The sequence below is a fragment of the Novosphingobium sp. UBA1939 genome (assembly GCF_002336885.1).
Taxonomy (GTDB): Bacteria; Pseudomonadota; Alphaproteobacteria; order Sphingomonadales; family Sphingomonadaceae; genus Novosphingobium.
This window is the reverse complement of record NZ_DDFB01000005.1, coordinates 28016-85068: the sequence shown is the minus strand read 5'-3', so window position 1 is coordinate 85068 and position 57053 is coordinate 28016. Positions and strand designations below refer to the sequence as shown.

The 57053-nt window shown below is 66.1% G+C and carries 55 protein-coding genes and 2 tRNA genes (1 of these 57 cut by a window edge); 42 read left to right on the top strand and 15 right to left on the bottom strand.

The window, feature by feature from the left end:
- Positions 1 to 1213 carry the 5' portion of a 3-methyl-2-oxobutanoate dehydrogenase (2-methylpropanoyl-transferring) subunit alpha gene (locus tag B3547_RS00750; protein WP_125955681.1) on the bottom strand. The gene continues 119 nt to the left of window position 1, outside the view, so 1213 of the gene's 1332 nt are visible here — the first part of the coding sequence; it begins with the start codon at positions 1211 to 1213; the stop codon falls past the left edge of the window.
- Positions 1214 to 1356: 143 nt separating this feature from the next.
- Positions 1357 to 2322: a thymidylate synthase gene (thyA, locus tag B3547_RS00745; RefSeq protein WP_292959591.1), complete on the bottom strand. Its 966-nt coding sequence runs from the start codon at positions 2320 to 2322 to the stop codon at positions 1357 to 1359.
- A 159-nt stretch (positions 2323 to 2481) separates the two neighbouring features.
- On the opposite strand from thyA, the gene B3547_RS00740 reads away from it, so the two are divergent.
- Positions 2482 to 2558, top strand: a tRNA-Pro gene (locus tag B3547_RS00740).
- 49 nt (positions 2559 to 2607) lie between these two features.
- Here B3547_RS00740 and B3547_RS00735 read toward each other — a convergent pair.
- The 4 genes from B3547_RS00735 to B3547_RS00720 form a co-directional block, all read right to left on the bottom strand.
- Positions 2608 to 2829 (bottom strand): DUF2842 domain-containing protein, encoded by a 222-nt coding sequence (locus B3547_RS00735; RefSeq protein ID WP_292959590.1) that lies wholly within the window; start codon positions 2827 to 2829, stop codon positions 2608 to 2610.
- A complete protein-coding gene (locus B3547_RS00730) occupies positions 2826 to 3407 on the bottom strand; it encodes a 5-formyltetrahydrofolate cyclo-ligase (RefSeq protein WP_292959589.1) in 582 nt (193 codons plus the stop codon). Before B3547_RS00730 ends, B3547_RS00735 begins: the two co-directional genes overlap by 4 nt.
- A 240-nt stretch (positions 3408 to 3647) precedes the next feature.
- Entirely contained in the window at positions 3648 to 3971 is a 324-nt protein-coding gene (locus B3547_RS00725) for a cell division protein ZapA (protein ID WP_292959588.1), read from the bottom strand.
- On the bottom strand, positions 3968 to 4183 hold the full coding sequence (locus B3547_RS00720; RefSeq protein WP_292959587.1) for a hypothetical protein: 216 nt from the start codon (positions 4181 to 4183) through the stop codon (positions 3968 to 3970). Before B3547_RS00720 ends, B3547_RS00725 begins: the two co-directional genes overlap by 4 nt.
- A gap of 175 nt (positions 4184 to 4358) precedes the next feature.
- Between B3547_RS00720 and tkt the strand changes: the two genes are divergently transcribed.
- From tkt to B3547_RS00670, 10 genes are all read left to right on the top strand, one after another.
- A complete protein-coding gene (gene tkt / locus B3547_RS00715; protein WP_292959586.1) occupies positions 4359 to 6326 on the top strand; it encodes a transketolase in 1968 nt (655 codons plus the stop codon).
- Positions 6327 to 6345: 19 nt separating this feature from the next.
- The gene (gene gap, locus B3547_RS00710; protein WP_292959585.1) at positions 6346 to 7353 is read left to right on the top strand and encodes a type I glyceraldehyde-3-phosphate dehydrogenase; all 1008 of its coding nucleotides are present in this window, start codon (positions 6346 to 6348) and stop codon (positions 7351 to 7353) included.
- Positions 7354 to 7470: 117 nt separating this feature from the next.
- Positions 7471 to 8661, top strand: a complete 1191-nt coding sequence (locus B3547_RS00705; protein WP_292959584.1) for a phosphoglycerate kinase — start codon at positions 7471 to 7473, stop codon at positions 8659 to 8661.
- 116 nt (positions 8662 to 8777) lie between these two features.
- On the top strand, positions 8778 to 9674 hold the full coding sequence (locus tag B3547_RS00700; protein WP_292959583.1) for a fructose bisphosphate aldolase: 897 nt from the start codon (positions 8778 to 8780) through the stop codon (positions 9672 to 9674).
- A gap of 99 nt (positions 9675 to 9773) precedes the next feature.
- A complete protein-coding gene (locus tag B3547_RS00695; protein WP_292959582.1) occupies positions 9774 to 10271 on the top strand; it encodes a hypothetical protein in 498 nt (165 codons plus the stop codon).
- A gap of 43 nt (positions 10272 to 10314) precedes the next feature.
- On the top strand, positions 10315 to 10959 hold the full coding sequence (gene thiE, locus B3547_RS00690) for a thiamine phosphate synthase (RefSeq protein WP_125955661.1): 645 nt from the start codon (positions 10315 to 10317) through the stop codon (positions 10957 to 10959).
- A gap of 112 nt (positions 10960 to 11071) precedes the next feature.
- Positions 11072 to 12082 carry an efflux RND transporter periplasmic adaptor subunit gene (locus tag B3547_RS00685; protein ID WP_292959581.1) on the top strand — a complete coding sequence of 337 codons (1011 nt, stop codon included), beginning with the start codon at positions 11072 to 11074 and terminating at the stop codon, positions 12080 to 12082.
- Positions 12079 to 13329, top strand: coding sequence for an ABC transporter permease (locus tag B3547_RS00680; protein WP_125955657.1), 1251 nt, complete (start codon positions 12079 to 12081; stop codon positions 13327 to 13329). Before B3547_RS00685 ends, B3547_RS00680 begins: the two co-directional genes overlap by 4 nt.
- The gene (locus tag B3547_RS00675) at positions 13326 to 14060 is read left to right on the top strand and encodes an ABC transporter ATP-binding protein (RefSeq protein WP_292959580.1); all 735 of its coding nucleotides are present in this window, start codon (positions 13326 to 13328) and stop codon (positions 14058 to 14060) included. Before B3547_RS00680 ends, B3547_RS00675 begins: the two co-directional genes overlap by 4 nt.
- A gap of 146 nt (positions 14061 to 14206) precedes the next feature.
- Positions 14207 to 16168, top strand: coding sequence for an OPT family oligopeptide transporter (locus tag B3547_RS00670; protein ID WP_292959579.1), 1962 nt, complete (start codon positions 14207 to 14209; stop codon positions 16166 to 16168).
- 6 nt (positions 16169 to 16174) lie between these two features.
- Here B3547_RS00670 and B3547_RS00665 read toward each other — a convergent pair whose 3' ends face one another.
- Positions 16175 to 16603 carry a hypothetical protein gene (locus B3547_RS00665; protein ID WP_292959578.1) on the bottom strand — a complete coding sequence of 143 codons (429 nt, stop codon included), beginning with the start codon at positions 16601 to 16603 and terminating at the stop codon, positions 16175 to 16177.
- Positions 16604 to 16699: 96 nt separating this feature from the next.
- On the opposite strand from B3547_RS00665, the gene efp reads away from it, so the two are divergent.
- The 3 genes from efp to B3547_RS00650 all read left to right on the top strand — a co-directional run bounded on the left by efp (position 16700) and on the right by B3547_RS00650 (position 18280).
- Positions 16700 to 17263 carry an elongation factor P gene (efp, locus tag B3547_RS00660; RefSeq protein ID WP_124807343.1) on the top strand — a complete coding sequence of 188 codons (564 nt, stop codon included), beginning with the start codon at positions 16700 to 16702 and terminating at the stop codon, positions 17261 to 17263.
- Between the two features lie 6 nt (positions 17264 to 17269).
- Positions 17270 to 18094 carry an inositol monophosphatase family protein gene (locus tag B3547_RS00655; RefSeq protein ID WP_292959577.1) on the top strand — a complete coding sequence of 275 codons (825 nt, stop codon included), beginning with the start codon at positions 17270 to 17272 and terminating at the stop codon, positions 18092 to 18094.
- A 100-nt stretch (positions 18095 to 18194) separates the two neighbouring features.
- Positions 18195 to 18280: transfer RNA gene (locus B3547_RS00650), tRNA-Leu, on the top strand.
- Positions 18281 to 18330: 50 nt separating this feature from the next.
- Here the strand turns inward: B3547_RS00650 and B3547_RS00645 are convergent.
- Positions 18331 to 18555, bottom strand: a complete 225-nt coding sequence (locus tag B3547_RS00645) for a hypothetical protein (protein WP_292959576.1) — start codon at positions 18553 to 18555, stop codon at positions 18331 to 18333.
- Positions 18556 to 18699: 144 nt separating this feature from the next.
- Here B3547_RS00645 and B3547_RS00640 point away from each other — a divergent pair, with 144 nt between their 5' ends.
- From B3547_RS00640 to B3547_RS00585, 12 genes are all read left to right on the top strand, one after another.
- Positions 18700 to 20028 carry an amidohydrolase gene (locus tag B3547_RS00640; RefSeq protein ID WP_292959575.1) on the top strand — a complete coding sequence of 443 codons (1329 nt, stop codon included), beginning with the start codon at positions 18700 to 18702 and terminating at the stop codon, positions 20026 to 20028.
- Between the two features lie 65 nt (positions 20029 to 20093).
- Positions 20094 to 21461 (top strand): DNA repair protein RadA, encoded by a 1368-nt coding sequence (radA, locus tag B3547_RS00635; RefSeq protein WP_124807347.1) that lies wholly within the window; start codon positions 20094 to 20096, stop codon positions 21459 to 21461.
- A gap of 12 nt (positions 21462 to 21473) precedes the next feature.
- Positions 21474 to 22094, top strand: coding sequence for a CvpA family protein (locus B3547_RS00630; RefSeq protein ID WP_292959574.1), 621 nt, complete (start codon positions 21474 to 21476; stop codon positions 22092 to 22094).
- 3 nt (positions 22095 to 22097) lie between these two features.
- The gene (locus tag B3547_RS00625; RefSeq protein ID WP_349676462.1) at positions 22098 to 22526 is read left to right on the top strand and encodes an iron-sulfur cluster assembly scaffold protein; all 429 of its coding nucleotides are present in this window, start codon (positions 22098 to 22100) and stop codon (positions 22524 to 22526) included.
- Between the two features lie 65 nt (positions 22527 to 22591).
- Positions 22592 to 24208, top strand: coding sequence for an MFS transporter (locus B3547_RS00620; RefSeq protein WP_292959573.1), 1617 nt, complete (start codon positions 22592 to 22594; stop codon positions 24206 to 24208).
- Positions 24209 to 24251: 43 nt separating this feature from the next.
- Entirely contained in the window at positions 24252 to 25262 is a 1011-nt protein-coding gene (locus B3547_RS00615; RefSeq protein WP_349676461.1) for an alanine racemase, read from the top strand.
- A gap of 83 nt (positions 25263 to 25345) precedes the next feature.
- Positions 25346 to 25900 (top strand): polyhydroxyalkanoate synthesis repressor PhaR, encoded by a 555-nt coding sequence (gene phaR, locus B3547_RS00610; protein WP_292959571.1) that lies wholly within the window; start codon positions 25346 to 25348, stop codon positions 25898 to 25900.
- Between the two features lie 114 nt (positions 25901 to 26014).
- Positions 26015 to 27562 carry a proline--tRNA ligase gene (gene proS, locus B3547_RS00605; protein WP_292959570.1) on the top strand — a complete coding sequence of 516 codons (1548 nt, stop codon included), beginning with the start codon at positions 26015 to 26017 and terminating at the stop codon, positions 27560 to 27562.
- 88 nt (positions 27563 to 27650) lie between these two features.
- Positions 27651 to 28985: a M20/M25/M40 family metallo-hydrolase gene (locus B3547_RS00600; RefSeq protein WP_292959569.1), complete on the top strand. Its 1335-nt coding sequence runs from the start codon at positions 27651 to 27653 to the stop codon at positions 28983 to 28985.
- A gap of 116 nt (positions 28986 to 29101) precedes the next feature.
- On the top strand, positions 29102 to 29668 hold the full coding sequence (locus B3547_RS00595) for a DUF805 domain-containing protein (RefSeq protein ID WP_292959568.1): 567 nt from the start codon (positions 29102 to 29104) through the stop codon (positions 29666 to 29668).
- 89 nt (positions 29669 to 29757) lie between these two features.
- Entirely contained in the window at positions 29758 to 32043 is a 2286-nt protein-coding gene (locus B3547_RS00590; protein WP_292959567.1) for a ribonuclease R family protein, read from the top strand.
- A gap of 117 nt (positions 32044 to 32160) precedes the next feature.
- Complete coding sequence (locus tag B3547_RS00585; RefSeq protein WP_292959566.1) at positions 32161 to 32652, top strand: DUF7684 family protein; 492 nt, start codon at positions 32161 to 32163, stop codon at positions 32650 to 32652.
- Between the two features lie 201 nt (positions 32653 to 32853).
- Here the strand turns inward: B3547_RS00585 and B3547_RS00580 are convergent, their stop codons facing one another.
- Positions 32854 to 33315 (bottom strand): universal stress protein, encoded by a 462-nt coding sequence (locus B3547_RS00580; RefSeq protein WP_124807354.1) that lies wholly within the window; start codon positions 33313 to 33315, stop codon positions 32854 to 32856.
- Positions 33316 to 33487: 172 nt separating this feature from the next.
- On the opposite strand from B3547_RS00580, the gene B3547_RS00575 reads away from it, so the two are divergent.
- The 6 genes from B3547_RS00575 (at position 33488) to B3547_RS00550 (ending at position 39904) form a co-directional block, all read left to right on the top strand.
- Positions 33488 to 34753 carry a pyruvate dehydrogenase complex dihydrolipoamide acetyltransferase gene (locus B3547_RS00575; RefSeq protein WP_292959565.1) on the top strand — a complete coding sequence of 422 codons (1266 nt, stop codon included), beginning with the start codon at positions 33488 to 33490 and terminating at the stop codon, positions 34751 to 34753.
- Between the two features lie 67 nt (positions 34754 to 34820).
- A complete protein-coding gene (locus B3547_RS00570; protein WP_124807651.1) occupies positions 34821 to 35180 on the top strand; it encodes an acyl-CoA thioesterase in 360 nt (119 codons plus the stop codon).
- Complete coding sequence (locus B3547_RS00565; protein WP_292959564.1) at positions 35173 to 35544, top strand: acyl-CoA thioesterase; 372 nt, start codon at positions 35173 to 35175, stop codon at positions 35542 to 35544. Before B3547_RS00570 ends, B3547_RS00565 begins: the two co-directional genes overlap by 8 nt.
- Positions 35545 to 35546: 2 nt before the next feature.
- Positions 35547 to 36959, top strand: coding sequence for a dihydrolipoyl dehydrogenase (gene lpdA / locus B3547_RS00560; RefSeq protein WP_292959563.1), 1413 nt, complete (start codon positions 35547 to 35549; stop codon positions 36957 to 36959).
- A gap of 24 nt (positions 36960 to 36983) precedes the next feature.
- On the top strand, positions 36984 to 38159 hold the full coding sequence (locus B3547_RS00555) for an NAD(P)/FAD-dependent oxidoreductase (RefSeq protein ID WP_292959562.1): 1176 nt from the start codon (positions 36984 to 36986) through the stop codon (positions 38157 to 38159).
- Between the two features lie 95 nt (positions 38160 to 38254).
- Positions 38255 to 39904: a choline dehydrogenase gene (locus B3547_RS00550; RefSeq protein WP_292959561.1), complete on the top strand. Its 1650-nt coding sequence runs from the start codon at positions 38255 to 38257 to the stop codon at positions 39902 to 39904.
- A gap of 42 nt (positions 39905 to 39946) precedes the next feature.
- Here the strand turns inward: B3547_RS00550 and B3547_RS00545 are convergent, their stop codons facing one another.
- The 5 genes from B3547_RS00545 to B3547_RS00525 are packed head-to-tail and all read right to left on the bottom strand — an operon-like array spanning position 39947 to position 44418.
- Entirely contained in the window at positions 39947 to 40588 is a 642-nt protein-coding gene (locus B3547_RS00545; protein ID WP_292959560.1) for a c-type cytochrome, read from the bottom strand.
- Between the two features lie 11 nt (positions 40589 to 40599).
- Positions 40600 to 41538 carry a fumarylacetoacetate hydrolase family protein gene (locus B3547_RS00540; RefSeq protein WP_292959559.1) on the bottom strand — a complete coding sequence of 313 codons (939 nt, stop codon included), beginning with the start codon at positions 41536 to 41538 and terminating at the stop codon, positions 40600 to 40602.
- Between the two features lie 12 nt (positions 41539 to 41550).
- Positions 41551 to 42006, bottom strand: coding sequence for a GlcG/HbpS family heme-binding protein (locus B3547_RS00535; protein ID WP_292959558.1), 456 nt, complete (start codon positions 42004 to 42006; stop codon positions 41551 to 41553).
- A gap of 5 nt (positions 42007 to 42011) precedes the next feature.
- Entirely contained in the window at positions 42012 to 43238 is a 1227-nt protein-coding gene (locus tag B3547_RS00530; RefSeq protein ID WP_292959557.1) for an MFS transporter, read from the bottom strand.
- A complete protein-coding gene (locus tag B3547_RS00525; RefSeq protein WP_292959556.1) occupies positions 43231 to 44418 on the bottom strand; it encodes an acetamidase/formamidase family protein in 1188 nt (395 codons plus the stop codon). The genes B3547_RS00530 and B3547_RS00525 overlap by 8 nt, the downstream gene beginning before the upstream one ends.
- A gap of 275 nt (positions 44419 to 44693) precedes the next feature.
- Here B3547_RS00525 and B3547_RS00520 point away from each other — a divergent pair, with 275 nt between their 5' ends.
- Positions 44694 to 45329, top strand: coding sequence for a glutathione S-transferase family protein (locus tag B3547_RS00520; RefSeq protein ID WP_292959555.1), 636 nt, complete (start codon positions 44694 to 44696; stop codon positions 45327 to 45329).
- Here the strand turns inward: B3547_RS00520 and B3547_RS00515 are convergent.
- Positions 45321 to 46178 (bottom strand): helix-turn-helix transcriptional regulator, encoded by an 858-nt coding sequence (locus B3547_RS00515; RefSeq protein ID WP_292959554.1) that lies wholly within the window; start codon positions 46176 to 46178, stop codon positions 45321 to 45323. The two genes, B3547_RS00520 and B3547_RS00515, sit on opposite strands and share 9 nt — an antisense overlap.
- A 395-nt stretch (positions 46179 to 46573) precedes the next feature.
- Here B3547_RS00515 and B3547_RS00510 point away from each other — a divergent pair, with 395 nt between their 5' ends.
- Genes B3547_RS00510 through B3547_RS00470 form a run of 9 tightly spaced genes read left to right on the top strand, consistent with a single transcriptional unit; the run spans position 46574 to position 57005 of the window.
- The gene (locus B3547_RS00510) at positions 46574 to 49402 is read left to right on the top strand and encodes a TonB-dependent receptor domain-containing protein (protein ID WP_292959553.1); all 2829 of its coding nucleotides are present in this window, start codon (positions 46574 to 46576) and stop codon (positions 49400 to 49402) included.
- A complete protein-coding gene (locus tag B3547_RS00505) occupies positions 49399 to 50946 on the top strand; it encodes an FAD-dependent monooxygenase (RefSeq protein ID WP_292959552.1) in 1548 nt (515 codons plus the stop codon). The genes B3547_RS00510 and B3547_RS00505 overlap by 4 nt, the downstream gene beginning before the upstream one ends.
- Positions 50943 to 52055, top strand: coding sequence for an alpha/beta hydrolase (locus tag B3547_RS00500; RefSeq protein ID WP_292959551.1), 1113 nt, complete (start codon positions 50943 to 50945; stop codon positions 52053 to 52055). The genes B3547_RS00505 and B3547_RS00500 overlap by 4 nt, the downstream gene beginning before the upstream one ends.
- Positions 52056 to 52057: 2 nt before the next feature.
- Positions 52058 to 53107 carry a gentisate 1,2-dioxygenase gene (gene gtdA, locus B3547_RS00495; protein ID WP_292959550.1) on the top strand — a complete coding sequence of 350 codons (1050 nt, stop codon included), beginning with the start codon at positions 52058 to 52060 and terminating at the stop codon, positions 53105 to 53107.
- Complete coding sequence (locus tag B3547_RS00490) at positions 53104 to 53796, top strand: fumarylacetoacetate hydrolase family protein (RefSeq protein WP_292959549.1); 693 nt, start codon at positions 53104 to 53106, stop codon at positions 53794 to 53796. The genes gtdA and B3547_RS00490 overlap by 4 nt, the downstream gene beginning before the upstream one ends.
- Entirely contained in the window at positions 53793 to 54422 is a 630-nt protein-coding gene (gene maiA, locus B3547_RS00485; protein ID WP_292959548.1) for a maleylacetoacetate isomerase, read from the top strand. Before B3547_RS00490 ends, maiA begins: the two co-directional genes overlap by 4 nt.
- A gap of 10 nt (positions 54423 to 54432) precedes the next feature.
- Positions 54433 to 55272, top strand: a complete 840-nt coding sequence (locus B3547_RS00480) for a fumarylacetoacetate hydrolase family protein (protein WP_292959547.1) — start codon at positions 54433 to 54435, stop codon at positions 55270 to 55272.
- Complete coding sequence (locus B3547_RS00475) at positions 55259 to 56014, top strand: GntR family transcriptional regulator (protein WP_292959546.1); 756 nt, start codon at positions 55259 to 55261, stop codon at positions 56012 to 56014. The genes B3547_RS00480 and B3547_RS00475 overlap by 14 nt, the downstream gene beginning before the upstream one ends.
- Entirely contained in the window at positions 56004 to 57005 is a 1002-nt protein-coding gene (locus B3547_RS00470) for a bile acid:sodium symporter family protein (RefSeq protein WP_292959545.1), read from the top strand. Before B3547_RS00475 ends, B3547_RS00470 begins: the two co-directional genes overlap by 11 nt.
- The last annotated feature ends 48 nt before the right edge of the window (positions 57006 to 57053 follow it).

The window sequence follows — 57053 nt, the reverse complement described above, 5'->3', positions numbered from 1 at the left end:
CGAACATCGTATGGAACGGGTGGTGCAGGCCGTGGCCCAGCACGCCGTTCTTTTCCGCCTCGCGCGTGGCGGCTTTGACCAGATCGACCAGTTCGCGGTCCATCGCCGCGTGCTGTTCCTCCGACCATTCGCCCAGAGCGATCAGATGGCGCAGCAGGCGCGTGACGGGATCGCCCAGCGGCCATTCCTCGCGTTCCTGCGCGGACCGGTATTGGGTGGGATCGTCCGAGGTCGAATGCCCTTCGGCACGGTAGGTGAAATGTTCGATCAGCGTCGGTCCGGCGTTGGCACGGGCGCGGTTCGCGGCCCATTGCGTCGCGGCATAGACCGCCAGCGGATCGTTACCGTCCACGCGCAGCCCGGCGATGCCATAGCCGATGGCCCGCGCGGCAAAGGTGGTCCGTTCCGCCCCGGCAAAGCCCGAGAAGCTGGAAATGGCCCACTGGTTGTTCACGACGTTGAAGATGACCGGCGCGTTGTAAACGGCGGCGAAGGTCATCGCGGAATGGAAATCTCCCTCCGCCGTCGATCCTTCGCCGATCCAGGTGGCAGCAATCCGGGTGTCACCCTTGATCGCGCTGGCCATGGCCCAGCCCACCGCCTGCGGGTATTGCGTGGCGAGGTTGCCGGAGATCGTGAAGAACGCATGCTCCGGCGCCGAATACATGATCGGGAGCTGGCGCCCCTTCAGCTTGTCCGCGCGGTTCGAATAGATCTGGTTGATCATCTCGACCAGCGGATAACCGCGCGTAATCAGGATGCCCTGCTGGCGATAGCTGGGGAACACCATGTCATCGTGCGCCAGCGCCATCGCCGGGGCGATCGAGGTGGCCTCCTCGCCGGTACACTTCATGTAGAAGCTGGTCTTGCCCTGTCGCTGCCCGCGATACATGCGATCGTCGAACGCGCGCGTCAGCGCCATCATGCGGAGCATCCGCCGCAGCGTTTCGGCATCCAGCTTCGGGTTCCAAGGCCCCACCGCGCGGTTCTCGTCATCGAGCACGCGCACGAGATCGAGGCACAGCGGATGCGTTTCGGACGCGGCGCAGCTTTCGTCGGGCCGGGGCTGCGCCCCCGCCGGGGGAACCTTGATGTGGCTATAATCGACCGTGTCACCCGGCCGGAATTTCGGTTCGGGTACGTGTAGCGACAAGGGCGGCAGGTTGCCGTGCCCTTGGGTTCCCGTCGCCCCGGGGGCGCCCGCGTCGGTCATGCTCGCAGATCCAGCATCGATGTCTCTCCCGCACGCTTGAACGCGCGACTCGCGGTCGCGATCCGTCCGGTGCAAAATTACTCAACGATGTTATTTTATTTCAAAGCTGCGCACAAGAGAAACAAGTACGACTTCATGTCACCTCATACCGCGACCGGTGCCGCGATGTGCGCGGCGGGCTGGTAATCGCGCACCACGAAGTCCTCGATGCGGTAGTCGAACATCGAATCCGGCCGGCGCGTGATGTCCAGCCGGGGATCGCCCGCAGGCGTCCGCGCGATCTGCGCCTCCACCAGATCGGCATGGTTGAGGTAGAGATGCACGTCACCGCCCATCCACACCAGTTCACCCGGCTCCAGATCGCACTGCTGCGCCAGCATGCGCAGGAACAGCGCCGCGCCCCACAGGTTGAACGGCAGCCCCAGCGCCACGTCGCAACTGCGCTGATAGAGCAGCCCCGACAGGCGGTTGCCCGAGACGTGGAACTGGTAGGTCTTGTGGCACGGCGGCAGGGCCATGGCGTCAAGCTCGGCCACGTTCCAGCCTTCGACAATATGGCGGCGGCTGCCGGGATTGGTGCGCAGGCTGCGCACGACATCGGCCACCTGGTTGACGCCCTGATCGCGCCGCCGGAACGCGCCCAGGCCGTCCGGCTCATATACCGGCCAGTCGACCCATTGCTTGCCATAGACCGGGCCGAGATCGCCCCACTGCGCGGCGAAGGCTTCGTCAGCGACGATCCGCGCGGAAAAGTCGGCGCGGCTGATCGGATCACCGGTTTCGCGGCGGTAGCGGTCGAGCGGCCAATCGGTCCAGATTTCCACGCCCTGCGCGCAGAGCGCGCGGATATTGGTGTCGCCGGTCAGGAACCACAGGAATTCGCGCGTGGCGGTCTTCCAGAACACGCGCTTGGTGGTCAGCAGGGGGACGCGTCCGTCCGAGAGATCGAACCGCAGTTCGGCGCCGAACACCGATCGCGTGCCGATTCCGGTGCGATCCACCCGCTCGTCGCCCTGTTCCCAGATGCGGCGCATCAGGTCGAGATACTGCCATTCGTAATGCGGCGCTTCGCGCGAAGGCGGGGAATCGGAACGGAGGACGGAAGCCATACGCCGAACCTAGGCCGCGATCGCGGCGGGCGCAAAGGGAGGCTGAATTTTGGCCGGCGAGAATGTGGAAAAACTTTTCGATTGCCCGCTTGCCACCCGTGGAACCGCCGCCTATAGGGCGCGCCTGCCTCGCAGCCGGGTGACCGGCGGCGGATCGGTCGGGGAGTAGCTCAGCCTGGTAGAGCACTGTCTTCGGGAGGCAGGGGCCGGAGGTTCGAATCCTCTCTCCCCGACCATTTCACTTCATTTTTAGCGCGTGAAGCCGCTTTGCGGCGGCGCGGGGCCTCAGCGCCAGCGGCCCGTTTCCATCCAGATCAGATAGCGCCGCAGCGGCAACAGCCAGATCGTGCCCAGCACGATGTAGATCGGCGTCTGCACCAGCACCGGCAGCCTGCCGATCGGCGTCGAAAGCCCGGCCACGATCACGGCATAAACCAGCAGCGCGATGAATAGCGCCAGAATCCCCACAGGCTTGCGCCACGTCGGTTTTGTCTCGCCCGGCTTCATCGATGCTCCTCCCACGGGCCATAGAGCCGTGTCGGCGTGACCACGGCGAGCAAGGGCCGATCATGCGGTTCGCGCGGAAGGTCGTCGGCCAGCTGGCAATCCCAGGCAAGGCCGATCGCCTTCGTTCCGGGGTGCGCTTCCAGCCAGCGATCATAATGCCCGCCGCCCTGACCCAGCCGACCGCCGTCGGCGGTAAAGCCCACCAGCGGCACGAACAGGACATCAGGCACGACGATCGGCGCCGTGTCCGTGGGCTGGAGCGTGCCGTAAGGCCCCGGCTCCAGCAAATCATCGAGGTGGGGGCTGGCCCAGGCGCGAAAGCGCATGGGCGCTGCACGCGTGGCGAAGTGGGGCAGGGCGATAGTGTGGCCGGCATCGTGGAAGAACCGGGCGTAGCCACCTGCCGGCGCCTCTTCCGCGTTGGCCATGTAGAGGCCCACGGCCTGCCCCGGCTGCACCAGATCGGCCACGGGGCGTGGTGGCCGCATCAGCATCAGCGCGCGCACGCGCGGGTCCAGCGCGGCGACATGCGCGCGGCGCGCGGCGCGCAGTTCCTTGCGCAAGGCCGTCTTGGCCATGGCGGTTTCAGCGGGGGAAGGCGGTTGGGTCATGGACGGGGATGGGGGTGACGGGTCCACCATGGGTCGGTTTCCGGGAAAATCCTCTGACGCCTCAACGTCAGGTGGGGACCATGTACCACTGGCCAGGGCCAGGGCAGGGACAGCCCCCGTGGATTGCTTATAGCCTCAGGGATGTTTCATGCGGCTCGTGCCGGGCAGATCCCGTCGCCCCTGATGTAGGGCGTCCGTGCCCCGGGCTCAAGATGGCTGTTCGATCTGCTGCGCCAGTTTTTCCACGCGCTCGGCCAGCGCCTGCACCCGCGCGACCACGCTGGCGGGCGCTTCGGCGGGAGGGGCCTCCCCGGCAGGAGGAGGCGCCTTGCGGTGCTCCTCGTGCAGCTCATCGGCCAGGAACAGCGCGGCATAGAGCATCATGCGCGATTCGCTCTGTCCGGCGGCCGCGCCCAGCTTGCGCACGCGCTCGTCGATCATCCGCCCCAGCATTTCGAGATGCGCTTCCTCGCCCTCGGCGCAGGCGACAGTGAACGGGCGGCCCCCGATCTGGAGCGATACGTTGCTCATTTGGGAATGCCTGCCAGCAGCAGATCGAGCTGTTGCAGCTCTTCCGCCACCTTGTCCTTCAGCTTGCGATGCCGGGTTTTCAAGGCCTTCAGTTCAACGGTGGCCTCACTTTCGGCGCAAGCGGCCGTGCGCAGCGCGACGACTCCCGCTTCCAGCCGGCCCAAGGCTTGCTCGATCTGGTCGAGCGCTGCGTTCAATGCTTCGGTCGCCATGAACAAGCGCTAGCATAAATGGTTGGCGTCGCAATATATCGCGGGAATTGTTCCCCAACTGTATCATTGTGCGACCGTTCGCTTGACCTGCAACGGTCCCGTGATCAAAGAGGCCCCGCTCCGAATCATCAGGAATTCGCGCGATGGCGCGACAGGGAAGGGCCTTTTTCAAGCGATGACACGCGATCCCTCCGCGCTGGCTCCCATGGCCAACGCGATCCGTGCGCTTGCCATGGACGCGGTTCAGGCAGCCAATTCAGGCCATCCCGGAATGCCCATGGGCATGGCCGACGTCGCCACCGTGCTGTGGACGCAGTTCCTTAAGCACGATCCGTCCCAGCCGAAATGGTCCGATCGTGACCGTTTCGTGCTGTCGGCCGGCCACGGGTCGATGCTGATCTACGCGCTGCTGCACCTGACCGGGTACGAAGCGCCGACGATGGACGACATCCGCAACTTCCGGCAGATGACCAGCCCCTGCGCCGGGCACCCGGAAAACTTCCTGCTCGAAGGCGTGGAATGCACTACCGGCCCGCTGGGGCAGGGCCTGGCCATGGCCGTGGGCATGGCGATGGCCGAGCGCCATCTCAACGCCACGTTCGGCGATGACCTGGTCGATCACCGAACCTGGGTGGTGGCGGGCGATGGTTGCCTGATGGAAGGCATCAACCACGAGGCGATCGGCCTTGCCGCCACGCTGAAGCTTGGCCGTCTCAACGTGCTGTGGGACGACAACAAGATAACTATCGACGGCGATACCTCGCTGTCGACGAGCGAGGACATCCTTGCCCGCTATGCCGCCACGGGATGGCATGTCGGTTCGTGCGACGGGCACGATTTCGCCGACATCGCCCGCGCGCTGACGGAAGCCGCTGCCGATCCGCGCCCCTCGCTGGTCGCCTGCCGCACGATCATCGGCAAGGGTGCGCCCAACAAGCAGGGTAGCCACAGCGTGCATGGTGCGGCACTGGGTGCCGACGAAATCGCCGCCGCGCGCGAATACCTCGGCTGGACGGCGGCGCCGTTCGAAATTCCGGCGGACATCCTTGCAAACTGGCGCGCTGCCGGCGCGGCGGGCAAGACCGCCCGCACGGACTGGGAAGCCCGCGCCGCCAGCCATCCGCAGGCCGCCGAACTCGCCCGCCGCATGGCCGGCGAACTGCCCGCCGAGACCGGCTTCGACGCCTATATCCAGTCGCTGATCGCCAACCCGCCTAAGGTCGCGACCCGCAAGGCCAGCGAAATGGCGCTGGAAGCCCTGACCGCCGCGATTCCCGAAATGGTCGGCGGCTCGGCGGATCTGACCGGTTCGAACAACACCAAGACCAAGTCGACCGCGCCGTTCAACGCGGACAATTACGCCGGCCGCTACGTCTATTACGGCATCCGCGAATTCGGCATGGCCACCGCGATGAACGGCATGGCGCTGCACGGCGGCGTGATCCCCTATGGCGGCACGTTCCTGGTGTTCTCGGACTACTGCCGTAACGCGGTGCGCCTCTCGGCGCTCCAGCATCAGCGCGTGGTCTATGTGTTCACGCACGATTCGATCGGCCTGGGCGAAGACGGCCCGACCCACCAGCCGGTCGAGCACGTCATGTCGTTGCGCATGATCCCGAACCTGCTGGTGTTCCGGCCGGCCGACGCCATCGAAACGGCGGAAGCCTGGGCGATCGCGCTGGCCAAAAAGGATCGCCCCACCGTCCTCGCGCTCACCCGCCAGAACCTGCCGCCGCTGCGGTTCGATACCGAGATGAAGAGCGCGAAGGGCGCCTATCGCCTCGTTTCCGCCGAAGCCGCGCGCAAGGTCGTGCTGCTGGCAACCGGTTCGGAAGTCGCGCTTGCCAAGGACGTGGCCGCCACGCTCGAAGCGCAGGGCATCGGCGCCGATGTCGTTTCGGTCCCGTGCTGGGAACTGTTCGACGAACAGGACGCCGCCTACCGCACCGACCTGCTACCGGCCGATGTGCTGAAGGTATCGATCGAGGCCGGCGTCACGCTGGGCTGGCAGAAATATGTCGGCGATGGCCTGACCATCGGCATGGACACGTTCGGCGCCTCCGCTCCGGCCGAAGTGCTGTTCGATCACTTCGGCTTTGCGGTCGACAAGATCGTTCCCAAGATTCTTTCACGAATTTCGTAATTTATCAGGAGAAGCTGACATGGCGATCAAGGTTGCGATCAACGGTTTCGGACGTATCGGGCGCAATGTCGCGCGCGCCATCCTCGAACGGCCTGACTGCGGCCTTGAACTCGTGTCGATCAACGACCTGGCCGATGCCAAGGCCAACGCGCTGCTGTTCAAGCGCGACAGCGTCCACGGCGCTTTCTCGGGCGATGTCTCCGTCGACGGCAGCGATCTGATCGTCAACGGCAAGCGCATCCAGGTGACGGCCGAGAAAGACCCGGCCAACCTGCCGCACGCCGCCAACGGCATCGACATCGCGCTGGAATGCACCGGTTTCTTCACCGATCGCGCCGGCGGCCAGAAGCACCTCGACGCGGGCGCGAAGCGTGTGCTGATCTCGGCTCCGGCCAAGGGTGTAGACCTCACCGTCGTGTTTGGCGTGAACCACGACAAGCTGACCGCCGATCACAAGATCGTCTCGAACGCCTCGTGCACCACCAACTGCCTCGCGCCGATGGCCAAGGTGCTGCATGAATCGATCGGCATCGAGCGTGGCCTGATGACCACGATCCATTCGTACACCAACGACCAGAAGATCCTCGACCAGATACACAAGGACCCGCGCCGCGCCCGCGCCGCCGCGATGAACATGATCCCCACCAGCACCGGCGCCGCCGTGGCCGTGGGCGAGGTTCTGCCCGATCTCAAGGGCAAGCTCGACGGTTCGTCGATCCGCGTGCCGACCCCGAACGTCTCGGTCGTGGACCTGACCTTCACGCCGAAGCGCGATACCACGGTCGAGGAAGTGAACGGCTTGCTCAAGGCCGCCGCCGAAGGCGCGCTGAAGGGCGTGCTGGGCTTCACCGACGAACCGCTGGTCTCGATCGACTTCAACCACGATCCGCACTCGTCGACGATCGACAGCCTCGAAACCGCGGTGCTCGAAGGGAAGCTGGTGCGCGTGCTTTCGTGGTACGACAACGAATGGGGCTTCTCGAACCGGATGCTCGATACCGCCGGCGTGATGGGGAAGCTGCTCTAGTCAAGTATCGTATCCACCCCCGTTCGGTTCGAGCCCTGAGCGCCCGCCCTGCGGGCAGTCGAAGGGCTCGACACGAACGGGGGTGAGCGCTTGAGGCGATGACGCGAGGACCGAAGAATGACCGTGTTCAAGACGCTGGACGATATCGGTGATGTTTCCGGCAAGGCCGTGCTGGTCCGCGAGGATCTGAACGTGCCCATGGCCGACGGCGCGGTGACCGACGACACCCGCCTGCGCGCGGCGGTGCCGACGCTGACCGAGCTGTCCGACAAGGGCGCCGTGGTGCTGGTTCTCGCCCACTTCGGCCGCCCCAAGGGCCAGCCTTCGGCAGAGTTCTCGCTGAAGCAGGTCGTTGCGTCGCTCGCGCACGTGCTGGGCCGCCCGGTCAAGTACGTGGACTGGGAAGGCGACAAGGCCACCGTCTCGGCGCTGCAACCCGGTGACATTGCCGTGCTGGAGAACACCCGCTTCTTCGGTGGCGAGGAAAAGAACGATCCCGCCGTGGTCGAACGCTTTGCCAGCCTTGGCGATCTCTACGTGAACGATGCCTTTTCCGCCGCGCACCGCGCCCACGCGTCCACCGAGGGGCTGGCGCACGTTCTCCCGGCCTTTGCCGGCCGCGCGATGCAGGCCGAGCTTGAGGCGCTGGAAAAGGCGCTGGGCAATCCGCAGTCGCCGGTCGCGGCCGTGGTCGGCGGGGCCAAGGTTTCGACCAAGCTCGATGTGCTCAAGCACTTGGTCGGCAAGGTCGATCACCTCATCATCGGCGGCGGCATGGCCAACACCTTCCTCGCCGCGCGCGGCGTGGACGTGGGCAAATCGCTGTGCGAGCATGACCTTACCGGCACCGCCGAGGAAATCCTCGACAATGCCGACAAGGCCAACTGCACCGTCCACCTGCCTTACGATGTGGTGGTGTCGAAGGAATTCGCCGCCAATCCGCCCAGCCTGCGCACCTGCAACGTGCACGAAGTCGCCGCGGACGAGATGATTCTCGATGTCGGCCCGGCCGCGGTCGAGGCGTTGGCCGACGTGCTCAAGACCTGCCGCACACTGGTCTGGAACGGTCCGCTGGGCGCGTTCGAGACCGAACCGTTCGACGCGGCCACGGTTGCGCTGGCGAAGACCGCCGCCGCGCTGACCCGCGAAGGATCGCTGATCTCGGTGGCGGGCGGGGGCGATACCGTCGCCGCGCTGAATCACGCGGGCGTCGGTGGCGACTTCAGCTACGTGTCGACCGCCGGCGGCGCTTTCCTCGAATGGATGGAAGGCAAGGAACTGCCAGGCGTCGCCGCGCTCGGCCGGTAAACCTTTTCCAAGGCGTTCGTTGCAAGACGGACGCCTTTTCAAATGAAGTTTGTGCATAGGTATGCGCTTTTGAAAATCCTTGGATTTCCGAAGGCGCCACAGGACAGGATGGGATCATGAACGTCACTGAAATGACCGCCAAGATGGCTTCCGGCAAGGGCTTCATCGCCGCGCTCGACCAGAGCGGCGGTTCGACGCCCAAGGCGCTCAAGGGCTATGGCATCGAGGAAGGCGCGTGGAGCACGGACGAGGAAATGTTCGGCCTGATCCACCAGATGCGCACGCGCATCATCACTTCGGCTGCGTTCACCGGCGAAAAGGTGATCGGCGCGATCCTGTTCGAACGCACGATGGACGGCGATGCCGGCGGCAAGCCCGTTCCCGCCGCGCTGATCGAACGCGGCGTGGTGCCCTTTATCAAGATCGACAAGGGGCTTGAGGACGAAAAGGACGGCGTCCAGCTGATGAAGCCGATGCCCGAGCTCGATGCGCTGCTCGAACGCAGCAAGGCGCTGGGCGTCTATGGCACCAAGGAACGTTCGGTGATCAATTCGGCCAACCCGGCCGGGATCGCCGCCGTGGTCAAGCAGCAGTTCGAAGTCGGCAAGCAGGTGCTCGCGCATGGCATGATGCCGATCATCGAACCCGAAGTGAACATCAAGAGCGAGACCCGCGCTGCGTGCGACACGATCCTGCTCGCGGAAATCCTCAAGAACCTGGACGAACTGCCCGAAGGCACGCAGGTCATGCTCAAGCTGTCCCTGCCGATCGTGCCGGGCACGTTCGATCCGCTCGTTGCCCATCCCAAGGTGCTGCGCGTCGTCGCGCTGTCGGGCGGCTACAAGCGCCCCGAAGCCTGCGTCGAACTGGCGAAGAACGCGGGGATCATCGCCAGCTTTAGCCGTGCGCTGCTCGAAGACCTTCGCCATCAGATGACCGACGCGGAATTCGATGCCTCGCTGGCCGGCGCCATTGACGAAATCTTTACGGGTTCGACCGTCAAGTCCGCCTGACGATCTATCGATTGCAGAGGATGGGAAAGGCCGCCCCTCGCCCCGCAAAGCGGGGGAGGGGCGTCTTGCTGTCGGGAGACCGATAGCCGGGGAGAAGCCATGACCGGACCGGCACGTTCATCGTCCACCTTTGCCTATCATCGCGGCGTGGCGCCCATGGCGTGGGTGCTGTTCGGGCTGGCGTCGATCGAGCTTGTCGTGGTCCATCTTCTCGTTGCGCTGCGCTGGCCATGGCTGGCCTGGCCACTGACCGCGCTGACCGCGGCGTCTCTCGCCTGGATCGTGCGGTGGATACGGTCGATGGCGCGGCTACCCCATGTGCTTGCCGAAGGGAGCTTGCTGCTCCGCGCCGGTTCGCTGCGGCAGATCAGCGTGCCGCTGGGTGCTATTGCGGTTGTGCGCAGAAGCTGGCCGTCGGGCGCGCACAAGGAAGCGGGTGTGCGCAATCTCGTGCCCCTGGCCTATCCGAACCGGATGCTGGTGCTCTCGCCGCCGCTGGCGGATCGGCGCCCGGTTCATGCGGTCATGATCAGGCTTGATGATCCCGCCGCTTTCGATGCCGTGCTGGCCGCGCAGGGCGTGCGTTTCGAAGATTGACCTTGTGATTGCCGCCGCCCCGCAACGGCGGTAGAGCGCGCCGATGACGCAACCCGCCAGCGAACTGTATCTCATCTCCCCGCTCGATGTCTCGGGCACCTTTCCCGAACGGCTGGTCCGCGCGCTGGACGCCGGGCCGGTCGCCGCGTTCCAGTTCCGCGTCAAGGACGTGGACGATCATGCCGCCGCGCGGCTGGCCGAACCGCTCCAGCGTATCTGCGCCGACCGCGACGTGGCGTTCATCGTCAACGATTCGGTCAGCCTGGCCAAGCGGCTCGGTGCCGATGGGGTTCATCTGGGCCAGAAGGACGGCGATCCGCAGGAAGCGCGCCAGCGCCTGGGGCGTGACGCGCAGATCGGCGTGACCTGCCACGCCAGCCGCCACCTCGCCATGGAAGCGGGCGAGGCCGGGGCGGACTACGTCGCGTTCGGCGCATTCTTCCCCAGCACCACCAAGGAAACCGAGCACCGTCCCGAACCGGACCTGCTGACCTGGTGGTCCACCCTGTTCGAACTGCCCTGCGTCGCCATCGGTGGCATCACCGCCGCCAATTGCGCGCCGCTGGTCACAGCGGGCGCCGATTTCCTCGCGGTGAGTCACGCCGTGTGGGGCGGGGACGAGGCGCAGGGCGTGCGCGACCTGCTGGCGGCCATCGCAGCCGCGCCCCGGCGTGAAGAAGACGAATAAGCAGCGAACACCGTTCCGCGCTTGACCCAACGCAAGGCGCGGGCGCACGTAGCACGCCAATGACCGGGAATCCGAAGGGCGCGTGGGCCCTGGCGGACATGGGGTACGGTGCGTGGGACGGAAGCGCTGGCTGGTCTGGATCGTGGTGGTACTGCTGCTGGCGGGCGCTATAGCCGGCGGACTCGCGTGGCGGGCCCGGCCACCCGCGGTGGAGGTCGCCAAGGCGCGGATCGGGCCGGCGGCGGACCTCGTCTATGCCACCGGCTATGTCGAGGCTCAGCAGCCGGTATCGGTCGCCGCCCGCATCACCGCGCCAGTGGCGCAAGTGCTCGTGTCCGAAGGGGACCGGGTGCGGCGCGGCCAGCCGCTGGTTCTCCTTGTCGATGACGAACAACGCGGCCTGCTCGATCAGGCGGCGGCGCAGCGGCGCGCGGCCGAGGAAACCGAACGCCGGACGGTAACGCTCTATCGCCAGGGCTGGATGACCCGCGCCGCGCGCGATCAGGCCGTCGCCAGCGCCGATGCAGCCCGCGCCGGCGAACGCACCGCTGTTGCCCGGCGCGACCAGCTTGTCGTGCGCGCCAATACCGACGGCGTGGTTACCAAGCGCGATGTCGAGCCGGGCGATCTCGCCACGCCCACGCGCGTGCTGATCCTGCTGGGCGATCCGGCGCGCATCCGCATCACCGCGACCGTGGACGAACGCGACATCACCCGGGTCCGCGTCGGCCAGGACGCGCTGATGTCCAGCGACGCCTGGCCCGGCCGCGTGATCCATGCCCGCGTCCATGAAGTCACCCCGAGCGGCGATCCCAACGCCCGCGCCTTCCGCGTGCGCCTGCTGCCCGAAAGCGCGGGCGACCTGCCGCTGGGCATCACGCTGGAGGTCAACGTCGTCACGCGCAGCACGCAACGCGCGGTGCTGGTGCCGGCTACCGCGCTTTCCGGCGATCGCCTGTGGGTGGTGACGGACGGACAGGTCCACGCCCGCACGGTGCGGCGCGGGATCGAGGCCAACGACATGGTGGAGATCGTGAGCGGGCTGCGCGCGGGCGAGACGGTGGTCGTCGCCCCGCCCGCCGACCTCGCGGAAGGACGGAAGGTCAGGATCAAGACCCCGTGATCGGCCGCCTGCTCCTGCTGCTGCACATCGCCTCGCGCCACCTGCTGATGCGGCAGCGGCAAACGCTGGTGGCGACCAGCGGCGTGGCGGTGGGCGTCGGATTCTTCCTGGCGGTGTCGGCGCTGATGGTCGGCAGCCAGGCCGACTTCGTGCGGCAATTGATCGACGTGGCCCCGCACATCATCATTTCCGACGAATTGCGCAGCCCGGCGCCGCAGCCGGGGCGGCGCGCCTTTCCCGACGGCGCCGTGGTGCTGCACGGCTACAAGGTCCGCAACGAGGTGCGCGGTATCAAGGACTGGCAGGCGGTGATGGCCAGCGCCGCCGCCATCCCCGGCGCGGTCGTCTCGCCCAGCCTTTCGGGTGCGGTCACGCTGCGGCTTGGCGGGCGCGAGGAGCCGCTGGGCGTGATCGGCATCGATCCCGCGCTGGAATCCCGCGTCAGCACCATTTCCGACAAGCTGCGCGCCGGGCATCTCGACGATCTGGAGCGCGTGCAGGGTGGCGTTATCATCGGCGAGGAACTGGCCAGCCGGCTCGGCCTCAACATGGGCGACATCGTCGGCGCGACGGCGGCATCGGGCACCACGCGCTCGCTGCGCATCGTCGGCCTGGTCAAGAAGGGCAATTCGCAGCTCGGCTCGTCCAACGGCTACATGCTGCTGCGCGAGGCGCAATCGCTGCTCGGCCGCCCGTTCATCATCAACCGCATCGGCATCAAGCTGAGCGATCCCTATACCGCGCAGGATGTCGCCCGCACGCTGGAGCAACGCTATGGCTACAAGGCGGAAAGCTGGCAGGAACGCTCGTCCGATTTCCTCTCGCTGTTGGTGACGCGCAACATCATCATGTACACCGTGGTTTCCGCGATCCTGCTGGTGGCGAGCTTCGGCATCTACACCGCCGTTTCCAACAGCGTGGCCGACAAGCGGCGCGACATCGCGATCCTGCGGTCGATGGGCTTTTCGGAAGCGGACCTGCAGATCGTATTCGTCGTCGAAGGGCTTGCGCTGGCGGTGATCGGCGTGCTGCTGGGCTGGTTGCTCGGCTATGCGCTGATGAGCATTCTCGGTTCGCTGCGCTTTTCCATCGGGGGCGAGGACCAGTCGATCCCGATCGACCGCAGTCCCCGGCAATACCTGATCGCAGCGGCGGCCTCGCTGCTGGCGGGCGGCGTGGCGGCGTGGCTGCCCGCGCGCAAATCGGCCAAGGTCGATCCCGTGGACATCCTGCGGGGGGCGATGTGAACGCGCCCGCCCCGGACCGGCCCGTCCTTGTCGCCGAAGGACTTACCCGTCGGCTGCCGGTCGATCCCCCGGTGACGCTGGTGGACGGCGCGGACCTTGCCATCCAGCCCGGGTGCTTCACCGCCATCGTCGGGCCTTCGGGCTGCGGCAAGTCGTCGCTGCTGTACCTGCTGGGCCTGATCGACCGGCCTACGCAGGGACGGCTGCTGTTCGAAGGACGAGACATGACGCCGCTTTCGGGCGACGAGCGTGCGCGCATCCGGCTCGAACACTTCGGCTTCGTGTTCCAGTTCCATTTCCTGCTGCCCGAATTCAACGCGCTGGAAAACGTGATGCTGCCGATCCGCCGGCTCGGGAAGCTGTCCAGCGCCGAGGCCGATGCGCGCGCGCGGACGCTGCTCGCTGACGTGGGCCTGGGCGAAAAGGTGCTGAAGTCCCCCGACAAGCTCTCCGGCGGCGAACGCCAGCGCGTCGCCATCGCGCGCGCATTGGCCAACGATCCCGCGCTGATCCTGGGCGACGAGCCGACCGGCAATCTCGATTCCACCAATTCGGCGCGCGTGGTCGACCTGTTCCGCACGTTGGCGCACGAACAGGGCCGGGCGGTGGTCTGCGTCACCCACGATACCGGCATTGCCGAAGTGGCTGATGTGCGCGTGACGATGCTCGACGGGCGAGTCGAGGAAGTGCGCCGTCAACATGGGGGTCAGCATGAGGGCCAGCACGGCTAACGGCGCCCCGCTTTCCTAATCCGCCGCACCATGCCAAACAGGGCCTGCGAAGTCCGCGCGGGGAAGGGGCGATCCTTTCCGCTGGACCGGGTCAACTTTGTCAACTTCGTCAGGAAAAGGCGGAGTTTCCTGAACGGAGATCGAGCATGAGCGCAGGCGAATCGGGCACGGGGCCGGTCCGGGAACTGACCCTGCGCGGCGTGGTCCTTGGCGCGGTGCTGACGGTCGTGTTCACGGCGGCCAACGTCTATCTTGGCCTGCGCATCGGGCTGACGTTCGCCACCTCGATCCCGGCCGCGGTGATTTCCATGGCCGTACTGCGGCTGCTTTCGGGCGCGACGATCCAGGAAAACAATATCGTCCAGACGATCGCCAGCTCCGCCGGCACGCTTTCGGCCATCGTGTTCGTGCTGCCGGGCCTGGTCATGATCGGGTGGTGGACGGGCTTTCCCTATTGGGAATCCGTCGCGGTGATCGCGGTCGGCGGCATCCTGGGCGTGATGTATTCGGTGCCGCTGCGCCGCGCGCTGGTGACCGGATCGGACCTGCCCTATCCCGAAGGCGTGGCCGCGGCGGAAGTGCTCAAGGTCGGCGCGGGTGTCGGTGGCGCGGAAGAAAACCGGCGCGGGCTGGCGGCGGTGATGCGCGGGGCGCTGCTGGCGGCGCTCTATCCGCTGCTCGCCAAGCTCAAGCTGGTGGCGGAGGAAGCCTCGACCCTGATCCGCGTCGGCGCGGGCGGCACCGCGTTCGGCGGCGGACTGTCGATGGCGCTCGTCGGGGTCGGGCATCTCGTCGGGTTGGCAGTGGGCATCGCCATGCTGGTGGGCATCGTCATCAGCTTCGGCGTGCTGCTGCCGGTGTTGACCGCCGGCGGCCCCCCGACGGGGACCGAACTCGCCGATTTCATCTCCACCGTGTTCCGCCAGCGCATCCGCTTCGTCGGCGCGGGGGCCATCGGCGTGGCGGCGATCTGGACGCTGCTGCGGGTGATCGGCCCGATCGTGCGCGGCGTGGCCGGAGCCATCGCCGCCAGCCGGGCGCGCAAGCAGGCGGGCTACGCCTCGCTGGACCTGACCGAGCGCGACCTGCCGATCGGCCTGGTGGGCGGCACGATCCTGCTGTCGATGGTGCCGATCGCGCTGTTGCTGGCCGATTTCGCGGCCGGCGGCCCGGTCGCTGAATCGCTGGGGATCGGGCTGGCGGCCGCCGTGCTCTATGTGCTGGTCGCCGGCATCTTCATCGCTTCGGTTTGCGGCTATATGGCCGGGCTGATCGGCGCGTCGAACAGCCCGATCTCGGGCGTTGGCATCCTCGCCGCCCTGGGCATCTCGCTGATCCTGCTGGCGCTGTACGGGCGGGGCGGGGATGCGGCGGCAACCAAGGCGCTTGTCGCCTTCGCGCTGTTCGTCACCGCGATCGTGTTCGGCGTGGCCACGATTTCCAACGACAACCTGCAGGATCTCAAGACCGGCCAGCTTGTCGGGGCGACGCCATGGCGTCAGCAAGTCGCGCTCGTGCTGGGCGTGCTGTTCGGCGCGCTGGTGATCCCGCCCATCCTTGATCTGCTCAACGGCACCTTCGGGTTCCTTGGCGCGCCGGGGGCGGGCGAAAACGCGCTGGCGGCGCCGCAGGCCGCGCTGATCTCCACCATCGCGCAAGGCGTGCTGGGCGGCAGCCTCGATTGGAACCTCGTGGGTCTGGGCGCGGCGATCGGCGTGGTGGCGCTGGCGGTCGATGGCGCGCTGCGCCGGTCGGGCCGTGGTGCCTTACCGCCGCTCGCGGTCGGCATGGGCATGTACCTGCCCACGCAGACCACCGGGATGGTCGTGATCGGCGCGATCCTGGGCCATCTCTACAACCGCTGGGCCGCGCGGCAGGCCGATCCGGAACTGGCCGAACGCATGGGCGTGCTGACCGCCACCGGCCTGATCGTTGGCGATGGCCTGTTCAACATTGCCTATGCCGCGATCGTGGCTGCCACCAACGACCCCGATTCGCTGGCGATCGTTCACGCAAACCCCGTGGCCATGCCGCTGGGCATTGCGGTGTTTGGCGGGCTGGTGGGCTATGCCTACTGGCGGATGCGGCGCGATGGCGCCGCCCGCTGATCCGGGTCAGATGTCAGAGTTGCCGCTGTCGGACCCGGACGAATCATCGCCCGCGTCGACGCCTGTCGGCGTGCCGGCGTGGATGCAGCGTGGCCCGATGAACTCGCCTGCCGCATCGATCTGCCGGGCCATCGCGCGGTTGTTCAACTGATAGCGCCGGCCTTTCAGCGGGCCGCTCGTCATCGTCAGGATACGGCCGAACAGCGCGTAGGTGCCGCGCTTTCCGTCGGCCATCTGGTAGCTCGAATCCGGAATTGCGCGGAAGCTGTCGTCGGGCAGCGCGGTCGGCTGCATTTCGGCATCGCCCGGCAGTTCGCAGATCCAGCGCCCGCGCAGCAAGGTGTGGATCGGGCCGCCCGGAACCGCCTCAACCGGAGCCGTGACGACAAGCGAGCCGATCACGGCGAGCGAGGCAGGGAAAAGACGACGGTTCATGATGGATATCGCGCTAGCACGCGGCTGCCGCTTGAAGCAATCGGCCACAGCGGCTAAGGCGCGCGCTTCCCTACTCACGGTAAGGCTCTTTCCATCATGAAGATCAGCGGCGTGGACATCCGTCCGGGCAATATCCTGGAATACGAAAAGGGCATCTGGAAAGTTGCCAAGACCCAGCACACCCAGCCCGGCAAGGGCGGTGCCTTCATGCAGGTCGAGATGAAGAACCTCATCGACGGCCGCAAGACCAACGTCCGCTTCCGCAGCGCCGACACGGTCGAGCGCGTCCGCCTCGATACCAAGGATTTCCAGTTCCTTTATGCCGAAGGCGACGACCTGGTGTTCATGGACGTGGAAACCTACGACCAGATCACGCTGCCCAGCGATCTTCTCGGCGATGCCGCCGCGTTCCTGCAGGACGGCATGACCGTGCTGCTCGAAATGTACGACGAACGCCCGATCTCGGTGCAGTTGCCCGAACAGGTCGAAGCCACGATCGTCGAAGCCGACGCCGTGGTGAAGGGCCAGACCGCCTCTTCGAGCTACAAGCCCGCAATCCTCGACAACGGGGTGCGCGTGATGGTGCCGCCGCACATCGAAAGCGGCACGCGCATCGTCGTGGACGTGTACGAACGTTCCTACGTCGGCAAGGCGGGCTGATCCGCGATGGCCGCAATTTCCGGACTGATCCGCGTGATGGAACGTGCCGCCCGCAAGGCCGGCACGCGCCTGCGCCGTGACTTTGGCGAAGTCGAACATCTCCAGGTCAGCCGCAAGGGGCCGGCCGACTTCGTGTCCAAGGCGGATCAGGCCGCCGAACGGACGATCTGGGACGAACTGCGCCAGGCGCGGCCGGACTGGGGCTTCCTGATGGAGGAAGGCGGCGAGATCGCGGGCGAGCCCGGCAAGCCGCGCTTCATCGTCGACCCGCTCGACGGCACCAGCAACTTCCTCCACGGCATCCCGCATTTCGCGATCTCGATCGCGGTGCAGGAACCGACGCTGGACGGCAGGGGCTGGGGCGAAGTGACCGCCGGCATCGTCTATCAGCCCGTGACCGACGAGAGCTTCTGGGCCGAAAAGACCCGGGGCGCATGGTTGCAGGACCGCCGCCTGCGCGTTTCGGCGCGCCGCCATCTGGACGAGGCGCTGATCGCCACCGGCGTTCCCTTCGCGGGCCGGGGCGACATGGGCGAATGGACCCGCATCTACCACGAGCTTGGCCCGCGCGTGGCCGGCATCCGTCGCTTCGGCGCGGCTTCGCTGGATCTCGCGTGGGTGGCCGCCGGCCGCTTTGACGGGTTCTGGGAAAGCAGCCTGCAACCGTGGGACAGCGCGGCCGGATGCTTGCTGGTGCGCGAAGCCGGCGGTTTCGTTTCGGACTACAAGGGCCGTTCGCTGCCGATCTGCGACGAAACCGTCCTGGCCGGCAACGATGCGCTCCATTCCAAGCTGCACAAGCTGGTGGCTGGCGCGCTCAAGGCTCGCTGACCGGCGCGTCTAAATTTTGCACATTGGCTCTGGCTTGCCGGGGAACAGCGCCCTATAGGGCGCCTTCGTTCTCCGGCAAGGCCGGGGTTTCGTCGAACGCGCGGGCGTGGCGGAATGGTAGACGCATGGCACTTAAAATGCCTCGGGCGAAAGCCCATGCCGGTTCGAGTCCGGCCGCCCGTACCACACTACTGAAAGCGAGGGAGCCTCAGCGCTCCCCCCTCAACACTCCCGACTCAACACTCCTCGCCGACAAGGCGCCGGCCGTTGCGCATGACCGGCGGCGCGGTGCGCGCGGGCCGCTCGCCCAGGATGCGCAGCAGCGACAGGGCGATCCGCACCTCGGCGAAATCGTCGCCGCGCCCTTCGGACACCATCGCCGCCTCGCTCTCGAAGCCGCCGTCGCGCAAGTGCCGGGCGGCCGCCTGCCGCGCGGTGTCGATCGTTGCTGCGTCCGTCATGATCCGTCCTGTCCTGTTGCCGTGTCAATGCTGAGGTCGATGTGGTGGCCGATGTGGGGTGTGGGCCCGGCATTGCCACAAAGCATTTCTTCGGGGCCAGGAAAGGACGTTTGCACCGGCCCCGCCCGGCGATAGAGTGGCGCGATGACGTTCCGCTCCCTGCTGGCGCTCGGCGCCGCCGCTCTTTGTATCCCCGCCGCCGTCCAGGCTGCCGCGCCCGATCTGCGCGCGGAAATCGCTGCCGATCTGCCGGGGCTGCTGCAGACTTACCGCAACCTGCACGCGCACCCGGAACTGAGCTTCCAGGAAGTGAAGTCCGCCGCGCAACTGGCCGCCGCCGCGCGCAAGGCGGGGTTCGAGGTGACGGAGAAAGTGGGCCGCACCGGCGTCGTCGCGGTACTGCGCAACGGCCCCGGCCCGACCGTGCTGATCCGCGCCGACATGGACGGGCTGCCGGTGGTCGAACAGACCGGGCTGCCCTTCGCCTCGAAGGATCGCGGCACGTCCACCGCTGGCGTCGAAAGCGGGATCATGCACGCCTGCGGGCACGACACGCACATGACCGCGTGGATGGAAGTGGCCAAGCTGATGGCCGCGCACCGCGATGCGTGGTCGGGCACGCTGGTGATGATCGGGCAACCGGCGGAGGAAATCGGCCTCGGCGCGCGCGCGATGCTGGCCGACGGCCTGTTCACCCGCTTTCCCAAGCCCGATTTAGCGCTGGCGTTCCACGATACCGGCGATCTGCCGTCGGGCGTGATCGGGGTGACGCCGGGCTATGCGCTGGCCAATGTCGACAGCGTGGACATCACGGTGAAGGGGCTCGGCGGGCACGGCGCCTATCCGCAGACCACGAAAGACCCGATCGTGCTGGCCAGCGCCATCGTCATGCGCCTGCAGACGCTGATCAGCCGCGAGAACAGCCCGTTCGAGCCGGGCGTGGTCACTGTCGGCAGCTTCCATGCCGGCGCCAAGCACAACATCATCCCCGACGAGGCGAGGCTCCAGCTCACCGTGCGCAGCTACAGCGATGAACAGCGCAAGCTGCTGCTCGACGGCATCCGCCGCATCGCGGCGGGCGAGGCGATGGCGTCAGGCGTGCCGCAGGACCGGATGCCGGTGGTCTCGGTGCTCGATCCCTATACCCGCGCAACGTTCAATCCGCCCGCGTTCAGCCAGCGGGTGTTGGCCGACATGAAGCGGCAGTTTGGCGATACGGGCGCGGTGCAGACGCCGCCGGTGATGGCGGGCGAGGATTTCGGCGAGTTCTGGCGCGCCGATCCTGACCGCATGGGCGCGACGATCTTCTGGGTCGGCGGCCGCCCGGCCAGCGAACTGGAAGCGGCAAAGCGGGAGGGAAGGGCGCTGCCATCGCTGCACAGTCCGTTCTGGGCACCTGAGGCCGACAAGGTCATCGCCGCTGGCGCGGAAGCGCTGGCCAGCGAGGCGATGCGGCTGATGCCCAAGGGGTGACGGCGAGGAGCGTTGCGGCGATCACACGGCTTGCGTTCCTGATACGTTCCCGTTAAGCGCAGGCCATGGCCAAACCCAAGCGCCGCTATGTCTGCCAGTCCTGCGGCAGCGTTTCACCCCGCTGGCAGGGGCAATGCGCCGATTGCGGCGAATGGAACACGCTGGTGGAGGAAGCGCCGGAGACGGTGTTTTCGGCGAGGCATGACCTGTCGAGCGGCGGTCGGCTGGTCTCGTTCGTCTCGCTCGATCAGCCGGTCAAGCTGCCGGAGCGGCGCAAGACCGGCCTTGCCGAATTCGACCGCGCGCTCGGTGGCGGGCTGGTGCCGGGATCGGCGATCCTGATGGGCGGCGATCCGGGAATCGGCAAGTCCACGCTGCTGCTGCAGGCGGCCGCATGCATCGCGCTGGCGGGCGCAGAGGCGGTCTATATCAGCGGCGAGGAAGCGTCCGACCAGGTGCGCCTGCGCGCCGACCGGCTCGGATTGGGCAATGCGCCGATCCGGCTCGCGTCCAATACCTCGGTGCGTGACATCCTGACGACTCTGGGCGGCATGAAGCCGCCGGCGCTGCTGGTGATCGATTCGATCCAGACGATGCATTCGGACCAGATCGAAGGCGCGCCAGGCACGGTCAGCCAGGTGCGCGGCTGTGCGTTCGAACTGATTCGCTATGCCAAGGAGAACGGCGTCGCGCTGGTGCTGGTGGGCCATGTCACCAAGGACGGCTCGATCGCCGGCCCGCGCGTGCTGGAACACATGGTCGACGTGGTGATGAGCTTCGAGGGCGAACGCAGCCACCAGTACCGCATCCTGCGCGCGCTGAAGAACCGCTTCGGCGCGGTGGACGAGATCGGCGTTTTCGCGATGGCGGGGGCAGGGCTGGAGGAGATCGGCAACCCCTCCATGCTGTTCCTTTCCGGCCGGGACGAACCGGTGCCGGGCAGTTCGGTGTTCCCCGCGCTGGAAGGGACGCGGCCGGTGCTGGTGGAGATCCAGGCGCTTACCGTGCGCCTCGCCAGCGGGGCCACGCCGCGGCGCGCGGTGGTGGGCTGGGACAGCGGACGGCTGGCCATGCTGCTGGCCGTACTGGAAGCGCGGTGCGGGCTGAATTTCTCCGCAGCCGAAGTCTATCTCAACGTGGCGGGCGGCTATCGCCTGACCGATCCCGCTGCCGATCTCGCGGTGGCGGCGGCGCTGGTTTCGGCGCTGGCCGACCGGCCGCTGCCGGCGCAGGCGGCTTGGTTCGGCGAAATATCGCTGGCGGGCGAGGTCCGGCCCGTGGCGCACAGCTCCATCCGGCTCAAGGAAGCCGCGAAACTGGGCTTTTCCCGCGCCTATGGCCCTGATGGCAGCATCGAGAAGGTGGCCGGTCTCAGCTATGCGCCGTTGCGGTTGCTGCCAAATCTCGTTGACCGGATTGTGGGCGGCTCCTAATTTCACCGGGTAATGACCGGCTTCGACTATGTTGTATTCCTGATCGTCGCGGTCGGCGCGATCGGTGGATTCTTTCGCGGTTTCGTGGAGGAAATCCTCGCCGTGGCGGCGTGGTGCATCTCGCTGTTCGCGGTGCATTATCTGCACGAACCGCTCACGCAACTGCTGACGCCCTATCTGGAGAACGAGACCGGCGGTGGTGTGCTCGCCTTCGTGCTGCTGCTGATCGTGCCCTACGGGATCACCCGCTTCATCGCGCGCCGCATCGGAAGCGCCAGCCGCAATTCGGTGCTGGGGCCGATCGACCGGCTGCTCGGCTTCGGTTTCGGCGCGGTGAAGGGCTTCATCATCGTCGTTCTAGGCTTTTCGATTCTGGTCTTCGGCTATGACGTGGTGTGGGGAGTCAGCGGCCGGCCGATGTGGATTTCGCAGGCGCGCACCTATCCGTTCCTTAACGCGGCCAGCGAGGAACTGATGACGATGATCGCGGATCGCCGCGCGGCGGCGGAAGCGGACGCCAAGGCTGACGAGGCAGCCAAGGCAAAGAAGGACAAGGCGGCCGCGCACAAGAAAGCGGCCAAGAAGTCGGCTTCACGCCATCGGGCCGACACGTACGCCGATAAGGAAGACTGAACCGTGGCCAGTTCCGCGCGCGCTCTCTACACGCCGGCCATGCTGGCGGCGGCGGCGGGGCTGGCCAACTGGCCGTGGGACGAAGCCTTGCCCTTGCGGGGTGAGGCGCGCTCGCGCAGCTGCGGCAGCACGATCGGGCTGGCGCTGCGGACGGATGCCGATGGCACGATAAACGGGCTGGGCCTGCGACCGCACGCCTGCGCGGTAGGGCAGGCGGCGGCCTCCGTTTTCGCCGAAGCCGCGATCGGCCGCGATGCCGCTGCCATCGCGGCCGCGCGCGATGCGCTGGCCGCATGGCTGGCGGGCGATGGCGCGATGCCGGATTGGCCGGGTATCGACCTTATCGCCGTTGCCCGCGACTTTCCGGCGCGCCATGGCGCGATCATGCTGGCCTGGGAAGCCGCGCTTTCCGCTCTTGAACAGGCGGCTTGAACGGCTCTTTCCCGATCCCGCCGCGTTCGCTAGAGCGGGGCTATAAACGGGGAAGAGGACGGACAATGGCAGCAGCGGGCGCTGAACCAAGCGCGGCGGACATTCGGCTGGTTATCGCCGCGTCGTCGGCCGGCACCGTGTTCGAATGGTACGATTTCTTCATTTACGGCACGCTGGGCGCCATCCTGTCCAAGGCGTTCTTCCCGACCGGCAATGCCACGCTGGAAATGCTGCTGTTCTGGCTGGTCTTCGCGGTCGGCTTCGGGTTCCGGCCGCTGGGGGCGGTGCTGTTCGGCTTTCTGGGCGACCGGCTGGGCCGCAAGTACACGTTCCTCGTTACCGTCACGCTGATGGGCATCGCCACGGCGGGCGTCGGCCTGATCCCTTCCGCCGCGACGATCGGGATGGCTGCGCCCGTGCTGGTGATCCTGCTGCGCATCCTGCAGGGGCTGGCGCTGGGCGGCGAGTATGGCGGAGCGGCCGTCTACGTGGCGGAGCATTCCGAACCCGGCCGCCGCGGCTATTTCACCAGCTATATCCAGGCCAGCGTGGTGGGCGGTTTCGTGCTCAGCCTGATCGTGGTGCTGACCTGCAAGAGCCTGATGAGCGAGGCGGTGTGGAAGGACTGGGGCTGGCGCGTGCCGTTCCTCGTCAGCCTGGCACTGCTGGCGGTATCGCTGTGGATGCGCATGAAACTGTCGGAAAGCCCGGTGTTTCAGGCGATGAAGGAACAAGGCGAGATCGCCGGCAACCCCTTTGTCGAAAGCCTGACCTATCCCGGCAACAGGAAGCGCCTGTTCATCGCGCTGTTCGGCATCGCGGCCGGGCTGACGGTGATCTGGTACACCGCGATGTTCACCGGCCTTTCGTTCCTGAAATCGGCGATGCGCGTGGATGATACCTTGGCCGAAATCGTGGTCGGCGTGGGCGCGGCGGTGGGTATGCTGTTCTACCTGTTGGCGGGCCACATCTCCGACAGGGTCGGCCGCAAGAAGCCGATCGTGATCGGCTATCTCGCCACGCTGCTGCTGCTGTTCCCGGCGTTCTGGCTGATGGGCGCCTCTGCCAACCCCGCGCTGGCTGAACAGGCACGCCGCGCCCCGGTCACGGTCGCTGGCCCGGATTGCAGCTTCAGCGCGTTTTCGACCGAACAGTCGACGCAGTGCGGAAAGCTGCTGGCCGATCTGGCGGGATCGGGCGTGCCCTATAGCCTGAAGACCGCGCCGGCGTTGACGCTGCGGGCGGGTGATCGCGTCCTGCAGCTCGATGCCTATCCCTGGACGGACAAGGCGGCGCGCGCCAAGGCCTTGCAGGCGATGCTGGCCGATGCCGGATATGATTTCACCAAGGTCCGCCCTGGCCCGGTGCAGATTGCGGGAATCATCGCTTCGTTACTGCTGCTGATGGCTCTGTCCGGCTTCACCTACGGCCCTGTCGCCGCGCTGCTGACGGAGATGTTCCCGCCCCGCATCCGCTACAGCTCGATGTCGATCCCCTATCACATCGGCACGGGGTATTTCGGCGGCTTCCTGCCGTTCATATCGAGCCTGATCGTGGCCAAGACAGGCGATCCCTATTCGGGTCTGTGGTACACCTGGGTCGTGGTGGCGGTGGCTTTCCTCGTGGCGATGTGGGGGCTAAAGGGCGGTCCTCCACAAGCCTATGGTGACGATGCCGTCTGATCCCACCCATTTCGCTGTTCCGCCCGCCGCGCTTCGCCTGAGGTTGGACCTGGACGCACTCGCCCGCAACTGGCGGACGCTGGACGGTTGGTCGGGCAAGGCGGTCGCGGGCGCGGCGGTGAAGGCCGATGCCTATGGCATGGGGGCAACCGTAGTGGTGCCGGAACTGGCGCGCTCGGGGTGTCGCAACTGGTTCGTGGCACACTGGAGCGAGGCGGCGGCGCTGTTGCCGCATGTGCCGGCGGAGCAGATCGCCGTGCTGCATGGACCGCTGAACGATGCCGACGTGGCATTCGCCCTCGAAAGCGGCGTGCGGCCGGTGCTCAATTCGCTGGAGCAGGCCCGGCGCTGGTCCGCCGCTGGCGGCGGCGCGTGTCATGTCATGGTCGATACCGGCATCAACCGCCTGGGTCTGGCGATGGGCGATCTGGGCGATCCGGTGCTGCAGGCGCTGACCATCGATTGCTGCATCAGCCACCTGGCTTCGGCGGACGAGGACGTGCCCCAGAACGCGCAGCAATTGAACCGTTTCGGACAAGTGCGGCGGCAGGTATCGGCGCGGCGCTACAGCCTGGCCAACAGCGCGGGAATCATGCTGGGCGATGCCTATCACGCGGACCTGACGCGGCCTGGGTTGGCGCTCTATGGCGGGATCGCGCGCGCGGAAATGGCGGGGGCGATCCGCCAGGTCGCCTATCCCGAAGCGGCAGTGCTGCAGGTCCGCCGGATCGAAGCGGGCGAGGGCGTGGGATACAACGCCACCTTCATCGCGCCGCGCCCGATGCGCGCGGGCGTGATCGCGCTGGGCTATGCCGACGGCTATCTGCGCTGCTGGTCGGGCAAGGGCGGCCTTTCATGGCGGGGAATCCCCATCCCGGTGCTGGGGCGAATCTCGATGGACCTCACCATCGTCGCGCTGGACGATGCGCCCGGTTGCGGCGAGGGCGACTGGCTGACGGTCGATTATGACCCCGTTTCGGCGGCCGCGATCAGCGGATTGTCTCAATATGAACTCTTTACCCTGCTCGGGCGTCGCTTTTTCCGCCAAACCTGAGGCAAGTGGGCTTGTGCCCCCGTGTTGCGCCGCACATACTGCATCTGCTAATGACGCCGATAAACCATGAAGGGCGCACCACGATGGCCAACCAGTCCAAAGACGGCGATACCGTAATCATCAAGAAGTACGCCAACCGGCGGCTCTACAACACGCGGACGTCGAGCTACATCACGCTGGACCATCTCGCCCAGATGGTGAAGGAAAACATCGACTTCCAGGTGATCGACGCCAAGACGGGCGCGGACCTGACGCATTCGATCCTGGCGCAGATCATCATGGAAGAGGAATCTGCGGGCGAACAGATGTTGCCCACCAATTTCCTGCGCCAGTTGATCTCCATGTACGGCAATTCGATGCAGGCGCTGCTGCCTGGCTATCTCGAAGCGTCGATGGACTATTTCCGCGAAAACCAGAACAAGCTGCGCAAGGCGATCGAAGATAGCATCGGCGCCAACCCGCTGGCGCAACTGGCCCAGCGCAACATGGAAATCTTCAAGGCCGCCGCCGCCGCGTTCGTGCCGGGCGCCCCCGCGCGCGAAGCGGAAAAGCCCTCCGCCGGCGAAGGTGACGAACTGGCCGAACTGCGCAAGCAGATGGCCGAAATGCAGAAGAAGCTGGACCAGATCACGAAATAGCGGCGAGCGCGGGGCCGGTGCGGGTGCCGGTGGCGTGATCGCCGGGCCACGAACCGTGCGGAACCGCTGCAAACCGTCTTGCCCCTTTGTCGATTGCCGCTTAACCCGCGCGGCATGAACCAGCCCAAGATCAAGCACGCGCTGAACGTTACGCGCGACGAAGACTTTGCCCAGTGGTACCAGGCGGTGATCGCCGAGGCCGAGCTTGCCGAGGAATCGGGGGTGCGCGGCTGCATGGTGATCAAGCCGTGGGGCTATGGCATCTGGGAACGCATCCAGAAGATCATGGATGAACGGATCAAGGAAGCGGGCGTCGAGAACTGCTACTTCCCGCTGTTCATTCCGCTGTCCTACTTCGCCAAGGAAGCCGACCACGTCGAAGGCTTCGCCAAAGAGATGGCCGTGGTCACGCACCACCGCCTGATCGCGGACGGCAAGGGCGGACTGGTGCCCGACCCCGAAGCGAAGCTGGAAGAGCCGCTGGTGGTGCGCCCCACGTCGGAAACGGTGATCGGCGCGGCGATGGCGCGCTGGGTGCAATCGTGGCGCGACCTGCCTTTGCTGACCAACCAGTGGGCCAATGTCGTGCGCTGGGAAATGCGCACGCGCATGTTCCTGCGCACCAGCGAATTCCTGTGGCAGGAAGGGCATACCGCGCACGCGGACGAGGCCGACGCGATGCAGGAAACGCTGCGCGCGCTCGAAATGTACCGGTCGTTTGCCGAGGACGTGCTGGCGATGCCGGTCATCGCCGGCGCCAAGCCCGAAAACGAACGCTTCCCCGGCGCGGTCGCGACCTATTCGATCGAGGCGATGATGCAGGATGGCAAGGCGCTGCAGGCCGGCACCTCGCATTACCTCGGCACCGGCTTCGCCGAAGCGGCGGGCATCCGCTATCAGGACAAGGAAGGCCAGCAGACGCTGTGCCACACCACCAGCTGGGGCGTTTCCACCCGCATGATCGGCGGCGTGATCATGACCCATGGTGACGATGACGGCTTGCGCGTGCCGCCGCAGGTGGCGCCGCAGCAGATCGTCATCCTGCCGATGCTGCGCGACAACGAAGGCGACGAGGCGCTGCTCGCCTATTGCGAAGGCCTGCGCGCGGCGCTGGCGCGGCAATCGGCGTTCGGCGAGCGCGTGCGCGTGCTGCTCGACAAGCGCCCTGGCAAGGCCACCGCCAAGCGCTGGGCCTGGGTGAAGAAGGGCGTGCCGCTGGTGCTTGAAATCGGCGGCCGCGATGCCGAGAGCGGGCAGGTCAGCGCGCTGCGCCGTGACCGGTTGTGGCGCGAGGATGGCAAGCCCAACTTCGTGGCGCAGGCAAAGGACGATTTCGTCGCGACGGCGGTGGCCGAGTTGGAAGCCATCCAGCAAGGCCTGTACGCCGAAGCGCAGGCGAAGCGCGATGCGCAGGTGGTGCGCGACGTGACCGATCTGGACGGGCTTGCCGCCTATTTCGCCGAAGACCGCAAGTTCCCCGGCTGGGTGGAAATGGGTTGGTCCCGCCCCACCGGCGCGGCGCTCGACAAGGTCGTGGAAACGCTGAAGGGGCTGAAGCTCACCATCCGCAACACGCCGATGGATGCCGCGCCGCCGGAAGGGCCGTGCCCGTTCACCGGCGAACCGGCGGTCGAGCGCATCCTGATCGCACGGGCTTATTGATCGGATAGGGCGGGCAACCTTCGGGTTCTCATCCCTTTTTCCTGCCGGTGCTTGCGAGGGGCAGGGGCTAACGGTTACCCTGCGCGGCATGAAGCGCCTTTCCATTATCGCCCTGCTCGCCCTCACCTGCTCCGCCCCCGCCATCGCGGCGCCCGAAGACGCCATTTCGCAAGCACGCCTTGAAGCGGACGTGGCGAAGCTGGTGGCCTTCGGCACGCGCCATACCCTGTCCACCCAGACCGACCCGAAACGGGGGATCGGCGCGGCGCGGGCCTGGGCGGAAGCGGAATTCCGCAAGACGTCCAAGGCCTGCGGCAATTGCCTGGAGATCGTGCTGCCCGAACGCATGGTGCAGGGTGAGCGCGTGCCGACACCGACGCGCCTGGTCGACGTGGTCGCGATCCAGCGCGGCACCGAGCGTCCGAACGAGGTGGTGATCGTGCAGGGGCACATCGACAGCCGCGCGTCGGACGTGCTCAACGCCACGATCGATGCGCCCGGCGCCAACGACGATGGATCGGGCACCGCGCTGGTGCTGGAAGCCGCGCGCGTGCTGTCACGCCAGAAATTCCCCTCGACGATCGTCTATGCCGCGCTTTCGGGCGAGGAACAGGGGCTGCTGGGCGGCAAGCTGCTGGCCGATTACGCGGCAGAGCATGGCTGGACGATCAAGGCCGTGTTCAACAACGACATCGTCGGCGGATCGCGCGGGTCCGACGGGTGGAAGGACGATACGCACGTCCGCATCCTTTCCGAAGGGCCGCGTGCCGATGGCACCGATGCGCTCCGCGCGGCGCAGCGGCGCTTTGGCGGCGAGAACGACAGCCCATCGCGCAACCTTTCGCGCTGGCTGGCGGGGCTGGCCATTAGCGACGCCACGGGGCTGGAAGTCCGGCAGATCTGGCGCGCCGACCGCATGGGGCGTGGCGGGGACCAGCTGCCGTTTTCGGACAAGGGCTATCCCGCGGTGCGCTTCACCGTGGCGGTCGAGGATTACGAGCACCAGCACCAGGATCTGCGCACCGAGAACGGGGTGAAGTTCGGCGATACCATCGACGAGATGGACTTTCCCTATCTGGCCAAGGTCGTCCGCCTCAACGTGCGCGGGCTGGCGGCGCTGGCCGCCGCGCCGATGCCGCCCGTGGCGACGGTCAAGGCGGCGGTATCGACCTGGACCGACATCGCGTGGAAGCCGGTGGACGGCGCGGCCAGCTACACGATCTGGCGGCGGCGCACGGATGCGCCGGCATGGCAGGAAAAAGTCCGCGAAGGCGTGACCGGCACCAGCGTGCGGTTCGATGGTGTGCGTGGCGATGACTGGTTCTTCGGGGTCAGCGCGAAAGCGGCCGACGGCAGCGAAAGCCCGATTGCCTCCGCGCTGCCCGGGGGTGGGTTCGTTCCGGTCGCATCCGCGCTCCCCTGATGGTAGCGCCAATGCCGATCCATTGGCGCTGGACGCGCTTGCGCCGCCGCGGCAAAAAATGATGCGTCTGGTAGTGAAGGTGGGGTCGAGGGATGCTTGGGGCGGTTCGGCACGGCTTGGTCCATATTTTCGATCCCCGGGGTCGCGATGCGCGCCAGACGTTCTGGTATTACGTGCTATTCGTGGTTTTGCTGCGCGTTGCGGGCGGCATGGCCGTTTCAATTCCGCTCACGGTGGACCTGATGCGCGCAGGGTTTCAGGCCGCCCAACGCAACGATGGCGAGGCCGTGGTCCAGGCGCAGATGATGCATCAGATGACGGGCATGATGCAGACCATGGCCGGCATAGGGATCGTCATTGGCGTGGTTACGATCGTGCTGCTGGCTGCCAGTCTGGCCCGGCGGCTGCACGACAGCGGCCTTTCGGGATGGCTCGTGCTGGTCCCCGGTCTGTCCTACGCTGTGGCGCTGGCGATGCTGCCCGTACAGATGGATCGCGCGATCGAGGTGATGGAGCGAATTCAGGCGCCGGGATCGGCCGCCAACGGTCCCATGACGATGATGCAGGGACAAGGGCCGATAGCTTTGCTGGGCTGGGTGCCGGTACTGTTCGTGGTGATCTTCGGGGTTCTGAAATCGACAGACGGACCCAATCGCTACGGAGACGAGCCCACGCGCTTCTAGGTTGCATTCGGGGTATGTCCGATCGCGATTAGGGGGATTTAGGCCACGTTCGCCTTGAGTTGCGGGCGGCAAAGCGCCACATGGCGTTGATGCCTTCAGCCAAAACGCTTCGACCAGAGCCTGGCCTGCCCACGCGCCAGCAGGTTCTCGATTTCATAGCCCGGTCCGACGAGCCCGCCGGCAAGCGCGAGATTGCGCGCGCGTTCGGGCTGAAGGGGCAGGAGAAGATCGCGCTCAAGGCGTTGCTCAAGGACATGGCCGAGGAAGGCCTGATCGACGGCAACCGCACCGCGTTTCACCGCATGGGCGGCGTGCCGCGCGTGACGGTGCTGCGCGTGGTCGATACCGAGGACGGCGATGCGATCGCCATTCCCGATAGCTGGCATCCCGATGACGGCGCGCCGCCGCCGCGCGTGCGGCTGGTGGAGCAGCGCGGCAAGCAGCGGCAGCAGGCGCTGCGCGTGGGCGACCGGGTGCTGGCGCGGACCGAGGAAGCCGGCAAGGGCTGGATCGCCCATCCGATGAAGAAGCTGCCCGCCCAGACCGACCAGATGCTGGGCGTGGTCGAGATCGATGGCGCGGGCAAGGGATGGCTTGCCCCGGTGGACAAGCGCGTCCGCAATGCGGTGCCGATCAGCGATCTGGGCCAGGCGGAGGCCGGCCACCTGGTGCTGGCGGAACCGGCCGGGCGTTCGCCCCGCTCGGGCCTGAAAGTGACGACGGTGCTGGGCGATCCGCTGGCCCCGCGCGCGTTCAGCCTGATCGCGATCCACAAGCACGGCATTCCGTTCGCGTTCAGCGAAAAGGCTATCGAGGAAGCGAAGCTGGCGGCGGCCTTACCGCTGAGCGAGGAGCATCGCGAGGATCTGCGCCACCTGCCGATCGTCGCCATCGACCCCGTCGATGCACGCGATCATGACGACGCCATCTGGGCGGAGCCGGACGGCGAGGGCGGCTTCCGCGCGCTGGTCGCCATCGCCGACGTCAGCTTCTACGTCCGCCCCGGTGGCGCGGTGGACCGGGACGCGCGCAAGCGGGGCAACTCGGTCTATTTTCCCGACCGCGTCGTGCCGATGCTGCCCGAAGTGCTGAGCGCGGATGTCTGCTCGCTCAAGGCCGGCGCGGACCGCGCGGCGATGGCGTGCCACATGACCATCGATGCGCAGGGGCGCGTGACGTCATGGCGCTTCACCCGCGCGCGGGTGCGGATCGCCGAAGTGATCGCCTACGAGGAAGCGCAGCGCCGGATCGACGCCAGCGAAGCAGCGCCGCACCTGGCGCACCTGTGGGAGGCCTGGCGTCTGCTGGAAAAGGCGCGGAAGGATCGCGATCCGCTGGAACTCGATCTGCCCGAACGGCGCGTGCTGCTCGACGAACAGGGGCGAATCGCCGAAGTGGCTCTGCGCGAACGGCTCGACGCGCATCGCGTGGTCGAGGATTTCATGGTCGCCGCCAATGTCGCCGCGGCCAAGGCGCTGGAGGCGAAAGTCGCGCCGGTGGTGTATCGTATCCACGAACCGCCCACGCGCGAAAAACTGCTCGCGCTGAAGGACTACCTCGCCACGTTTGATCGCAAGCTGGCGCTGGGGCAGGTTATCACGCCATCGCTCTTCAACCGGATGCTGAAGGACGTGACCGACGAGGCGGAAAAGGCGCTGGTCATGGAAGCGGTGCTGCGCAGCCAGACGCAGGCCTACTATGGGCCGCGCAACGCCGGCCACTTCGGCCTGTCGCTGGGCAGCTATGCCCATTTCACCTCGCCCATCCGCCGCTATTCGGACCTGCTGGTCCACCGCGCGCTGGTCGATGCCTATGATCTGGAACAGCCGCGCCCGCAGGACCATGACCTGCCGCCGACGAGTGGCCTTGCCGACCGCGACCGCAACGATCTGGCCCGCGTGAGCGAGGCGATCAGCGCCAGCGAACGGCGGGCGATGGAAGCCGAGCGCGAAACGATCGACCGCTATGTGGCGGCATGGCTGGCCGGCCGCGTGGGCGAAGTGTTCGACACGCGCATCACCGGCGTCCAGAAGTTCGGCCTGTTCGCCACGATCATCGGGCTGGGCGGCGACGGGCTGGTGCCCGTGTCCGTGCTGGGCGCCGAACGCTTCGCCTATGATGAAAAGGCGCAAGTGCTGGAAGGCGAAAGCAGCGGCGAACAGTTTGCGATGGGCATGATCCTCAAGCTGCGGCTGGCCGAGGCCAACCCGCTGACCGGCGCGCTGAAGTTCGAGCCGGTCGACGTGGCCGAAGGCGTCAGCCGCATCGAGCGCCGTGGCGGCAAGCTTCCGGGCAAGCCGAAGCCCAAGGGCAAGTTCATGACTGGAAAGCGCGGGCGGCCTTCGAATATCCGCCATCAGGGCAAGCGCAAGTAGGGCGATCATCGCCGTTCGCGGGCGGTCTGTGGGGCAGGCAACGTGCCTTGAGGCAGGCCGCTAACTGGTGTGTGTGTGCTTCAGGCGGGTATCTGGATGGCTGAATGACTGAAATTGGTGGAAAGCGGACGTTTTACCTTGCACCGGATTTTTGCGCTGGATTACGCTTCAATGGTGACGCCAAAATACCTTCACCTTACCCCCGGAGGCGTCCGACCCGGCGTTATGGCGGGGCCGTTTCGCGCGGTTCTGATCGCAGAACAGGCCGTGTCCGACGATTGGCGGAATGACGTTGCCGCGTGGCTCGTAGACAATGGATGCCTCTACTTCATCGCTTGGGGACTCGATTGCGAGCTTTGGCACGACAGCGTAGATTGGGCAGTCCTTGAGGACTTCGATTTCGGCGATATACCTGATGATCGCTTCGTCATGACAACGTGGCATGACAAGGAGCCTCTATCCGAAGCTCTATGGTTCGCTGGTAATGCTGCCACGCATCCCGACGTTGAGCTTGATGCAACTTTGCTCGTCCATGTCGCACCCCAACCGGCATCCGCTCGCATCATGGACGCATACTCGATCAGCCAAGCGCTTCCCAGCGAGGGCTGACCTGTGTCCTCTATGGGGCGGCAACCTTCGAGACCCCCTTCAAGCCTTTCTCTCCTCTCCGTCATGCCAGCGTAGGCTGGCATCTCTGGCCTCCGGCAATTCGGCATGAGATCCCGGCCTTCGCCGGGATGACGGGATTCCTTCGCCGGGATGACGGGATTGGGGGCGACGGGTTTTGGGGCATGTCCGGACGGCCCCCTCCTAGCTCAGCGCGTCGATCGCCTCGTCGTCCATGCCGCCGGGCACGATCATCAGCGGGCAGGGCAGTTGGCCGGCGTGGGTGCTGAAGTGGGTGATCATCGGGCCAGGCGCGCCGTCGGCCGCGGCGCCGAGCACCAGCGCCGAAACCTCGGGGTGTTCGCGCAGGTAGTCGCGCACGACGTCCGGGCCGTTGCCCTGGCGCACCGAGATGATTGGCGTCAGCCCGGATTCGCTGGCCACGCTGCCGGCCGCGGTAGTGACCAGCACTTCGGCGCGATCCTTGGCCTCTTCTTCGATGGTCGCCTGCACGCCCGCGAAAGCAACGAATTCCTGCTTCGGAACGAGTGCGAGGATGTGAACGGTGCCATCGGTGCGAACGGCGCGTCGGGCGGCGAAACGCAGCGCTTGCCGCGCCTCGTCCGTTTCGTCCATAATGACCAGGTAGACACGCTGCTGAAGCATGGCCTTTTCCTTCCCGGACCTCTCTACCGGCAAATTCGTATGCAGGGCAAGCCTCAAGCCACTTGACCCGCAAGGCAAGGCCGTTGAAATGGCGACAAGAGGTGAGGCAGCCTGAAATAACCTATTTGGTTGCTTTTTGTTCAAATCAATAACCAAGGATGGAAACTGCGCCATGCCCATAGCCATCAAGATGCCCGCGCTTTCGCCGACGATGGAAGAAGGCACGCTTTCCAAGTGGCTGGTGAAGGTGGGCGACACGGTTTCGTCCGGCGACATCATGGCCGAAATCGAGACCGACAAGGCCACGATGGAGTTCGAGGCGGTCGATGAAGGCGTGATCGTTTCCATCGACGTTGCCGAGGGCAGCGAAGGCGTGAAGGTCGGCACGGTGATCGCCACGCTGGCGGGTGAGGACGAAGACGCCAGCGCACCCGCGCCCAAGGCAGCCCAGGCTCCCGCATCCGCGCCAGCGCCTTCGCCGGCTCCCGCTCCCGTGGCTGCCGCCGCGCCCGCGCCCAAGGGAGATCGCGTCGTGGCCAGCCCGCTCGCCAAGCGCATCGCCGCCGACAAGGGCATCGATCTGGCGGGCGTAAAAGGCACCGGCCCCAACGGCCGGATCGTGAAGGCCGATGTTGCGGGCGCGCAGCCTGCGACCGCGCCTGTTGTGGCTTCGGCCCCGGCCGCCACGCCGGCAGCAGCCCCGACGCCCGCGCCGGCTCCCGCCGCCGCCAGCGTTCCGGACTTCGGCATTCCCTACGAAGCGCAGAAGCTCAACAACGTCCGCAAGACGATCGCGCGCCGCCTGACGGAAGCCAAGCAGACCATCCCGCACATCTACCTCACGGTGGACATCCAGCTCGATGCGCTGCTCAAGCTGCGCGGCCAGCTCAACAAGGCGCTGGAAGCGCAGGGCGTGAAGCTTTCGGTCAACGACCTCATCATCAAGGCGCTGGCCAAGGCGCTGCTGCAAGTGCCCAAGTGCAACGTCAGCTTCGCTGGCGACGAACTGCGCAGCTTCAGCCGCGCGGACATCTCGGTGGCCGTGGCCGCGCCTTCGGGCCTGATCACGCCGATCATCGTCGATGCCGGCGCCAAGTCGATCTCGACGATCGCCACCGAGATGAAGGAACTGGCGAACAAGGCACGCGAAGGCAAGCTGCAGCCGCACGAATACCAGGGCGGCACCGCGTCGCTGTCCAACCTCGGCATGTTCGGCATCAAGCAGTTCGATGCGGTGATCAACCCGCCGCAGGGCATGATCATGGCGGTCGGCGCGGGCGAGCAGCGGCCCTATGTGGTCGATGGCGCGCTGTCGATCGCCACCGTGATGAGCGCCACCGGCAGCTTTGACCATCGCGCAATCGATGGCGCGGATGGGGCCGAACTGATGCAGGCGTTCAAGGCGCTGATCGAAAACCCGCTCGGCCTGGTCGCCTGACCCCGCCGTGTCGGACGTCGACAACCCGCCGCTGCCCGGTTCGGAGCCGGCGATCCGCATCACGGCGATGCCGGCGGACGCCAATCCGGCCGGGGACATCTTCGGCGGGTGGCTGATGGCGCAGATGGACATGGCGGCGGGCATCGTCGCCACCCGGCATTCGATGGGGCGCGCGGCGACGATCGCGGTGGAAGGCATGAAGTTCCACCACCCCGTCCACATCGGGGATGAAGTGACGGTCTATGCCGATCTCGCCTCGGTGGGTCGCACGTCGATGGTGATCGACGTGGAAGCCTGGCGCCGCCCGCGCACGGGGAATGAACGGCAGCGCGTGACGCAGGCGCGGTTCATCTTCGTGGCCATCGACGAGAGCCGGCAGCCGCGCGCGGTGCCGCCGATTCCCGTGGGAGAGAACGCGCATGGCTGAGGAACTGGTCATCCGCGTGACCGCGATGCCAACCGACCTCAATCCCTATGGCGGGGTGTTCGGAGGCTGGCTGATGAGCCAGCTGGCGCTGGGCGCCGGCTCGCTCGCCTCGCGACGGGGCAAGGGCAAGGCCGTGGTGGTCGCCGCTACCGACTTTACCTTTCCGGGCGTGATGGTGGTGGGCGACGAACTGACCGTCCATGCCGAAATCGTTGCGCGGGGGCGCACCTCGCTGACGATCGTCGCACGGGGGGAAGGGCGTGAACGCAATGGCGAAGGCGTGACCGAGGTCGCGCGCGGGCAATTCAAATTCGTGTTGCTGGCCGATGATGGCCGGCCGCGCGCCATCGATACAGTGGAGTGAACATGGCTGAACAGTATGACCTGATCGTCCTCGGATCCGGCCCCGGCGGCTATGTCGCGGCGATCCGCGCCGCGCAACTCGGCCTCAAGACCGCGATTGTCGAGCGCGAACTGCTCGGCGGCATATGCCTGAACTGGGGTTGCATCCCCACCAAGGCGCTGCTTCGCTCGGCCGAAGTGTACAACCACATGAAGCACGCCAAGGCCTATGGCCTTGCGGCGGACAACATCCGTGCAGACATCGAAGCCGTGGTCACCCGTTCGCGCGGGGTGGCCAAGCAGCTCAACCAGGGCGTCACGCACCTGATGAAGAAGAACAAGATCACCGTCCACATGGGCACCGGCGTGCTGAAGGCGCCGGGCAAGCTGGAAGTGACGGGTGACAAGGGCGTGGAGACGCTGACCGCGAAGCATATCATCGTCGCCACCGGTGCGCGGGCGCGCGATCTGCCGTTCGCCAAGGCCGATGGCAACCGCGTGTGGACCTATCGCCACGCGATGACGCCGAAGGAACAGCCGAGCAAGCTGCTGGTCATCGGATCGGGCGCGATCGGCATCGAATTCGCCAGCTTCTACAACGACATGGGCACGGAAGTTACGGTCGTCGAGATGATGGACCGGGTCGTGCCGGTGGAAGACGCCGACGTTTCCGCCTTCCTCGAAAAGGCGCTGGTCAAGCAGGGCATGTCGATCCTGACCGGGGCGGGCGTCGAAAGCCTCGACGTGAGCGGCAGTGGCGTGAAGGCGAAGATCAAGGGCAAGGACGGCAAGGTGGTCGAAAGCCAGTTCAGCCACGTCATCGTCGCGGTGGGCATCGTGCCCAATACCGAGAACATCGGCCTCGAAACGCTGGGCGTGAAGGCCGAACGCGGGATCATCCAGATCGATGGCCATGGCCGCACCAACGTGAAGGGCGTGTGGGCGATCGGCGATGTCACCCCCGGCCCGTGGCTGGCGCACAAGGCCAGCCATGAAGGCGTGATCGCGGCGGAAGCCATCGCGCAGGAACTGGGCAACAAGGATGTGCATCCGCACGCCATGGATCGCGGCAACATTCCGGGCTGCACCTATTGCCACCCGCAGATCGCCAGCGTCGGCCTGACCGAGGCGAAGGCGAAGGAAGCGGGCTACACGCTCAAGGTCGGCACGTTCCCGTTCATCGGCAACGGCAAGGCGATCGCGTTGGGCGAGCCGGAAGGCTTCGTGAAGACGGTGTTCGACGCCAAGACCGGCGAACTGCTGGGCGCGCACATGATCGGCGCGGAAGTGACCGAGATGATCCAGGGCTACGTCGTCGGCAAAACGCTGGAAACGACCGAAGCCGAACTGATCAACACCGTGTTCCCGCATCCGACGATCTCGGAATCGATGCACGAAAGCGTGCTCGCCGCCTACGGGCGCGCGCTGCATATCTGATCCTGACCACTCCGGCGTTCCGGCATGACCGCGACCCATGATGCGATCGTGCTGGGCGCCGGCGCGGCGGGGCTGATGTGCGCGGCCACCGCCGGGCAGAACGGCCGCCGCGTGGCCTTGCTCGATCACGCGGACGAGCCTGGCCGGAAGATCCTGATTTCCGGGGGCGGGCGGTGCAACTTCACCAATATCCACACCGCGCATGACCGCTATCTTTCGCAGAATGCCCACTTCGCGCGGTCGGCGCTGAGCCGCTATCCCCCGGCCGACTTCATCGCGCTGGTCGACCGCTATGGCATCGCCTGGCACGAGAAGACGCTGGGGCAACTGTTCTGCGATGGTTCGGCGCGGCAGATCGTGTCCCTGTTGCTCGACGAATGCGCGGCGGGGCAGGTCGAGGTGGTCTGCGCCATGGCGGTGGGCGAGGTCAGCCACGCCGATGGCCTGTTCCGCGTGGAGGCGGGTGGCCGCACCTTTTCCGCGCCGTCGCTGGTGCTGGCCACCGGTGGGCCGTCGATCCCCAGGATGGGCGCGACCGGCTTCGCCTATGATCTCGCGCGGCGCTTCGGGCTGAAAGTGGTGCAACCCCGCCCGGCGCTCGTGCCGCTGACGCTGGGCGGGGACGAGGCCCTGTTCCGCGATCTGTCGGGCGTTTCGGCCGATGTGACCGCGCGCGCCGGCAAAACGGCGTTCCGCGAGGCCGCGCTGTTCACGCACCGGGGCCTGTCCGGCCCCGCCGTTCTCCAGATCTCGTCCTACTGGCGCCATGGCGAAGCGGTGGGTATCGATTTCCTGCCCGACCGTCCGCGCGAATGGCTGCTGGCGACCAAGCGTGAACGGCCCCGCGTGGCGCTGCGCAAGGTGCTGGCCGAAGCGCTGCCCGAGCGGCTCGCCACTGCCCTGTGCGAACGGCTAGGCGGCGGTGGCGAGCTTGGCGGCATGACCGACAAGGCCTTGCGCGCGGCCGAAGCCCGGCTTGCCGACTGGCGCTTCCACCCCAACGGCACCGAAGGCTTCGCCAAGGCCGAAGTCACCGCCGGCGGGATCGATACCGCCGGCCTTTCCTCCCGGACGATGGAGGCGCGCACGGTGCCCGGCCTCTATGCGATCGGGGAGGCGGTTGACGTCACCGGATGGCTGGGCGGATACAATTTCCAGTGGGCCTGGGCCAGCGGCAAGGCCGCCGGTCTCGCCCTGTAAAACGGTAATTTAACCGATCGCCTAAATGCGCTTGCGCTCAGGCGCGTTCTTGATGACAAGCATGTCAATAAGAACGGTATCGGGATGGGCGTGCCATGGCTTCGGGCGAATACGACTATATCATCATTGGCGCGGGCAGCGCGGGATCGGTACTGGCCGCGCGGCTCAGCGAAGATCCCGCAGTCCGGGTGCTGGTGCTCGAAGCGGGCGGGCGCAACACCTCGGTGCTGGTGCGGATGCCGGCCGGCGTGGGCACGCTGATCAAGCAGAAGAGCAAGTTCAACTGGGGCTTCTGGAGCGAGCCGGAACCGTTCATGGACGGCCGGCGCCTGTGGCATCCGCGCGGCAAGGGGCTGGGCGGTTCGTCCGCGATCAACGGCATGGTCTATATTCGCGGCCACGCGCGCGATTACGATCACTGGCGGCAGCTTGGGCTGGACGGCTGGTCCTATGCCGAAACGCTGCCCTACTTCAAACGCGCCGAAAACTTCGAGGATGGCGCATCGACGTATCATGGCGAAGGCGGGCCGCTTTCGGTCAGCTGGGGCGAACGGTCCGACCATCCGCTCTATGCCGGCGTGATCCGCGCCGGGGGTGAGGCCGGGCACAAGATCACTCCGGATTTCAACGGCTTCGATCAGGAAGGCTTCGGCCGGTATCAATTGACGATCCGCGATGGCCAGCGCTGGAGCGCGGCGCGCGGCTATCTTCAGCCGATCGTGGGCCAGCGCCCCAACCTGACCGTGGTGACCGGCGCGCGCACTCACCGCATCGTCATCGAGAATAGCCGGGCGACGGGGGTGGAATACAGCCTGGGCAAGGGCAAGCCGGTGCAGACCGCGCACGCCGCGCGCGAGGTGCTGCTCTGCGCCGGGGCGTTCCAGTCGCCGCAGATCCTCAACCTTTCGGGCATCGGCGATCCCGATGCGCTGGACCGCCACGGCATCCGCCCGGTTCATGTGCGCAAGGGCGTGGGCGGCAACCTGCAGGATCACCTTGACGTCACGCTCAACTGGACGTGTCCGCAGCCGATCACGCTCTACAACGACACGAAGGGCCTGAAGCAGCTCAAGGTCGGGCTGCAATACCTGCTCACCGGCAAGGGGCCGGGGCGGCAGAACGGGCTGGAGGCGGGCGCCTTTCTCAAATCCCGCCCGGACCTCGACCGGCCGGACTTGCAGTTCCACTTCGTGCTCGCGATCATGCAGGACCATGCCAAGGTCGCGGTGAAGCAGGATGGCTTCACCATGCACGTCTGCCAGTTGCGGCCGGAAAGCCGGGGCAGCGTCTCGCTATCCTCGGCCGATCCCTATGACGATCCGGCGATCCTCGCCAACTTCCTCTCGACCGAGGAAGACCGCCGCGCGGTGCGCGAAGGCGTCCGCATGGCCCGCGCGGTGGTCGCCCAGCCCGCGCTCGATGCGTTCCGGGGCGCGGAATTCGCGCCGGGCGAGCAGGTGCAGACCGACGAGGAGATCGACGCCTTCATCCGCGCCAAGGGCGAAACGATCTATCACCCCGTGGGCACCTGCCGCATGGGCCTGCCCACCGATCCGCTCGCCGTGGTGGACAAGGACCTGAAGGTGATCGGCCTCGAAGGCCTGCGCGTGGTCGACGCCTCGGTCATGCCCACCCTGATCGGCGGCAACACCAACGCCCCCACGATCATGATCGCGGAAAAGATCGCCGACGTGATCCGGGGCAGGGCGCCGTTGCCGCCGGAAGAGGTGCCGGTAGCGGGGTGAGAGTTGACGCCCGCCCCACGCCTCGCGTTTTCCCTCGAACGCCTATTGGACCGGCCTGCTCGCGCGCCCCGCTAGATATTCGGCAATCGGGCCGGCCCACTCCGGTTTCACCCGTGGCGCAATGATCGACATCAGCTTGCCACGGTGCCCGCGCAGCCGTTCCCAGTTCTTCAGCTCATATTCGATATAGGCCGGGTCCTGCGAGGCCAGGTTGGGAAAATCGGGCCGAATGCCGTTGGCATCCGCCCGGTGACAAGCCGCACAGGCGGGCAGATCGTCTTGAGGATGGCCGTGGAGGAACAACTGCTCCCCCAAGGCCACATTGGCAGGGTTGCGCGACTTTAATGGCTTTCGCCAGTTCACCGCATACCAGGCCGCGACGTCGCCGCGATCCCTGTCCGTCAGCGCACGGGCAATCGGAGCCATGACCGCACTTTCACGATGATTCGGCGCACCGCGCGGCGCGGCGAATGCCGCCAGTTGCTTGCTGATATACTCGGGATATTGCTCATTGAGGGACGGTACACCCGGTGCCGCATCGGCGCCCGCCCCGCCATGGCATGCGGCGCACTTCGCCTGCGCGATCGCCATTCCAAGGTGCGGATCGCCACCGAGATTCCTGCCGTCGGGTACGGCCTGCGGAGAGCAAGCCGGCAGGCTCAGAGTGGCGAGCAGCGCGATCAACGGCATCCGCATCAGTCGATCCGATAGCCCGCGGGCTGGTCGGCGACGACCGGATTGGAGAGGATGCCCAGACCCGAGATTTCTATCTCGACCAGATCGCCCGGCCGCATGTGGACCAGCCCCGGCGTCGGGAAGGGACCATATTGGCGCGAGAGATCGCGTCCTTCCGCATCATCCTCGGACGGCGGCAGCGCGCCGGGCGTGCCCATGGCGATCATGTCGCCGGGGCGCAGGCGATAGCCTTGTGAGAGATAGGCAACGGTCTCGGCAACGCCGACCAGCAGGTCATCCAGACCGGAACGCTGGCGAACCACGCCGTTCAGGCGTGTCTCGAGGGAGTGCCGGGTCGGATCGCCGAACTCGTCGGGTGTTACCATCCACGGGCCATAGCTGCCCGATGCCTCGAAATTCTTGCCCAGACCGAACTGGCGGTTGTGCATCTGGTATTCGCGGACCGACCCTTCGTTGACGATCGTATAACCGGCTACATGTTCGAGCGCGCGTTCGACCGGAATATGCCGGCCAGCCTTACCGATCACGACCCCCAGTTCGCCCTCGTAGTCAAAGGCTTTCGCGATGTTTTCCGGCGGGGCGAGGATCGGCTCGCCACTTCCGACATAGGAGGCAGCCGTGCGCAGGAAGAGATGCGGATAGTCGAGTGACGTGGTGAGACCCGTCTCGGCGATATGCGTCTTGAAGTTGAGTGCGAGTGCCCAGAACGCATTGGAGCGGCCGAGAAAAGGAAGGAGCGTGACGTCCTTCAATGGGTGACCAGGCCCGGCTGCCGCGAGCAGTCGGGCCAGCCGATCAAGCGCGCCGTCGATACCAAGCAATGCTTCGATGTCGGTCGGCAGATCGGGCGCCAGTGCCGCGATCGGATGGAAGCTGAGGCCGTCGGTCGACACGCCGAGCGCGCGACCCGTGCTGTCCTGGTAAGCGAGGAGACGCATGTTCGATCGTCCTCAGCTGCCGATGGGGCCGACCACGGCTTCGATAGCCGCAGTGATCACCGCCACATCCACCGCGGACGGCGCACCGCTCGCGCCGATAGCGCCGATGACCCGGCCATCGATCCTGATGGGCAGCGACCCGATCGCGGGCAGCATCGGCGCGCCATACCCCAACGACCCCGCATTGCCCCAGACCATCGGGTTGTCGCGATAGCGCTGATCGAGATTTTCCCCCGGCTGCCCGCCCGTGGCGGCGCTGGCGAAGGCCTTGCCTCGCGCGATCTCGACGGTGACGAACGGCGCGCTGTCCATGCGGGCCGAGGCGACCAGATGACCGGCGGTATCGACCACCGCGAACGAGAGCGTGTGGCCCAGCCGTTCGGCCTCGTCGATGGCGGCGTCGATCAGCTTGCGCGCCATCCGGCAACTGACGAGATATTGCACGATGCAGGTCGAATCCGATTCCATGTTGGTCAAACTCCGTGTCGGAAAGCGGGCGAGCGGCTCGCCCGCATGAGAAGAAGCGCGGTCAGAACCCCGAGGAGGGCCAACGCGGCGATCGTGGCAAATGCCGTGGCAACCGTGGCGCCCATGCCAAGCATGATGCCGATCGCGAGGGGGCCAAGTACCGTACCGGTGCGGCCGACGCCGAGCGCCCAGCCGACGCCGGTCGACCGGGCGGCGGGGGTGTAGATTCCCGCCGAGACGGCGAGCAGCGTGCCGCCGGCGGCCGACGTCGCGCATCCCGCGGCGATAGCGAGGGCGGCGAAGGCTGGAACGATCGAGGTGAGAATGCCCATCAGCGCGATCAGCCCGCACGCGGCCATCAGGGTCGCTACCAGTGCTCGATGCGCGCCGCCGCGTCCGATCAGCAAACCCACGACGAGCGTACCGATGATCCCGCCGCCATTGTTGAGCGCGAGCATCGTCGCTGCTTGCGGACCGCTCCAGCCGGCGCGCTGGAGCAGCGCGGGAAGCCAGAGGGCGGTCACGACAATGGTGGACCAGGTGAGGAAAGACGTGATCCACAGCAACAGCGTTGTCGTTCGAATATCGCTGGCAAAGAGCGCGCCGACCGGCCGCGTCGCGACATCGGCAGTCTCGCGGGACTCGGGGAACAACAAGGCGACTCCCACCATGACCGGCATGGGCGCGATGGCGCCGATCAGGAAAACGGCATGCCAGCCATAGACCGGCACGATCTGTCCTGTGGCGAAGGCCCCGACCATGCCGCCAAGCGGAACGGCCGCCCAGAGCATGGTCACGGTGCGAGCCCGGCGCTCTGGGGAAGCGAACTCGCCGACCAGGCTGATGAAGTTGGGGCTGGCGCCACCGAGTCCGAGTCCGGTCAGCACCCGGCTGAGCAACAGCGATGGCAGCGAGCTTGAGAGGGCTGTGGCCAGCGTTCCCAGCGCAAAAAGCGCGGTGGTGAGGAGAAGCATGCGCTTTCGGCCGAACCGGTCTCCCAGTGCCCCGAACAGGAACGCGCCGATCAGGAAGCCGATCTGCGAGGCGCCGAGCACCGATCCCATCGCATCCGGTTCAAGCCCGAGCTGCGCGGCGATGGCCGGGATCGCCGGACCGATCGCCTGCGTATCGAAGCCGTCGAGAAAGGCCACGATCGCGCAGCCGACGATGACTCTTCTCGCCAACGCCGTTCGCGCGGCATCGGTGGGCTCGCGCCTTTCCACGTCAGGCACCGGGGCGGAGAGAGCGCGAGATTTGGGCCAGTTTTGCCGCATCGAAGATCGCCTTGGGCAACACGCCGTGGACGGCCTTGCGCGGCGAGCTCGTGTAAACGCTCCCGGTCTGATTGGCATACTGGGTGATGCGGAAGCTGCCGGCGATGCTGGCGAGCGCATAGATGTCCTGGCCCGAAAGTCCGGTAGAGCCAGACAGCCAGGTAATCATCTGGCGGATCGATGCGGCGAGCGCCTGATCGACCGTGTCGCCATAGGCAAGGACGATCCAGGCATCGTGCGTCTCGGCCACTGGAGTTGCGACCGGCACCTTCTTGTGCAGGATATACTGGATACGCAGGTCTTCCATAGCCGTCTCGATCGCCGTCTGATCGACCACCCCATCGCCTTGCGCGGCGTGGCTGTCGCCGGTCCAGAGACGTCCGCCAGCAACTTCCACTCCGAGAAACAGCGATGTGCCTTCGGTCAGATCCCGCAACGAGATGTTGCCGCCATAGCGGCCGCTCAGGATCCCGCTCACCGGCTTGTCGCCGGCGGGCTGGACCGCCATCACAGCCTGGATCGGCGCCAGTGGGATGCGCACGCCTTCGGCAAAGTTCGCAAAGCGGCGCTGGGTATCCATCTTGACGTAGCGCAGATAGGGCTGGTCGAACGCGTCCGGCAGCGCTCCCATGCCCTTTGGCGTCGAATTCCAGCCCCAGTCGATCGGCTTCAGGCGGACCATCCGGCACTCGATCACGTCTCCGGGTTCCGCGCCTTTGACCGCGACCGGGCCAACCAGCGAATAGGGGCCGGCGGGATACCGCTTGCGAATGCTCTCGCGTTCGGCGAACGCCATGCCGGGCTTGGCCTCGTTCGCCCAGTTCACCCACGTGTTCGGGTAATGGACGATGTCGCCACTCTCGATCTCGAGCACGACGGGTGTTGCGGGGTCCATCGCGCCGACCTTCACTGTCTGCGGCGTTGAAGGCAACTCATGAACCCGGCCGGCTGGCATCGGAGCAAGCGTGCCGCCTGCGCTCCGGGCGAGGGCAGGGGTCACCCCGCCGCGCACGAACATGGCGGCGCCAGCGCCGGCAGCGAGAATGCCACGCCGGCTGATTCCGCGCTGGTCGAGCGCCAGATCGACGGCTTCGCGATCGACGCCGTCCGCAGCGCGTGCGCGATCCGTGTTGGCCACCGCCTCCTGCATCGACAGATGATGCGGACAGGGATCGTGTGCTGGGCAGCAGCTGTGCGATGATTGCGTCATGTTCGTTCTCTCCCAATCGGCCCTTTTTGATAGGCCCGGGCATAGTGGTACCGTCGCGACCCGTATTGGCCGAAACCAACGGGTCCGCTGTTATCAAATCATCCGGATTTCAGGGCTGGTCCGAACATTCGGACGACGCGATAAGCGGCAGGACTGAGCGACATCAGTCGAGGGCATCCATTCCCATAAGGTCGGGCTGGCCGATGGACACGGCCGACAGGAGGGGATGCTGCATGTTGAAAATCTGGGGACATCGCGCGGCGCCGAACGTGGCGAAGGTTCTGTGGACCTGTAGCGAGCTCGGCATCGAGCATGAGCTGCTGCCTATTGGCGGGTCGCATGGGGGACTCGATGATGCGGGCTATCGCCGCCTCAATCCCAATGGCCGTATCCCGACGATCGATGACAACGGCTTCATCCTGTGGGAATCCCATGCGATCATGCGCTATCTGGCGCGGCGCGAAGGCGCGGACGCGCTTTATCCCGGCGACGCGCGCACGGTCGGCTTGGTCGATCAATGGCTCGACTGGCAGGCCGCGCACCTCGCCCAGGCCGTTCGCGATCTGGTACGGCTGACCATCAAGGCGGGCACGCCGCCGCCGGCCGAACAGCTGGCGCGCGCCGAAGCGGAGGCCGATATGCTGTTCGGGATCGTCGACGCCGCGCTTGAGAGGTCGCGCTTCATCGCCGGGTCCGCGTTCACGCTTGCCGACATTCCGATCGGGATTGCGGTGCGTCGCTGGACGACGCTGCCAGTCAAGCGCGCACCGCTGGCGACACTCGGTGAATGGTTCGAGGAGGTGAGGCGCCGCCCGGGCGCCGCGCTGCTGTCAAGCTGATGGATCGCCGTCGACCTGATGAGTCTGGCGACGGAACTCGCTCGGGCTGACCGCCATGTGCTGGGCGAAGAACCGGGTGAAATTGCTGTGCGCGCCAAAGCCCAGGCGATCGGCCAGTTCGACCAACGGCTCGTCGGTCGTGCTAAGGCACCGGGTCGCGGCGCGCATCCGGATATGGTCGATATAGTGCTGTGGCGAGGCGCCAATGCAGCGCCGGAACTGCTCGAAGAAGTGCGATCGCGACAAGCCGACCATTTTCGCGATCTCGTCGATCCGCGGATTTTCGTAGGCATGATCGTGGATGAACCGCAGCGCCTTGCGAATCCGGAAATCGATCGGCCTTATGCTGGTGGTTCCCGTTCTTTCGACGTCTGGCGCGATATAGGCGCGGGTTACGGCGTCGATGAGGTCAATAAGCAACGCTTCGCGGTCATCCGCTTTTTCGACCAGATCGCGCGAGATCGACGCCGCAAGCCGTTCGGCTTGCACCCGGACGCTTTCGGTCATCTGCTCGAGCGCGCGCGGAAAAACCAGACCGGCTCGTAGCCCTTGCGCTTCCAGCACGCGATCGATCCATGCCTGCTCGATGATCAGCGACAGGATCATTGTCGGGCCGTCTTCGTTCGCAAGCTTCAGGTGCGGCACCCAGGGATTGAAAAGCAGCACCGACCCCTCATCGAGCGGGAGTGTTTCCGATCCTGACCGGAACTTCGTGTCCGCACCGCCGAGCATGAAGAGCATGTTGAACTGCTGGTGGGCATGTTCGACCAGCGCGCGGCCCGTGATGTTTACGGTTGCACGACCGAAATTACCTGTCACGATCCAGATCGGTGTTTGTTCGTGCGCCACCCATCCACTCCTTTTGCGGCGCCGTTACCTCGCCTTCCCGGTGAGCTGCGCTTATCCGATTTGAACTCTATGCGCGGGGCTGATGCTGCGCAACATTGTCGCGGCGAAAACGCCGTATGCATGCAGTTCCCTGCGGCTCCGCTCCCATACCCGCCGGATTGCCCACGCGATTATCGGACGCTTTGATAAGGTTCCGGAGCGTGCTGTTATAAGGAAACGGGCGGCCTGCCTCATAAGACGGCAAGCCCGAAGCGTCGGCAAGATGGTCACGTGAAGAGGCTGGAGATGGGAGAGAGCCGTTCATGAACCGCATGCAAGATCGCACACGTCGTCCTCAACTCTGCCAGGCGGCATCGTTGCTGGCATTGACCATCGCATGCGGTGCCGAGCCCGCGTTGGCGCAGGATAAGATCGTTGCAGCCGCCGCTGTCGTTCAGGCGGCGGCTCCGCAAACGACCAACTCGCCCCCGCAGGAAGGGCAGGCCGCCGCAACGGAGCAGGGTGCCGCCGCAACAGGTGACATCGTCGTGACCGGCACGCGCGTTGCGCGGTCTGGCTATACGGCGCCCACGCCGACCACCGTCATCGGTTCCGCGCAAATCCAGTCAGCCGCGCCTGCCTCGCTTGCGGACTATGTGAACGAGTTGCCCGCACTAATCGGCTCGACCACGCCGCGTGTCGCGACCACCGGCGCATCGGCGACCGTCGGCGCAAATCTCTACAACCTGCGCGCACTCGGAGCCAACCGCACGCTTGTCCTGCTCGACGGGCACCGCGTCGCGCCCTCCACGCTGACCGGGAACATCGACGTCGGCCTGCTTCCGCAGGCGCTTGTCGAACGCGTCGACGTGGTGACGGGGGGCGCATCGGCCGCGTGGGGTTCGGACGCCGTCGCCGGTGTCGTGAACTATGTTCTCAACAAGAATTTCACGGGCGTCATGGGCAACATCCAGTCCGGTATCTCGGACGAAGGCGATGCCCGAACGTTCAAGGCCGAACTGAGCTTTGGCGCAAAGTTCGCCGGCGGTCGCGGGCATGTGCTCGTTTCCGGCGAATACCATGATGATGGCGCTGCGGACTATGTGACGTCGCGCAACTGGTTCCAGAGCTACAAGGTCGTCAACAACCCGGCATTCATTGCCGGAAACGGGCAGCCCAGGATGCTGCTGCAGCCGGGCGTCGGTCTGGGGGTGGCGACCGATGGCGGTCTCATCACCTCGACCACGACGACCGGCGGCGTCACGTCGTCCACAGCTGGGCTCGTCAACACGCAATTTACCCCGGCAGGCAGCCCGGTGCCCTTCCGGCCAGGCTTCAAGTCCGGCGTGCTCTCGTTTGGTGGTGATGGCCAGGACGTGAGCCAGATCATCCGGCTCGGCTCCCCGGTAAAGGGCGGGACCGTCTTCGCCCGGGCGAGCTACGACCTCACCGACAACATCACGGCTTATGCCGAATTCGGCTACGCCAACGTCAAGAGCAAGATTTTCGCCCGCGTCTACGAACGCGACGGCAACATCGCGATCAAGGCCGACAACGCCTATCTCGATCCGGCCACCAAGGCGGCCATGACTGCCGGCAACCTTGCGAGCTTCACGCTGGGGAAGATCTTTCTCGATTGGGGGCCATCGGTCGGGCGGAACGATCGCGAACAGCTCCGTTATGTCGGCGGGGTCGAGGGCAAATTCGGCAATGGCTGGAGCTGGGACATCTACGGCCAGCATGGCGAAACGAAGTTCCTGAACGGCGATTATTCCAACAATCCGATCACCGCCAATTTCAACAACGCCGTCGATGCGGTGGTGAACCCTGCAAACAACCAGATCGTCTGCCGCTCGACGCTGACCAACCCCGCCAACGGTTGCGTGCCCTATAACGTGTTCGGCACCAACAAGAGCACGCCCGCTTCGCTCGCCTATATCTACGGTCAGTCCTATCAGAACATCACGATCAAGCAGGACGTGGTTTCGGGGTCGCTCCGTGGCGAGCCGTTCTCGACCTGGGCAGGCCCCGTGTCGATCGCGCTCGGCGGCGAATGGCGCCGGGAGTCCTATGCCGCCGCCACGACGGCGCTGGACCAGACCAATGCCTTCTTTCTCGGCAATTTCCGTCCGTCGAAAGGTCATTATGACGTGAAGGAAGGGTTCTTCGAAGCGGTGGTGCCGCTTATGAAGGACAAGCCCTTCTTTCGCGAAGTCGATTTCAACGGGGCCGTCCGCTACACCAGTTACAGCCTGTCGGGCGACGTGACGAGCTGGAAGGTCGGCCTGACCTGGGACGTCGACAGCCAGCTCCGGTTGCGCGGCACCCGCTCGCGCGATATCCGCGCGCCCAATCTCGCCGAACTCTTCCAGGCCGGCAACAATCTCAACCAGACCATCAACGACCCGGTGCTGAACAGGAGCTACAGTGTCCAGCAGTTCGCTTCGGGCAATCCTAACCTGGCGCCGGAAAAGGCGGATACGACCTCGGCCGGCATCGTCTACCGTCCCAAATGGTTGCCGGGCTTCGGCATCTCGGTCGACTATTTCGACATCAAGATAGACAAGGCGATCTACTCGAACACGGCGCAGGCCGTCATCAACCTGTGCCAGGGCGGCGACGCGCTGCAATGCTCGTTCATCACGCGCAATCCCGCCAATCAGATCACGCTGGTCAAGCTGCTCCCGCTCAATATCGGCGGCGAGGCCACGCGCGGTGTCGACATCGAGGCGAGCTACCGACGCAACCTTTCTGATATCGCGAGCAATTGGGGCGGATCGCTCGATCTGAGACTGGTCGGCACCTACGTTGCGCACCGCACCGTAACCATCGGCGGCGTGACCACCGAATATGCGGGGCAGAACGCCAATTTCGACCAGAACTCGCAGGCCGTGCCCAGCTGGCGCTGGCTGGCATCGGCGGGCTATGACTCGGATCACTTCACCGCGACCCTCACCGAGCGCTTCATCAGCGCGGGCAAGCTCAACAACGCCTGGGTCGAGGGCGTCGACATCAACAACAACCATGTGTCCGCCGTGTTCTACACGGACCTCACGCTCGGTTTCAAAATGCCCGATTTCGGCAAGGGTGCGCAGGTCTATTTCGCGGTCCAGAACCTGTTTGACAGGAGCCCGCCCGTCGCACCGATCTACGGCGCCACGGGTTTCCTTTCGACCGGCACCAACGGCTATCTCTATGACGTGATCGGCCGGCAGTTCCGCGCGGGCGTGAGGTTCAAGTTTTGAGCGCTCGTGCCCCCTCGGCCTCGCCCGCCCATATCCCGGCGGGCGAGGATGTCCTGGTCCTGATCGTGGGCGCCGGCTCTGCCGGGCTGACGCTGGCGATCGACCTGGCGCGCAGGGGCGTTTCCTTCCGCATCATCGAACGCGGCAAGGAGCCTTTCGCGGGATCGCGCGGCAAAGGTCTTCAGCCCCGCACGATCGAGATTTTCGAACAACTGGGGATGATCGAGGCGTTTCTGGACGCCTCGGCACCCTATCCCCCGATCGTCAACTACGGCGTCGGCGAGGGCGGCCCGCAGGTTATCGCGGCCAAGACCGATGCGCGGCCCGGCGAACCCTATCCGCTTTCCCTGATGATTCCCCAGTGGCGCACGGAAGAGATACTGCGCGCCCGTCTCGCCGATATGGGAGTGCAGGTGGAATTCGGGGTCGAATGCGCCGGGCTCGCCGAGACGGAAAGCGGCGTCGAGGCCCGCGTCATGGTTGATGGCCGGGAGCAGACGATCGCTTGTGCCTGGCTGATCGGAACCGATGGCGCGCGCAGTACGGTGCGCAAGGCGCTCGGCATTGGCTATCCCGGAGAGACCGGCACCTTCCGCATGCTGATTGCCGACCTTCCAGTCGCCAACCTGTCCGCGGATGGCTGGCACCGTTGGCCGAAAGCCCCGGGCGGGCAGTTCGCGCTTTGCCCGCTCGCCAAGACCGACAGCTTCCAGCTCTCCGCGGAACTCACGACCGAAGACACGCCGGATCAGACGCGTGAGGCGATCCAGGCGTTGATCGCGGCACGCACCGGTGATCCGTCACTTGTCGCCGGCGAGCCGACGTGGACCTCGATCTATCGTGTCAATTTCCGCCTCGCGGACGCCTATCGTCGCGGCCACGCCTTCATTGCCGGCGATGCCGCGCACGCGCACCCGCCGACCGGTGGGCAGGGCCTCAACACCAGCGTCCAGGACAGCTTCAACCTTGGGTGGAAGCTGGCTGCGGTGCTGCGGGGTGCCGATCCGGCGCTCCTCGGCACCTATGAGGCCGAACGCCGCGATATTGGCGCCGGTGTCCTTGCCATGAGCAAGGGTCTGCTCGCGCAGATGACGGACAAGGCGGACATGCGGCGCGGGCGCGACACGCTGCAGCTCGATCTCAATTATCGTGCCTCGCCACTCGCTGCCGAGGAGCGGAGCCATCCGGGTAAGATCCAGGCGGGCGACCGCGTTCCAGACGCCACGATCATCGATCCCGAGGGGCAAACGGTTCGCTTGTTCGACCTTCTGCGGCATCCGGACTTCACCCTGCTCGCAATCGGCGGCGCGGCCATTTCCGGTGCGCTGGCGCGTCCGGGAATGCGCGTGATCGAGATCGATCGCGGCCCGGGAACCTGGGAAGACCAAGCCGGAGAGCTGCGCGCCAACTGCGGGCTGGAAGATGATTGCCTGCTGCTGATTCGGCCCGATGGATATCTTGCAGTCGCGGCGGACGCGGGCGCGGAAGACAAGGTCGACCGATGGTTCCGGCGCTGGATCGAGCCCGCGACGGTGGGCGTATGAGCGAATTGACGATGCGCTGGGTCGCAACGGCCGCGGGTGCGGCGCATGCGGCACCGGATACCGAACGCGTGCCGCTCGGCGGGCTCCTGCTGCAGGCGGGCGAGCGGCCATCGCCTTCGATTTACCTTTTCCTCCGTCCGGCAGGCGTCTGGCATCTGCTTCCGATCGAGGAAGCGATCGCGTCGCGCGGAATCGACGTGCTTGCCGTATCGACGCGCTATGCCCGCAACGAGGCGCTCGCCGTTGCCGAATACACGCTGCTCGACATCGGCGCCTGGGTCCGCTTGGCACGCGAAACGCTCGGTTATCGCCAGGTAAACTTGCTCGGCTGGAGCGGCAGCGGGACACAGTCGGCCTTTTACCAGGAACAGGCGGTCCGGCCGACGATCACGGCAACGCCCGACGGCTCCGGTCTCGATCTCGCAGCCGCCGGGCTCGAACCGGCCGATGGTCTGGTCTTCCTGGGAGCGCATGTCTCGCGTGCCCGGATGCTCGCCGACATGATCGATCCTTCGGTGATCGAGGAGGACCTTTCCACGGCGCGCGACCCGGCCTTCGATCTCTATGGAGCGATGGCCCCGGAGCCGCCATTCGACCCTGCGTTCATCGCATCCTATCGCGCCGCACAGCTGGCCCGCATCCGCCGGATTACCGCTTTCGCCCGGCGGCAGATCGAGCGGGGGGTGCCCGATCCCTTCATCGTCCGGCGCACCATGGCCGATCCGCATTTTCTCGATCCCGCGATCGATCCCAACGAGCGGCTGCCGGGGCGCTGCTGGCTGGGCGTGCCCTGCGCGGTCAACGAGGCGGCTTCGGGAATCGCTCGCTTGACGACACCGGAGGCATGGCTCTCGCAGTGGTCGATCGACGACAGCAATGTCGACGCCGTTCGTTCGGCAAGTGCCGTTCTCACACCCCTGTTGGTGATCGAGAACGGTGCCGATGATGCAGTTCCGCCGCGGCAATTGCGCGATACGTTCGAGACGGCTGCCTCGCGGGACAAGACCTATCTCCGGGTTCCAGGCGCGAGCCACAGCTATCAGGGGCAACCGCACGCGCTTGCCATGGTGGCAGACGCCGTCTCGGCCTGGGCCAGTGAAAGGCACTGACCATGACCGCTATTCTTCCCAACGAACAGCGTGCCCAGTTGGAGGCGCTCTATGCGGCGATGCGGCCCGAGAGTCTGGCTCCCCTGTGGGAAGTGCTCGCGGCGCTGGTCTCGCCGACGCCGCAGAGCCCGGCGGTCGCACACTACTGGCGCTATGACGATGCCCGTGGGCATTTGATGCGCGCAGGCGATCTGATTAGCGCCGAACAGGCCGAACGGCGCGTGCTTATCCTCGAAAATCCGGGCCTGCCCGGCCAGTCTGCGATCACGCCAAGCCTCTACGCGGGATTGCAGCTGATCCTGCCTGGCGAGGTCGCCCCCGCCCATCGCCACACCCAGAGCGCGCTACGCTTCGTGATGGAAGGCGAGGGGGCCTATACGACTGTGGATGGCGAGCGCGCCGTGATGCGACCTTTCGATCTGGTGCTGACGCCATCGTGGCAGTGGCACGACCATGGCAATGATACGGCGCGGCCGATGATCTGGCTCGACGGGCTCGACATCCCGACGGTGCGGCACTTCGCGGCGAGTTTTGCCGAGAAGACCGAAGAGCCCGTTCAGGCCCGGGTCGTTCCCGACGACGACAGTCTCAGCCGCTATGGCCGCAATCTGCGGCCCCTCCGGGGCAGCGTCGCCGATCGGCGGCCGGCCAACCGTCCGCTGTTCCATTACCCTTACGCTGAATGGCGCCGCAGTCTCGCCGATCTCGCTGCCGGCACGCCCGATCCGCATCTTGGCCACGCGCTGGAGTTCATCAATCCCGCCGACGGCGGAGCGATCCTCCCTACGATCGCAGCCCAGGTCCAGCTTCTGCCGGCAGGCTCTGCGACGCGCCCGCGCCGATCGAGTGACGGCGCGATCCATGTCGTGGTGGAAGGAAGCGGCATGGCCCGGATCGCTGACCGCGAAGTGGCGCTTGCTCCTCGCGACATCTTCGTTGTGCCGTCCTGGACGCTGCTCGAACTCCAGGCGGGCAGCGACCTCGTCCTGTTCAGCTATTCCGACCGCGCCGCGCAGGCGCGCCTCGAACTCTATCGGGAAGACCGTCTGTGACCACCGTATTCGAACCCGCTCCCCACACCTTTGCGCCGACCAGCGATGGCCGCCAGTTCCCGGTGCGCCGCGTTTTCTGCGTCGGGCGCAACTATGCCGCACATGCCCGCGAGATGGGCCGCGATCCCGACCGTGAGGCGCCCTTCTTCTTCACGAAATGGGCGGAAACCGTCGTGCGCGATGGCGCGGTCATCCCCTATCCCCCGCAGACAGGGAACTTCCACTACGAAGCCGAGCTGGTGGTCGCGATCGGCAAGGGCGGTATGAATATCGCGCAAGAGGAAGCGCTCGATCATGTCTGGGGCTATGCGACCGGCAACGACCTGACGCGGCGTGATCTCCAGCTCGCCGCGCGCGAGGCAGGGCGCCCCTGGGATAGCGGCAAGAATGTCGAGGCCTCCGCACCGCTCGGCCTTATCCACCCGGTGGACGAAGTGGGGCATCCCTCCAAGGGAGCGATCCGGCTGCTGGTCAACGAGGTGGTCAAGCAGGATGCCGATCTTGCCGATCTCATCTGGTCGGTGCCCGAGGTCATCTCGATCCTCTCGACGTTTTGGACGCTTCAGCCCGGAGACCTGATTTTCACCGGAACCCCGGCCGGCGTCGGGGCGATCGTTACCGGCGATGTCGTTCGGGTCGAGATCGAGGGTCTGACCCCGCTGACGATAACGATAGGGCCGGCGGCGTGATCCTTCACGGCTATTACCGCTCCACGGCCAGCTGGCGCTTGCGCATCGTGCTGGCGTTGAAGGGTATCGCGGTCGAGCAACGCGCGCACCATCTGCGCCGGGGCGAGCAGCGCCTGCCGGCATTCCTCGCGCTCAATCCGCAAGGGTTGCTGCCCGTGCTCGAACTCGATGACGGCACGGTGCTCACCCAATCGCTCGCAATTGCTGAATACCTGGACGACATTCACCCCGAACCACCGCTGCTGCCGGCTGAGCCGGTCGCACGCGCCCATGCCCGCGCCATCGCGCAACTGATCGCCTGCGACATCCATCCCATCCAGAATCTGCGCGTTCTCGACCGGCTGAAGGCGCTCGGCCACGATGAAGCCGCGGTGCGCCGTTGGGCAGCCGACACGATCCGGGAGGGGCTCGACGCCTGCGAAGTGCTGCTGGGCCGGCATGCCGGTCCGTGGTGTCTCGGCGATTGGCCGACGATTGCCGATGCGACGCTCGTGCCGCAGCTTGCCAACGCGCGCCGCTTCGGCGCGGAAGGCGATTGGCCGCGCATCGCCGCCATTGCCGCCTTGGCAGCCACCCATCCCGCCTTCCTCGCCGCCGATGCCGGCACGCAACCCGACGCCGAATAGGAGCCTTCCCATGAAGTTCATCAGTTTCCGCTTCGGCGGCGCGGCGCGCTGGGGCGCGGTCAGGGACGATGGAAGGGTCGTTGATCTCACCGGGGCCGGGTTCGGCGCGACGCTGCGCGAGGCGATCGCGGCCAACCGGCTCGGTGCGGCAGCGCTGGCGGCAGAGGCAAGCGAAGCGCTTTGTCAACTCGGGGATGTCACGCTCGACAGTCCCTTGCCCGACACCGGACGGATTTTGGCCGTCGGTGCGAACTATTCCGACCATGCGGCCGAGATGAACCGCGACGTAGGTGGCGACCCGCAATTCTTCATTCGCGTGCCTTCGAGCATCGTCCCGCACGGGGCACCTATTCTGAAACCCAGGGTTTCGGATCATCTCGACTACGAAGGCGAACTCGCGATCGTGATCGGGAAAGGCGGGCGCCACATCGCCGAGAAGGATGCGATGGACCACGTTGCCGGCTATACGATCTTCAACGACGGCACGGTTCGCGATTATCAGCAGGTGTCACTCCCCGTCGGCAAGAACTTCGACGCGAGCGGCTCGATCGGACCATGGTTCGTGCCGGCGACGGACATTTCCTATCCGCTGACGCTCGAAACGCGCGTGAATGGCGAGGTACGCCAGCACAACAACACCGACAACTTCACCTTCGGACCTGCGCGCCTCATCGAATATGCCTCGCGCTTTGTAGCCCTGGAGCCGGGCGACATCATCGCCAGCGGCACCCCGGCCGGCGTCGGCGCCAAACGCAAGCCACCGCTCTGGCTCAAGGCGGGCGATGTGCTCGAGATCGAGATCGCCCAGATTGGAACGTTGCGAAACGAGATCGTCAATGAACCTGCTTGATCCGGCCGCCCTTCGAACGGTTGCCAAGCCCCAAACCTTTCGGGCACCGATGCTGGCTGCCATGGAATCTCCAGCGACCTCATTTTCCCTGACTCGCAAGGCGGTCGATCATATCCGGGACCTCATCGTGCGCGGCGAACTGCCGCCGCGATCACGCATCCAGGAAAAGCAGCTCTGCGAAGTGCTTGGCCTGTCACGCACTCCGCTGCGCGAAGCGCTGAAGGTGCTCGCAACGGAAAACCTGGTCGAGTTGCTGCCCCGGCGCGGCGCTCGCGTCACCGCGCTCGATCCCGGGCGATTGCGCGAACAATTCGCTGTCATCGCCATGGTCGAGGCGGAGGCCGCCCGCATTCTTTGCCGGTCCGGCACCGACGAGCAGATCCGCAATCTGCGGGTCATCCACGACGCGCTCAAATCCGCTTATGTCAGCCACGATCCCGCGCGCTACTATCTTTCGAACGAGCAGTTCCATCGCGCTGTTGTGGTTCAGAGCCATAACCAGACGCTCGCCGACATCCATGCGGGACTCATCATCCATCTCCACCGGGCACGCCACTTCGCGCTCACCATGAGCGAGGTGAACCTGGAGTTCGCGCATGATCATGATGAGATCATCGAGGCGATCGAACGGCGTGATGCCGAGGTGGCGGGGCGCCGCATGGCGGGACACCAGGCCGGTGTTGCCGATCATGTGCTGGTGTCGCTCAAGGCAGTGGGCAAGGGCGCGCGTCATGAAGATTGACGGCTTCGTCCTTGCCATGCTCGGCGCGGTTGCGCTGGCGCTGGCCGTGCCCTGGATCGGGACCGGAGACGGCCCGCTTCATCTGGGGCAGGTGACGACAATCGGTATCGGCATCGTCTTCTTTCTTCACGGGGCGGCCCTTTCGCCTGCGGCGGTGAAGGCGGGGGCCGCGAACTGGCGACTGCATCTCGTCGTCCATGGCAGCACGTTCCTGTTCTTCCCGGCCATTGGCGCGATCCTCTTCTTTGGTCTGATCGGTTCGCTTGCGCCCGAAATCCGGCTCGGTATCTTCTATCTCTGCGCCTTGTCCTCAACCATTTCCTCCTCGGTTGCCATGACCGCGATCGGGCGCGGCAACGTTCCCGCGGCGATCTTCGATGCGACCCTTTCCGGCCTGCTGGGAATGGTGCTGACACCGTTGCTGGTCAGCCTGGTCGCCAAGACCGCAACGGGTCATTTGCCACTGCTCCCGGCCATCTGGGACGTGATGAAGACCCTGCTCCTGCCGTTCGCGGCCGGGCAGTTGCTGCGCCCATGGATCGGCCGCTTTGTCATCAGGAACAAGGCGTGGACGTCCAAAGCCGACCGGCTCGTCATCCTGCTGATCGTCTATTCGGCATTCTGCGAGTCGACGGAAGCGGGGCTGTGGTCGCGTTACGCGCCGGTGACGCTGGTTGTCATCGCCTTGCTCGTCCTGCTGTTGCTCGTCAGTGTGATCGCGGCGACCACGCTGGTCAGCCGCCTGCTGGGGTTCGACCGCGCCGACGAAGTCACTGCGGTTTTCTGCGGATCGAAGAAGAGCCTCGCGAACGGCGCGCCGATTGCGCGCGTGCTGTTCGGCCAGGACCCCGCGCTCGGGATGATCGTGCTGCCGCTGATGATGTATCATCAGGCGCAGCTGATTATCTGTTCGATCCTGGCGCGGCGCTATGCGGAAAAGGCCCAGCGCGACAACGCGGATGGTTCGTCGACCGGCGCTACGACGTCCTGAACGGAGAGCGGCCCCGGCAAATCTCGGATTCTGCCGACATTGGCGGGG

Coding starts and splice junctions, on each gene's coding strand:
- B3547_RS00600 (WP_292959569.1), top strand. CDS start 27,651: ATGAAGCGCCTTTCCATTATCGCCCTGCTCGCCCTCACCTGCTCCGCC.
- B3547_RS00665 (WP_292959578.1), bottom strand. CDS start 16,603: ATGAACCGTCGTCTTTTCCCTGCCTCGCTCGCCGTGATCGGCTCGCTT.
- thiE (WP_125955661.1), top strand. CDS start 10,315: ATGACGCAACCCGCCAGCGAACTGTATCTCATCTCCCCGCTCGATGTC.
- B3547_RS00645 (WP_292959576.1), bottom strand. CDS start 18,555: ATGACGGACGCAGCAACGATCGACACCGCGCGGCAGGCGGCCGCCCGG.
- gap (WP_292959585.1), top strand. CDS start 6,346: ATGGCGATCAAGGTTGCGATCAACGGTTTCGGACGTATCGGGCGCAAT.
- B3547_RS00700 (WP_292959583.1), top strand. CDS start 8,778: ATGAACGTCACTGAAATGACCGCCAAGATGGCTTCCGGCAAGGGCTTC.
- B3547_RS00565 (WP_292959564.1), top strand. CDS start 35,173: ATGGCTGAGGAACTGGTCATCCGCGTGACCGCGATGCCAACCGACCTC.
- B3547_RS00520 (WP_292959555.1), top strand. CDS start 44,694: ATGGACACGGCCGACAGGAGGGGATGCTGCATGTTGAAAATCTGGGGA.
- tkt (WP_292959586.1), top strand. CDS start 4,359: ATGACACGCGATCCCTCCGCGCTGGCTCCCATGGCCAACGCGATCCGT.
- B3547_RS00500 (WP_292959551.1), top strand. CDS start 50,943: ATGAGCGAATTGACGATGCGCTGGGTCGCAACGGCCGCGGGTGCGGCG.
- B3547_RS00575 (WP_292959565.1), top strand. CDS start 33,488: ATGCCCATAGCCATCAAGATGCCCGCGCTTTCGCCGACGATGGAAGAA.
- B3547_RS00555 (WP_292959562.1), top strand. CDS start 36,984: ATGACCGCGACCCATGATGCGATCGTGCTGGGCGCCGGCGCGGCGGGG.
- lpdA (WP_292959563.1), top strand. CDS start 35,547: ATGGCTGAACAGTATGACCTGATCGTCCTCGGATCCGGCCCCGGCGGC.
- phaR (WP_292959571.1), top strand. CDS start 25,346: ATGGCCAACCAGTCCAAAGACGGCGATACCGTAATCATCAAGAAGTAC.
- efp (WP_124807343.1), top strand. CDS start 16,700: ATGAAGATCAGCGGCGTGGACATCCGTCCGGGCAATATCCTGGAATAC.
- B3547_RS00705 (WP_292959584.1), top strand. CDS start 7,471: ATGACCGTGTTCAAGACGCTGGACGATATCGGTGATGTTTCCGGCAAG.
- B3547_RS00590 (WP_292959567.1), top strand. CDS start 29,758: ATGCCTTCAGCCAAAACGCTTCGACCAGAGCCTGGCCTGCCCACGCGC.
- B3547_RS00540 (WP_292959559.1), bottom strand. CDS start 41,538: ATGCGTCTCCTCGCTTACCAGGACAGCACGGGTCGCGCGCTCGGCGTG.
- B3547_RS00655 (WP_292959577.1), top strand. CDS start 17,270: ATGGCCGCAATTTCCGGACTGATCCGCGTGATGGAACGTGCCGCCCGC.
- B3547_RS00480 (WP_292959547.1), top strand. CDS start 54,433: ATGAAGTTCATCAGTTTCCGCTTCGGCGGCGCGGCGCGCTGGGGCGCG.
- B3547_RS00550 (WP_292959561.1), top strand. CDS start 38,255: ATGGCTTCGGGCGAATACGACTATATCATCATTGGCGCGGGCAGCGCG.
- B3547_RS00580 (WP_124807354.1), bottom strand. CDS start 33,315: ATGCTTCAGCAGCGTGTCTACCTGGTCATTATGGACGAAACGGACGAG.
- B3547_RS00670 (WP_292959579.1), top strand. CDS start 14,207: ATGAGCGCAGGCGAATCGGGCACGGGGCCGGTCCGGGAACTGACCCTG.
- radA (WP_124807347.1), top strand. CDS start 20,094: ATGGCCAAACCCAAGCGCCGCTATGTCTGCCAGTCCTGCGGCAGCGTT.
- B3547_RS00720 (WP_292959587.1), bottom strand. CDS start 4,183: ATGGCGACCGAAGCATTGAACGCAGCGCTCGACCAGATCGAGCAAGCC.
- B3547_RS00725 (WP_292959588.1), bottom strand. CDS start 3,971: ATGAGCAACGTATCGCTCCAGATCGGGGGCCGCCCGTTCACTGTCGCC.
- B3547_RS00475 (WP_292959546.1), top strand. CDS start 55,259: ATGAACCTGCTTGATCCGGCCGCCCTTCGAACGGTTGCCAAGCCCCAA.
- B3547_RS00630 (WP_292959574.1), top strand. CDS start 21,474: ATGACCGGCTTCGACTATGTTGTATTCCTGATCGTCGCGGTCGGCGCG.
- B3547_RS00535 (WP_292959558.1), bottom strand. CDS start 42,006: ATGGAATCGGATTCGACCTGCATCGTGCAATATCTCGTCAGTTGCCGG.
- B3547_RS00570 (WP_124807651.1), top strand. CDS start 34,821: ATGCCGGCGGACGCCAATCCGGCCGGGGACATCTTCGGCGGGTGGCTG.
- B3547_RS00735 (WP_292959590.1), bottom strand. CDS start 2,829: ATGAAGCCGGGCGAGACAAAACCGACGTGGCGCAAGCCTGTGGGGATT.
- B3547_RS00640 (WP_292959575.1), top strand. CDS start 18,700: ATGACGTTCCGCTCCCTGCTGGCGCTCGGCGCCGCCGCTCTTTGTATC.
- proS (WP_292959570.1), top strand. CDS start 26,015: ATGAACCAGCCCAAGATCAAGCACGCGCTGAACGTTACGCGCGACGAA.
- thyA (WP_292959591.1), bottom strand. CDS start 2,322: ATGGCTTCCGTCCTCCGTTCCGATTCCCCGCCTTCGCGCGAAGCGCCG.
- B3547_RS00620 (WP_292959573.1), top strand. CDS start 22,592: ATGGCAGCAGCGGGCGCTGAACCAAGCGCGGCGGACATTCGGCTGGTT.
- B3547_RS00695 (WP_292959582.1), top strand. CDS start 9,774: ATGACCGGACCGGCACGTTCATCGTCCACCTTTGCCTATCATCGCGGC.
- B3547_RS00730 (WP_292959589.1), bottom strand. CDS start 3,407: ATGGCCAAGACGGCCTTGCGCAAGGAACTGCGCGCCGCGCGCCGCGCG.
- gtdA (WP_292959550.1), top strand. CDS start 52,058: ATGACCGCTATTCTTCCCAACGAACAGCGTGCCCAGTTGGAGGCGCTC.
- B3547_RS00470 (WP_292959545.1), top strand. CDS start 56,004: ATGAAGATTGACGGCTTCGTCCTTGCCATGCTCGGCGCGGTTGCGCTG.